Source organism: Galbibacter sp. L-19, assembly GCF_056857615.1.
In genome coordinates, this window is record NZ_JBSXNL010000045.1 from 1 (window position 1) to 52,287 (window position 52,287).

The 52,287-nt window shown below is 32.8% G+C and carries 53 protein-coding genes, 1 tRNA gene, 1 other RNA gene and 1 pseudogene; 22 read left to right on the plus strand and 34 right to left on the minus strand.

The window, feature by feature from the left end; genetic code table 11:
- Nucleotides 1-787 precede the first annotated feature (787 nt).
- Together AC13CQ_RS05740 and AC13CQ_RS05745 are read left to right on the plus strand one after the other, a co-directional pair.
- Nucleotides 788-1,216, plus strand: a complete 429-nt coding sequence (locus tag AC13CQ_RS05740; protein WP_040880345.1) for a GNAT family N-acetyltransferase — start codon at nucleotides 788-790, stop codon at nucleotides 1,214-1,216.
- 21 nt (nucleotides 1,217-1,237) lie between these two features.
- Nucleotides 1,238-1,471, plus strand: coding sequence for a DUF1456 family protein (locus tag AC13CQ_RS05745; RefSeq protein WP_008615914.1), 234 nt, complete (start codon nucleotides 1,238-1,240; stop codon nucleotides 1,469-1,471).
- Nucleotides 1,472-1,522: 51 nt separating this feature from the next.
- Here the strand turns inward: AC13CQ_RS05745 and AC13CQ_RS05750 are convergent, their stop codons facing one another.
- Nucleotides 1,523-2,473, minus strand: coding sequence for an NAD(P)H-dependent flavin oxidoreductase (locus AC13CQ_RS05750; protein WP_008615913.1), 951 nt, complete (start codon nucleotides 2,471-2,473; stop codon nucleotides 1,523-1,525).
- Nucleotides 2,474-2,626: 153 nt separating this feature from the next.
- Nucleotides 2,627-3,814, minus strand: a complete 1,188-nt coding sequence (gene mnmA, locus AC13CQ_RS05755) for a tRNA 2-thiouridine(34) synthase MnmA (protein WP_008615912.1) — start codon at nucleotides 3,812-3,814, stop codon at nucleotides 2,627-2,629.
- 316 nt (nucleotides 3,815-4,130) lie between these two features.
- Here mnmA and AC13CQ_RS05760 point away from each other — a divergent pair, with 316 nt between their 5' ends.
- Nucleotides 4,131-5,957 carry a fasciclin domain-containing protein gene (locus tag AC13CQ_RS05760; protein ID WP_008615911.1) on the plus strand — a complete coding sequence of 609 codons (1,827 nt, stop codon included), beginning with the start codon at nucleotides 4,131-4,133 and terminating at the stop codon, nucleotides 5,955-5,957.
- Between the two features lie 120 nt (nucleotides 5,958-6,077).
- Nucleotides 6,078-7,037: a fasciclin domain-containing protein gene (locus AC13CQ_RS05765; RefSeq protein WP_008615909.1), complete on the plus strand. Its 960-nt coding sequence runs from the start codon at nucleotides 6,078-6,080 to the stop codon at nucleotides 7,035-7,037.
- Nucleotides 7,038-7,395: 358 nt separating this feature from the next.
- Here the strand turns inward: AC13CQ_RS05765 and yidC are convergent, their stop codons facing one another.
- From yidC to AC13CQ_RS05815, 10 genes are all read right to left on the minus strand, one after another.
- Nucleotides 7,396-9,276 carry a membrane protein insertase YidC gene (gene yidC, locus AC13CQ_RS05770; RefSeq protein WP_008615908.1) on the minus strand — a complete coding sequence of 627 codons (1,881 nt, stop codon included), beginning with the start codon at nucleotides 9,274-9,276 and terminating at the stop codon, nucleotides 7,396-7,398.
- 110 nt (nucleotides 9,277-9,386) lie between these two features.
- Nucleotides 9,387-11,003, minus strand: a complete 1,617-nt coding sequence (locus AC13CQ_RS05775) for a CTP synthase (protein WP_008615905.1) — start codon at nucleotides 11,001-11,003, stop codon at nucleotides 9,387-9,389.
- Nucleotides 11,004-11,141: 138 nt separating this feature from the next.
- The gene (locus AC13CQ_RS05780; protein WP_008615903.1) at nucleotides 11,142-11,369 is read right to left on the minus strand and encodes a DUF3820 family protein; all 228 of its coding nucleotides are present in this window, start codon (nucleotides 11,367-11,369) and stop codon (nucleotides 11,142-11,144) included.
- 142 nt (nucleotides 11,370-11,511) lie between these two features.
- Nucleotides 11,512-11,916 (minus strand): OsmC family protein, encoded by a 405-nt coding sequence (locus AC13CQ_RS05785; RefSeq protein ID WP_008615902.1) that lies wholly within the window; start codon nucleotides 11,914-11,916, stop codon nucleotides 11,512-11,514.
- Entirely contained in the window at nucleotides 11,873-13,846 is a 1,974-nt protein-coding gene (locus AC13CQ_RS05790; RefSeq protein ID WP_008615901.1) for a LysM peptidoglycan-binding domain-containing protein, read from the minus strand. The genes AC13CQ_RS05785 and AC13CQ_RS05790 overlap by 44 nt, the downstream gene beginning before the upstream one ends.
- Before the next feature lie 71 nt (nucleotides 13,847-13,917).
- Complete coding sequence (guaA, locus tag AC13CQ_RS05795) at nucleotides 13,918-15,447, minus strand: glutamine-hydrolyzing GMP synthase (RefSeq protein ID WP_008615900.1); 1,530 nt, start codon at nucleotides 15,445-15,447, stop codon at nucleotides 13,918-13,920.
- Between the two features lie 126 nt (nucleotides 15,448-15,573).
- Nucleotides 15,574-16,950, minus strand: coding sequence for an ArnT family glycosyltransferase (locus tag AC13CQ_RS05800; RefSeq protein WP_008615899.1), 1,377 nt, complete (start codon nucleotides 16,948-16,950; stop codon nucleotides 15,574-15,576).
- 1 nt (nucleotide 16,951) lies between these two features.
- Nucleotides 16,952-17,317 carry a DUF1801 domain-containing protein gene (locus AC13CQ_RS05805; RefSeq protein WP_008615898.1) on the minus strand — a complete coding sequence of 122 codons (366 nt, stop codon included), beginning with the start codon at nucleotides 17,315-17,317 and terminating at the stop codon, nucleotides 16,952-16,954.
- Between the two features lie 24 nt (nucleotides 17,318-17,341).
- Nucleotides 17,342-18,742: a M20/M25/M40 family metallo-hydrolase gene (locus tag AC13CQ_RS05810; RefSeq protein ID WP_008615897.1), complete on the minus strand. Its 1,401-nt coding sequence runs from the start codon at nucleotides 18,740-18,742 to the stop codon at nucleotides 17,342-17,344.
- Nucleotides 18,743-18,747: 5 nt separating this feature from the next.
- Entirely contained in the window at nucleotides 18,748-19,626 is an 879-nt protein-coding gene (locus tag AC13CQ_RS05815) for a PPK2 family polyphosphate kinase (protein WP_008615890.1), read from the minus strand.
- Nucleotides 19,627-19,748: 122 nt separating this feature from the next.
- Here AC13CQ_RS05815 and AC13CQ_RS05820 point away from each other — a divergent pair, with 122 nt between their 5' ends.
- From AC13CQ_RS05820 to AC13CQ_RS05845, 6 genes are all read left to right on the plus strand, one after another.
- Entirely contained in the window at nucleotides 19,749-20,594 is an 846-nt protein-coding gene (locus AC13CQ_RS05820) for a hypothetical protein (RefSeq protein ID WP_474507304.1), read from the plus strand.
- Nucleotides 20,595-20,727: 133 nt separating this feature from the next.
- On the plus strand, nucleotides 20,728-21,423 hold the full coding sequence (locus tag AC13CQ_RS05825; RefSeq protein WP_335588922.1) for a DUF3575 domain-containing protein: 696 nt from the start codon (nucleotides 20,728-20,730) through the stop codon (nucleotides 21,421-21,423).
- Between the two features lie 89 nt (nucleotides 21,424-21,512).
- Nucleotides 21,513-21,797, plus strand: a complete 285-nt coding sequence (locus tag AC13CQ_RS05830; protein WP_008615886.1) for a 4a-hydroxytetrahydrobiopterin dehydratase — start codon at nucleotides 21,513-21,515, stop codon at nucleotides 21,795-21,797.
- A 156-nt stretch (nucleotides 21,798-21,953) separates the two neighbouring features.
- A complete protein-coding gene (locus AC13CQ_RS05835; protein WP_482882744.1) occupies nucleotides 21,954-22,313 on the plus strand; it encodes a type II toxin-antitoxin system RelE/ParE family toxin in 360 nt (119 codons plus the stop codon).
- A complete protein-coding gene (locus tag AC13CQ_RS05840) occupies nucleotides 22,300-22,608 on the plus strand; it encodes a helix-turn-helix domain-containing protein (protein ID WP_335588920.1) in 309 nt (102 codons plus the stop codon). Before AC13CQ_RS05835 ends, AC13CQ_RS05840 begins: the two co-directional genes overlap by 14 nt.
- A 219-nt stretch (nucleotides 22,609-22,827) precedes the next feature.
- On the plus strand, nucleotides 22,828-23,547 hold the full coding sequence (locus tag AC13CQ_RS05845) for a YebC/PmpR family DNA-binding transcriptional regulator (protein ID WP_335588919.1): 720 nt from the start codon (nucleotides 22,828-22,830) through the stop codon (nucleotides 23,545-23,547).
- Here the strand turns inward: AC13CQ_RS05845 and AC13CQ_RS05850 are convergent.
- The 6 genes from AC13CQ_RS05850 to AC13CQ_RS05875 form a co-directional block, all read right to left on the minus strand.
- The gene (locus tag AC13CQ_RS05850) at nucleotides 23,544-24,095 is read right to left on the minus strand and encodes a 1-acyl-sn-glycerol-3-phosphate acyltransferase (protein WP_474507584.1); all 552 of its coding nucleotides are present in this window, start codon (nucleotides 24,093-24,095) and stop codon (nucleotides 23,544-23,546) included. The genes AC13CQ_RS05845 and AC13CQ_RS05850 overlap by 4 nt on opposite strands.
- Nucleotides 24,095-25,177, minus strand: coding sequence for an iron-containing alcohol dehydrogenase family protein (locus AC13CQ_RS05855; RefSeq protein WP_474507585.1), 1,083 nt, complete (start codon nucleotides 25,175-25,177; stop codon nucleotides 24,095-24,097). Before AC13CQ_RS05855 ends, AC13CQ_RS05850 begins: the two co-directional genes overlap by 1 nt.
- Nucleotides 25,178-25,237: 60 nt before the next feature.
- Nucleotides 25,238-25,945: an HAD family hydrolase gene (locus AC13CQ_RS05860; RefSeq protein WP_474507586.1), complete on the minus strand. Its 708-nt coding sequence runs from the start codon at nucleotides 25,943-25,945 to the stop codon at nucleotides 25,238-25,240.
- Nucleotides 25,936-26,664, minus strand: coding sequence for a 3-deoxy-manno-octulosonate cytidylyltransferase (kdsB, locus tag AC13CQ_RS05865; protein ID WP_008615873.1), 729 nt, complete (start codon nucleotides 26,662-26,664; stop codon nucleotides 25,936-25,938). Before kdsB ends, AC13CQ_RS05860 begins: the two co-directional genes overlap by 10 nt.
- Before the next feature lie 51 nt (nucleotides 26,665-26,715).
- On the minus strand, nucleotides 26,716-27,282 hold the full coding sequence (locus AC13CQ_RS05870) for a DUF4126 domain-containing protein (protein ID WP_474507587.1): 567 nt from the start codon (nucleotides 27,280-27,282) through the stop codon (nucleotides 26,716-26,718).
- Between the two features lie 293 nt (nucleotides 27,283-27,575).
- Nucleotides 27,576-29,003: an ATP-dependent DNA helicase gene (locus AC13CQ_RS05875; protein ID WP_474507604.1), complete on the minus strand. Its 1,428-nt coding sequence runs from the start codon at nucleotides 29,001-29,003 to the stop codon at nucleotides 27,576-27,578.
- A 107-nt stretch (nucleotides 29,004-29,110) separates the two neighbouring features.
- Here AC13CQ_RS05875 and AC13CQ_RS05880 point away from each other — a divergent pair, with 107 nt between their 5' ends.
- From AC13CQ_RS05880 to AC13CQ_RS05890, 3 genes are read left to right on the plus strand one after another with little or no spacing between them, the layout of a single operon-like run.
- The gene (locus AC13CQ_RS05880) at nucleotides 29,111-29,761 is read left to right on the plus strand and encodes a hypothetical protein (protein WP_008615864.1); all 651 of its coding nucleotides are present in this window, start codon (nucleotides 29,111-29,113) and stop codon (nucleotides 29,759-29,761) included.
- On the plus strand, nucleotides 29,739-30,572 hold the full coding sequence (locus AC13CQ_RS05885) for a DUF3822 family protein (protein ID WP_456866322.1): 834 nt from the start codon (nucleotides 29,739-29,741) through the stop codon (nucleotides 30,570-30,572). The genes AC13CQ_RS05880 and AC13CQ_RS05885 overlap by 23 nt, the downstream gene beginning before the upstream one ends.
- Complete coding sequence (locus AC13CQ_RS05890; RefSeq protein WP_008615860.1) at nucleotides 30,572-31,111, plus strand: RsmD family RNA methyltransferase; 540 nt, start codon at nucleotides 30,572-30,574, stop codon at nucleotides 31,109-31,111. Before AC13CQ_RS05885 ends, AC13CQ_RS05890 begins: the two co-directional genes overlap by 1 nt.
- Here AC13CQ_RS05890 and rnpB read toward each other — a convergent pair.
- Nucleotides 31,109-31,414: RNase P RNA component class A (gene rnpB / locus AC13CQ_RS05895), an RNA gene on the minus strand. The genes AC13CQ_RS05890 and rnpB overlap by 3 nt on opposite strands.
- A 340-nt stretch (nucleotides 31,415-31,754) precedes the next feature.
- On the opposite strand from rnpB, the gene AC13CQ_RS05900 reads away from it, so the two are divergent.
- On the plus strand, nucleotides 31,755-33,476 hold the full coding sequence (locus AC13CQ_RS05900; protein WP_474507314.1) for a DNA polymerase III subunit gamma/tau: 1,722 nt from the start codon (nucleotides 31,755-31,757) through the stop codon (nucleotides 33,474-33,476).
- A gap of 166 nt (nucleotides 33,477-33,642) precedes the next feature.
- Nucleotides 33,643-34,224, plus strand: coding sequence for a MiaE family protein (locus tag AC13CQ_RS05905; RefSeq protein ID WP_474507315.1), 582 nt, complete (start codon nucleotides 33,643-33,645; stop codon nucleotides 34,222-34,224).
- A gap of 93 nt (nucleotides 34,225-34,317) precedes the next feature.
- Here AC13CQ_RS05905 and AC13CQ_RS05910 read toward each other — a convergent pair whose 3' ends face one another.
- The 9 genes from AC13CQ_RS05910 to pyrR all read right to left on the minus strand — a co-directional run bounded on the left by AC13CQ_RS05910 (nucleotide 34,318) and on the right by pyrR (nucleotide 42,176).
- Nucleotides 34,318-35,232: a Ppx/GppA phosphatase family protein gene (locus AC13CQ_RS05910; protein WP_008615849.1), complete on the minus strand. Its 915-nt coding sequence runs from the start codon at nucleotides 35,230-35,232 to the stop codon at nucleotides 34,318-34,320.
- Nucleotides 35,233-35,244: 12 nt separating this feature from the next.
- Complete coding sequence (gene ppk1, locus AC13CQ_RS05915) at nucleotides 35,245-37,347, minus strand: polyphosphate kinase 1 (protein ID WP_008615848.1); 2,103 nt, start codon at nucleotides 37,345-37,347, stop codon at nucleotides 35,245-35,247.
- Nucleotides 37,348-37,833 carry a SixA phosphatase family protein gene (locus AC13CQ_RS05920; protein WP_008615847.1) on the minus strand — a complete coding sequence of 162 codons (486 nt, stop codon included), beginning with the start codon at nucleotides 37,831-37,833 and terminating at the stop codon, nucleotides 37,348-37,350.
- Between the two features lie 289 nt (nucleotides 37,834-38,122).
- Nucleotides 38,123-38,620 carry a CAP domain-containing protein gene (locus tag AC13CQ_RS05925; RefSeq protein ID WP_008615846.1) on the minus strand — a complete coding sequence of 166 codons (498 nt, stop codon included), beginning with the start codon at nucleotides 38,618-38,620 and terminating at the stop codon, nucleotides 38,123-38,125.
- A gap of 96 nt (nucleotides 38,621-38,716) precedes the next feature.
- A complete protein-coding gene (gene pdxH, locus AC13CQ_RS05930) occupies nucleotides 38,717-39,370 on the minus strand; it encodes a pyridoxamine 5'-phosphate oxidase (protein WP_474507316.1) in 654 nt (217 codons plus the stop codon).
- A gap of 47 nt (nucleotides 39,371-39,417) precedes the next feature.
- Complete coding sequence (locus AC13CQ_RS05935) at nucleotides 39,418-40,332, minus strand: ribonuclease Z (protein WP_474507317.1); 915 nt, start codon at nucleotides 40,330-40,332, stop codon at nucleotides 39,418-39,420.
- 30 nt (nucleotides 40,333-40,362) lie between these two features.
- Nucleotides 40,363-40,695: a ribonuclease Z gene (locus tag AC13CQ_RS05940; protein ID WP_335588748.1), complete on the minus strand. Its 333-nt coding sequence runs from the start codon at nucleotides 40,693-40,695 to the stop codon at nucleotides 40,363-40,365.
- A gap of 4 nt (nucleotides 40,696-40,699) precedes the next feature.
- Nucleotides 40,700-41,629: an aspartate carbamoyltransferase catalytic subunit gene (locus AC13CQ_RS05945; RefSeq protein ID WP_008615842.1), complete on the minus strand. Its 930-nt coding sequence runs from the start codon at nucleotides 41,627-41,629 to the stop codon at nucleotides 40,700-40,702.
- Between the two features lie 7 nt (nucleotides 41,630-41,636).
- Nucleotides 41,637-42,176, minus strand: a complete 540-nt coding sequence (pyrR, locus tag AC13CQ_RS05950) for a bifunctional pyr operon transcriptional regulator/uracil phosphoribosyltransferase PyrR (protein WP_008615841.1) — start codon at nucleotides 42,174-42,176, stop codon at nucleotides 41,637-41,639.
- Nucleotides 42,177-42,345: 169 nt separating this feature from the next.
- Here pyrR and AC13CQ_RS05955 point away from each other — a divergent pair, with 169 nt between their 5' ends.
- Nucleotides 42,346-42,774: a SnoaL-like domain-containing protein gene (locus AC13CQ_RS05955; RefSeq protein WP_008615840.1), complete on the plus strand. Its 429-nt coding sequence runs from the start codon at nucleotides 42,346-42,348 to the stop codon at nucleotides 42,772-42,774.
- Between the two features lie 19 nt (nucleotides 42,775-42,793).
- On the opposite strand, the gene murA is transcribed toward AC13CQ_RS05955, so the two are convergent.
- The 3 genes from murA to AC13CQ_RS05970 form a co-directional block, all read right to left on the minus strand.
- Nucleotides 42,794-44,104 carry a UDP-N-acetylglucosamine 1-carboxyvinyltransferase gene (gene murA, locus AC13CQ_RS05960; protein ID WP_008615838.1) on the minus strand — a complete coding sequence of 437 codons (1,311 nt, stop codon included), beginning with the start codon at nucleotides 44,102-44,104 and terminating at the stop codon, nucleotides 42,794-42,796.
- An 18-nt stretch (nucleotides 44,105-44,122) separates the two neighbouring features.
- Nucleotides 44,123-44,779 (minus strand): DUF4290 domain-containing protein, encoded by a 657-nt coding sequence (locus tag AC13CQ_RS05965; RefSeq protein WP_008615836.1) that lies wholly within the window; start codon nucleotides 44,777-44,779, stop codon nucleotides 44,123-44,125.
- 96 nt (nucleotides 44,780-44,875) lie between these two features.
- The gene (locus tag AC13CQ_RS05970; RefSeq protein ID WP_008615826.1) at nucleotides 44,876-45,172 is read right to left on the minus strand and encodes a DUF493 family protein; all 297 of its coding nucleotides are present in this window, start codon (nucleotides 45,170-45,172) and stop codon (nucleotides 44,876-44,878) included.
- Nucleotides 45,173-45,363: 191 nt separating this feature from the next.
- On the opposite strand from AC13CQ_RS05970, the gene AC13CQ_RS05975 reads away from it, so the two are divergent.
- The 5 genes from AC13CQ_RS05975 (at nucleotide 45,364) to AC13CQ_RS05995 (ending at nucleotide 50,009) form a co-directional block, all read left to right on the plus strand.
- Complete coding sequence (locus AC13CQ_RS05975; protein WP_474507767.1) at nucleotides 45,364-45,915, plus strand: AAA family ATPase; 552 nt, start codon at nucleotides 45,364-45,366, stop codon at nucleotides 45,913-45,915.
- Between the two features lie 12 nt (nucleotides 45,916-45,927).
- On the plus strand, nucleotides 45,928-47,835 hold the full coding sequence (locus AC13CQ_RS05980) for a RecQ family ATP-dependent DNA helicase (protein ID WP_008615822.1): 1,908 nt from the start codon (nucleotides 45,928-45,930) through the stop codon (nucleotides 47,833-47,835).
- 66 nt (nucleotides 47,836-47,901) lie between these two features.
- Nucleotides 47,902-48,855: a methionyl-tRNA formyltransferase gene (gene fmt / locus AC13CQ_RS05985; protein ID WP_474507319.1), complete on the plus strand. Its 954-nt coding sequence runs from the start codon at nucleotides 47,902-47,904 to the stop codon at nucleotides 48,853-48,855.
- Nucleotides 48,856-49,043: 188 nt separating this feature from the next.
- Entirely contained in the window at nucleotides 49,044-49,316 is a 273-nt protein-coding gene (locus tag AC13CQ_RS05990) for an HU family DNA-binding protein (RefSeq protein WP_008615819.1), read from the plus strand.
- Between the two features lie 132 nt (nucleotides 49,317-49,448).
- Nucleotides 49,449-50,009: a YqgE/AlgH family protein gene (locus AC13CQ_RS05995; protein ID WP_008615817.1), complete on the plus strand. Its 561-nt coding sequence runs from the start codon at nucleotides 49,449-49,451 to the stop codon at nucleotides 50,007-50,009.
- On the opposite strand, the gene AC13CQ_RS06000 is transcribed toward AC13CQ_RS05995, so the two are convergent.
- Together AC13CQ_RS06000 and AC13CQ_RS06005 are read right to left on the minus strand one after the other, a co-directional pair.
- Nucleotides 50,006-50,854, minus strand: a complete 849-nt coding sequence (locus tag AC13CQ_RS06000) for an aminotransferase class IV (protein WP_008615815.1) — start codon at nucleotides 50,852-50,854, stop codon at nucleotides 50,006-50,008. The two genes, AC13CQ_RS05995 and AC13CQ_RS06000, sit on opposite strands and share 4 nt — an antisense overlap.
- A 57-nt stretch (nucleotides 50,855-50,911) precedes the next feature.
- Nucleotides 50,912-51,295, minus strand: a complete 384-nt coding sequence (locus AC13CQ_RS06005) for an START-like domain-containing protein (protein ID WP_008615813.1) — start codon at nucleotides 51,293-51,295, stop codon at nucleotides 50,912-50,914.
- Nucleotides 51,296-51,453: 158 nt separating this feature from the next.
- Here AC13CQ_RS06005 and AC13CQ_RS06010 point away from each other — a divergent pair.
- Nucleotides 51,454-51,527 (plus strand) — tRNA-Met (locus AC13CQ_RS06010).
- 239 nt (nucleotides 51,528-51,766) lie between these two features.
- On the opposite strand, the pseudogene AC13CQ_RS06015 reads toward AC13CQ_RS06010, so the two are convergent.
- Nucleotides 51,767-52,161, minus strand: a pseudogene (locus AC13CQ_RS06015) (DUF4138 domain-containing protein); the annotation flags it as partial.
- Nucleotides 52,162-52,287 lie beyond the last annotated feature (126 nt).

Consider the following 52,287-nt stretch of genomic DNA (forward strand, 5'->3'; position numbering starts at 1 on the left):
TTTTACAATCCAATTCTTTTAAAACCTTGAGGATTTTGTCGTAATTTGCTTGAAAGTTGTGCATATAAATTATAGTGTGGTTACTACAATTTACTGCATTTTAGCAGTTTGCACAACTTTTTCTAAATGCACAACGGGTTAGTTTAATATATACAACTACTTATGGTCATCAATATCTACTGACTTTATTAACTTTTTAAAATCATCTAGATATAATAATTTCTTCATCATCTATAAGCAAAGGATTTTATTTTAAAAACGCATATTTTTAGTATGCATCAAAACAAGATTATAGCGCATAATACATGAGTATACTCATTTTGTATATTATAAAAAAGTTAAATAGAAATCATATAAATTCTTATTTTTGGATTTAAATTCATTAGTGTCCGATAAAAGTGAATTAATTTTATAAATTTTATCATTTAATGCTAGTTAATTTTTAGTCTTTTTTTTGGAGCGAAGCGGTTTTGTGTTTTTACTCGGACATTAATAAAATCAATTACCTAGAGGCAAGCCTACGAGGTATTCAAACGAAAAATATTTTAATCCATTTCGACGTAGAGCACTTCGGTAAATTCAGAACAGGCTCTGGGGAATAAAACCCTCTCCTCTATGATAAATTTAAAATCGATGCTATTGGTTTTAATGCAAAAAACGTAGAAGGAAGCGGAGGGATAAAAACAAATTTAAGAGAGTATTTAGCACGAACTAAAGTATGTTTAGACCTCCTATTTCAGGTCGAACCAAAATATCTAGGAAAGAAAATAGAAATAAAATAAATACAATGTTGCAGACATCTATAGCACTTCTTAAGGAAGACGCCATTGAAAAAGTTGTAGAACTAACACAACAACTAAACACTACAAAAACAAAAGCCTATTTACTTGAAAAGCACCAAGAAATGTTTAAATATAATGGCTACCACTGCTTCGGCTTACTTTATAATAAAGAATTGATAGGTGTATGCAGCGGATGGAGCACCGTAAAACTCTATTCTGGAAAACAATTAGAACTCGACAATGTAATAATTGACAATAATTTTCAGTCTAAAGGTTTTGGAAAATTATTTGTAGAACAAATAGAAGCTTGGGCTCAAGAAAATAATTATAAAACAATGGAACTTAATACCTATGTAGCTAACGGGAGGTCTCATAAATTTTATTTTAACCAAGGTTTTGAAATTATTGGATATCACTTTCAGAAAAAAATCTAAAACAATCGTTACCTTTGCATCATGGCATTATCAAACAACGACATTTTCAAAAAACTGCGTGTAGCACACAAATTAAGAGACGACCAAATTGTAGAAATTTTAGCGCTGGTTGATTTTAGGATTACAAAAAGTGAATTAGGGGCTTTTTTCAGAAATGAAGACCATCCAAAATATATGGAATGCGGCGACCAAATTTTACGTAATTTCCTAAACGGACTCATTATCCACTTACGAGGTCCGTTGCCTAAGAAGTAGTACAAAATACGTATGTTCAGTAGGCAGTAGGTATTTTAAAAAATTCAAAACTTAAAATTCAGCATTTAAAATTAGAATCTTTTTAGCTTTTTCAAATTCGGTTATCATATTTTCCACTATTTTAGAAACAGGAAGTATGTTATGAATGAGTCCGCTTACCTGCCCAATTTCGAGTTCCCCTTCTTCTAAATCGCCTTCAAACATTCCTTTTTTAGCTCTTGCTCTTCCTAACAATTCTATCAGTTCCTCTTTTGTAGTTCCTTTGGCATATAAAGCTTGAACATCATTATAAAACTTATTTTTCAGCAATCGTACTGGCGCTAATTCTTTTAAAGTAAGCTGTGTATCACCTTCTTTTGAGCCTACTACTAAGTTTTTAAAATTAATATGCGAAGAAGCTTCTTCACTTGCAACAAACCTACTCCCAACTTGTACCCCATCGGCTCCCAAAATCATTGCAGCAAGCATCCCTTGTCCGGTAGCAATACCACCAGCAGCAATTATAGGAATAGTAATTTTTTCTTTTACCATAGGGATAAGCGTAAAAGTAGTTGTCTCGTCTCTTCCATTATGTCCACCAGCTTCAAAACCTTCCGCAACAATAGCATCTACCCCTGCCTCCTTCGCCTTTAAAGCAAATTTAACACTACTTACCACATGCACAACTGTAATTCCATGGGCTTTTAAATGAGAAGTCCATGTTTTAGGATTTCCTGCGGAAGTAAATACAATCTTTACTCCTTCAGAAATAATAATCTCCATCAGCTTATCTATTTCAGGATAAAGCATTGGAATATTTACCCCAAAGGGGTTATTGGTTGCTTTTTTACATTTCTGAATATGCTCACGGAGAATTTCTGGATACATGGAACCAGCACCTATAACCCCCAAAATACCAGCATTTGAAGCTGCCGAAGCTAGCTCCCAACCACTAGCCCATACCATTCCTGCTTGAATAATTGGATATTTTATACCGAAAAGTTGTGTGATTTTGTTTTGCATACTATGGAGTAGAAAAGTTTGAAAAGTTGAAAGTTTTTGGTTTCTTGTTTCTTGTTTAATTAAGAAAAGAAATTATGTATAAAAAATAAAAGGAGTGAATAAATTATCTTAAATCCAAAACAAACACTCCTCATATATTTAAAAAATTAGTTTCTAGCTTATTACTCCAGATCCTATTAACTCTTCTCCTTGATAAAAAGCTACAAACTGACCTTCTGTTATTGCACTTTGTGGTTGATTAAAATCTACATACAAACCACCGTCTACTTGATATAACGTTGCTTTTTGCAATGGCTGTCTGTATCTAATACGCGCCATTACCTCCATTGTTTGATCTACTTTTAAAGCTAAATCTTCTCGTACCCAATGCAATTCATCATTAGTTACAAACAAGGCTTTTCTAAAAAGTCCAGGGTGATTTTTACCTTGACCAGTGTAAATTAAATTTTTATCAACATCAGTTTCAATAATAAAAAGTGGTTCTGGCGTACCTCCAACATTTAATCCTTTTCGTTGTCCTTTAGTAAAATAATGCGCTCCTTGATGTTTTCCTACAACTTTACCATCGGTTGGGCTATAACTTACTTTTTGAGCGTTAAAAGCCAATTCTTCATTTTTAGTATTAAAAGTAGGCGTTGTTCTTTTTTGAAGAACTTCTTCTGCAGCTACCTCTATTATCTGCCCTTCTTTAGGCTTTAATTTTTGCTGAAGAAACTCTGGTAGTCGCACTTTACCTATAAAACACAAGCCTTGAGAATCTTTCTTTTCCGCAGTAATTAAATTATTTTCAGATGCTATTTTTCTTACTTCAGGCTTTGTTAACTCCCCTATTGGGAATAAAGTTCGACTTAATTGCTCTTGAGAAAGCTGACATAAAAAGTACGATTGGTCTTTATTTCCATCTACCCCTGCCAAAAGTCTATGTACAGGCTTTCCTTTAATTTCAATGGTATCTTTTCTACAATAGTGTCCTGTAGCTACATAATCGGCTCCTAAATCTAATGCTATTTTCATAAAAACATCAAACTTAATTTCTCTATTACACAGCACATCTGGATTTGGCGTACGCCCACGTTCGTATTCGTTAAACATATAATCAACGATACGCTCTTTATATTGTTCACTTAAATCGACAGTTTGAAATGGAATTCCCAATTTTTCTGCTACCATTAAAGCATCATTACTATCTTCCAACCATGGACATTCATTAGAAATAGTTACAGAATCGTCATGCCAATTCTTCATAAACAGACCTATAACATCATACCCTTGCTCTTTTAAAAGATAGGCTGTTACACTTGAATCTACTCCTCCCGATAAACCAACTATTACTCTTTTCATTCTAACGTATTGAAATAATATGCAAAATTACAAAATTCATATAGAAGAGGTTAGTCGGATTACTCTTAGGTTGCTTTCAACATAAAAAACAAAAATTTCAAATATTAATATTGTTTATCAATACTACACATATAATAAACAAAATATGTAAAATCAAAAATTTGCATCAAACCATATAAATGATAATTAATCAAGTAATTACATTAAAAATTTAATGTTAAAAAAAGTTAATTATTTTAAATTGTTTAACTTTTATCATAGTTTAGTTAAACAAATTACTTTAACAAGTAATCAAAACCTATAAAAAATAAACAACATGAAAACAATCATCCATTTATCAAAGTATTTTATTGTTTCATTATTATTTCTAAACATAGCATCATGCTCTGATGATGATGACAACAACATGAATCCACCAGAACAAGAAGCTACTATAACAGAAACTGCTACTGCAGATGCTGAACTCAGTATTTTAACTGCTGCTCTTATTAAGACAGGTCTTGATGCAACTCTAAACGAGGAAGGCACTTACACAGTCCTTGCCCCAACTAATGAAGCTTTTCAGGCAGCTGGAATTACTAGCGTTGACAATATTTCCGAAGAAGTTTTGACTAACATCCTTCTAAATCATGTTTTTAATGAAACTATAATGGCTACCGATTTGAGTACTATGTATAAAAACACTTTAGCAACAGGACCAGATGATAATGCAATTAGCATGTATATTAACACTGAAAACAGTGTTTCTTTTAACGGAGTAGCTGCTCCTACCACCATAGACATTACAGCTTCAAATGGGGTGATCCACAAAGTTGATGCGGTCTTAACAATTCCTACAATTGTAGATCATGCAACTGCAAATCCTAGTTTCTCAATGTTAGTAGAAGCTTTAGGAAGATTAGGAAACACTTATACAGATTTACTTTCTGGTACTGATGGTGCTCCTTTTACTGTATTTGCACCAACAAATGAAGCTTTTGAAAATCTTTTATCAATGTTAGGAGCATCTTCTTTGGACGATATTGACGATGCTACCCTTGAGGCTGTTTTAACATATCATGTAGTAGCGGGAGCTAATGCAACTTCTGGAACATTGAGCGATGGTCAAATGATTACTACTGCCCAAGGAGAGGATGTTACAATTATGACCGCTGATGGGGTTAAAATAATGGATTCAACAGATACACCTGCTAATGTAGTTGCAGCAGATGTTCAAGCTGGAAACGGTGTAATTCATGCTATTGACAAGGTATTACTACCACAAACAATAGTAGATGCTATGAATCCTACAATTGCTGGTTTTGTTGCCATGAATAACGATTATTCTTCTTTATTAGCAGCAGTACAGAAAGCAGATTTAGTAGAAACGCTAAACGCTGAAGATGCTGGATTGACAGTTTTTGCTCCAAATAACGAGGCTTTTGCCACCTTTTTATCAGATAATGGATTTGCTTCTTTAGAGGAAGTTCCTACAGATGTTTTAAAACAAGTACTACTAAACCACGTTATTGAAGGAGAGGTTATGTCTGGCGATTTAACAACTATGTATGGAAATACGATGGCTACAAATACAGATGGCGATAATTTAAGTCTTTACATAAATACGGAATCTGGTGTTATGTTAAATGGTGTATCTACTGTAACCACAGCAGATGTAGAAGTTAGTAATGGTGTAATCCATGCTGTAGATGCGGTTATTGGGTTACCTACCATAGTAACTTTTGCTACTGCAGACCCTAATTTCAGTTCTTTAGTTGGAGCTCTTACAGCAGATGGACAACCAGATTTTGTAAGTATTCTATCTGGAACTACCGATGCTCCTTTTACTGTTTTCGCACCTTTAAACTCGGCTTTCGAGGCACTTAGCGCTACCCCAACTGGAGCTACACTTACAGCAGTATTACAGCATCATGTGGTTGCAGGTGCAAATGCAAGGTCAGAAGATTTGACAGACGGAATGATGGTTTCTAGCTTAGAAGGAGACAATATAACTATAGCTTTACCTGGCACTGGAGATGCTATTGCAGATTTAACTGACGGTGCTGGAAATACCGATATTGGAGTTGTTGCTGTAGATGTTCAAGCTACTAATGGTGTAATCCATGCAGTTAATAAAGTTTTAATTCCAGACACTACAAATTAAACTCTTTATTTATTAATCATTGCTTTTTGAAGAAGGGTCGCTAATTGGCGACCTTTTTTTTATTTTATAATACCACTTTATAAAAAACGAATATCTTTACCATACCAAATTTTACAAATCATGAATACAAAAAACCTAAGCTTAAAAGCAATTTTGCTTTTACTAGTATGCGCGTACAATTTTACAGCGTGCAGCGACTCATCAAACGATGAAAACTCTGAAACAGAAACCCCAAATGAGCCCGTAAGTCTTTACACCTACTTTAGCAACGACCCCGATTACAGTCTTCTTGTACAAGCTATCGATCAAATAGGGTATAATAACGCTCTAAATGTGGATGGCGCTGGTTCTTATACTTTTTTCGCCCCGAATAACGAAGCTTTTTCTCGTTATTTAGCTGAAAAAAATATAAATAGCATTCAAAACATTCCTACCAACACATTAACTCAAATAATTTTGAACCATATGTTAAGTGGAAAGGCGAAATTTGCAAGTGAAATTACTGAAGGCTATAATAAAACCCAAGCAAAAGAATATATTACACAAGCTAATATTGATCTATTTGTAGCAAAAAAAAATAGCACAATAACTCTCAACGACGGAATATTAATTACCAAAGCAGACATTGAAGTTACCAATGGGATAATCCATAAAATAGACGATCTAATTATGCCTGCAACCTTGGCTACTTTTATAAAAGTAGATTCTGAATTATCAAACCTCTACAACGCTAGTAAAGAATTAGATAATGAGGTATTTACGAAGCTTAATGATATAGAAGCTGATATAACAGTTTTTATCCCATCTGAAGAAGCATTCTTAGACATGGGAACTGTTACATTAGAATCGCTAAATAAAACCATCAAATACCATATAATTGATGGCGAAATTAATACCTCTAACAACCTTAAAGACGGAGATGTACTCAACACATGGCAAGGAAATGCTATTAAAATAAATACTGGAGACAGCATTATTATTACAGATTCAGCAAATGAAAATGCAACTATAATAGCTAAAGATTTTGTTGCTTGGAATGGTGTTGCCCATATTATAAATAAAGTACTCAAGTACGAGTAATTTATTATAATTTATCATTGTTGTCCAATAAAAACAAATAGAATTTATTAAACTCTAGTTACACTGGCTTATAAGAGGTTTTCAAAATAGACTTCACTATTAAAGCTATTAAAAAGCATAAATAAAACGTTAATTTTAATAACGTATTTTTTGTATAACTTCTTATTTTACTCTAGTTAAAGTATAGACGTTACTTTTTTTTCTTGTAAGAAAGGGATCTTGTGTTTTTAATCGGACATTAATGATGTATTATTATAAATCCGGAATTGTGTCACCTTATTTTAAGAAAGGATAACATAAAAAAATGGGGATTTGAATATATTCAAATCCCCATTTTTTATTAGTAGAATGCTATTTATTATTTCTTTTTCTGAGTTTCTGCCTGCTCCATCATTTCTCTCATTTTCTTCTGAAAACGACTTTCTTTCTTAGGCTTCTTTTTATTCTCTTGAATTTTAGCGTGAATCTTATCATCATTAATAATGTAATTCTTAATTACTAACATAATTACAATAGTAATCAAGTTAGAAATAAAGTAATACAAACTCAATCCACTTGCATAATTATTGAAGAAGAAAAGCATCATTATTGGTGAAATATAAATCATCACCTTCATAATACTTCCCATATCTGGCATCCCCTCTTGTGCTGGTTGCTGCATTGCTTGTTGCTGACCTGTAGTCATTTTCATATAAAAGAAAATTGCAACTGAAGCTAATATTGGGAATAAACTCACGTGATCTCCATAAAACGGAATCTTAAATCCTTCAGGGAATTTATATACAATATCATAAGAAGAAAGATCGTCTGCCCATAAAAACGACTTCTGACGAAGCATTATTGCAGTTGGGAAAAACATGAATAAAGCATAGAAAACAGGAATCTGTAATAACCCTGGCACACAACCACTCATTGGACTTACCCCTGCTTTACTATAAAGCTTCATAGTTTCCTGCTGACGCTTCATAGGGTTGTCTTTATACTTTTGAGAAATCTCTGTAACCTCAGGCTTAATAACCTTCATTTTTGCTTGAGACACATATGATTTGTAGGTAACAGGAGACAACGCTATTCTTACAATAATCGTCATAACAATAATTGCTATTCCGTAAGGAAAAACAGAGCTTAAAAAATCGTATAAAGGTGTAAAAACATGTTTATTTATAAATCCAAATATTCCCCATCCAAAAGGAATAGACTCTGCTAAATCTAAGTCTTTATATTTTTTAAATACTCTAGCATCGGTTGGTCCGTAATACCAGTGCATATTATAATTTAATTCTCCACCTTTAATCTCCAAAGGCGTAGAAGCAGTATATAATTTTACATATTTTTCATTTGGATTTTCATCTTCAAACTGCTGATTTGAAGTCATAGAAACATTTGCAAAACTATCTGGATTAATAAGAATAGAACTAAAGAAATGCTGTCTATATGAAATCCAACTTACATTTGAATCCGTTTCATCATCGGATGTTCCTTGTGATAATTTACTTACACTTCCATCATGAAGATAAGTTAATCTTGTATAACGATTTTCGTACTCTATACTTCTACTATGACGGATTCCATTTAATTTCCAATCCAATTGAGCAGGTTGAGAGCTATTTAGCACCCCGTTTAAACCTTGAGACCTTACTGTAAAATCTACCAAATACTCATCTGGTTTAAGCTCATAACGGTATTCAAGAAACTTCTCATTTGAAACTTTAAGCTTCATGGAAAGCACTTGGTTTTCACCATTTTTTGTTAATGTAGGCTCAAAGAAAAGATCTTGAGTATTTAAATTACGATTATCTGTGGTTGCAAAAGAGATATTAAAAGAAGCGTTTCCATCTTTTACTAAATATACAGGAATAGAATCGAAAGTCTTAAACTTTTTTAATTCGGCTTCTACAATTTGACCTCCTTTATTACTAATTTCAAGACGTACTAAATCATTTTCAAAAGTAGTAGTGTTTTCATTAGCTGAAGGCAAAGCGGCAGAATATGCAAACGCCCCTAAAGAGCCTTTATATTGCGCCAATGCTGTAGAATCTTTCAAGTCTATTGAAGGAACACTTTCTACAACAGCGGCATTTTGCTCTTGATCTTTTGCTTTTTCTACTTGTTCTTGTTTTGCTTTTTCAGCCTTAATCTCTTCTTCTGTAGGCTGATTATTGTACATTACCCAAATTAAAATTGCACCTATAAGTACAAATCCAAGGATCGAGTTAATGTCAAATTTCTTTTCTTCCATTTAATTTCAATTAAAAATAAGTTGCTTCTTTAAAAAAGAAGGGCAAATATCGTTGCTGCATTTAAGCGTGCAAAGATATGCCCAAATTTTATATGTATGTCAAACTGACATTATTTATTCTGTTTATGCGCCAAAGCAGACTTAACAAATCCAACAAATAAAGGATGTGGATTTGCTACCGTACTTTTATATTCTGGATGGTATTGCACCCCTACAAACCAAGGATGTGATGGCAATTCTACTACCTCCACAAGTCCTGTTTCTGGATTTAAACCTGTAGCTTTTAAACCAGCAGCTTCAATTTGCTCTTTGTAATTATCGTTAAATTCATATCGATGTCTATGGCGTTCAGAGATTTTATTAGCTCCGTAAACACTACTAACTAAACTCCCTTCAGCCAAATTACAATCCCATGCTCCCAAACGCATTGTTCCTCCCATATGCGTAATATCCTTTTGCTCCTCCATTAAATCTATAACAGGATTTGCAGTATCTGGATTCATTTCGGTAGAGTTAGCATCTTTTATATTCAGGACATTTCTAGCAAATTCAATCACTGCCATTTGCATTCCTAAACAAATTCCTAAAAACGGAATATTATATTCACGAGCATACTTAATAACTTCTATTTTCCCTTCAATTCCACGCTCTCCAAAACCTGGCGCCACTAACACCCCATCTAATTTTGAGATTTTATTTTGAAGTACGTCTTCATCAATATATTCCGAATGGATGTATTCTACCTTTACTTTTACTTCATTTTCTGCTCCTGCGTGAATAAAAGCTTCTAATATAGATTTATAACTATCTTGAAGCTCTACGTATTTTCCTACTAAACCAATATGAACTTCGTCTTGAGGATTTTTATGGCGATTTAAAAATTGATTCCAACGCGAAAGATCTGGTTGAGAGTCGTCTTTTAACGCTAGCTTTTTAAGCACCACTTTATCAAGACCTTCATCCAACATCATATTTGGAACATCGTATATAGTAGAAGCATCTATAGATTGGATTACAGCTTCTCTTTTAACATTACAAAATAATGCCAATTTCTCTCTTAAATCGTCAGAAAGTTCGTGTTCAGTTCTACATACTAGAATATCTGCTTTGATACCACTTTCCATCAATGTTTTAACAGAATGCTGGGTTGGCTTTGTTTTAAGTTCTCCAGCTGCGGAAAGATAAGGCACAAGTGTAAGATGGATTACAAGTCCGTTATTATCTCCTAATTCCCACATTAATTGTCTTACAGATTCTATATAAGGTAAAGACTCGATATCTCCTACCGTACCTCCTATTTCTGTAATAACGATATCATACTCTCCACTTTTTCCAAGTACTTGAATACGTTCTTTTATTTCGTTTGTAATATGAGGAACTACTTGCACTGTTTTCCCTAAAAACTCCCCTTTACGCTCTTTTTCTATAACGCTTTGGTAGATTCTTCCTGTGGTAACATTATTTGCTTGTGAGGTATTTACATTTAAAAAACGCTCATAGTGCCCCAAATCTAAGTCGGTTTCCGCACCATCATCTGTAACATAACACTCCCCATGCTCGTAAGGATTTAGCGTTCCCGGATCTACATTTATATATGGGTCGAGTTTTTGAATTGTAGTTTTGTAACCTCTTGCCTGTAAAAGTTTCGCCAATGATGCCGCTATAATCCCTTTTCCCAATGAAGAGGTAACACCACCCGTAACAAAAATGTATTTGGTATCTGCCATTATCTTTACTTATATTGAATTGTCTGTATTAAAACAGTTATTGAAAATATCGCGGCAAAAATACAAATAAGAATTAAAAAAACCCTTCTCTAAGAAAGGGTTTTTATGATTGTTTTTATTGAAAAGAAAAAGTTGTATCTATCTTATTTTCCGAATCTTATAGATAAGTTCTTCCAATCCATTAGCTTTTATTTCGTACATCGCCTCTAATTGCTTTCCTAATTTACCACTTGGAAAGCCTTTTTGTCGATACCAAACATAATAAGGTTCTGGAATATCAATTAAATAACGGTCTTTATATTTACCATACGGCATCTTAGCATGCGCTAATTGAAGTAGAAATTCTTTATTTTTATTGATATCCATTTTTTATAGATGTGGATAGTGGATAGTGGATAGTTGATAGTTGATAGTTGATAGTTGAATTTAAAAAATCTTTTTCTTAACTTTTTAACTCTTTTACTTTCAAACTTGCAAACTTTTCAACTAAATAACTTTCTTCTCTTTTCTACCTCCAATTAAAAGTAATTACTTTTTCAATATCGGGATGCAGGCTATAATGCACAGGACAAGTATTGGCTGTTTTTTCTAGAATTTTTCTAGTTTTTTCATCAACATGAGCTGGGATATCAAAAACAACTTCTATTTTAGAAATTCTCCTTGGATTAACATCCATAGTTTTGGTAACGGTTGCAGTTGTTTCCGTAAGATCAACTTCCATATCTCGTGCTTTAATTCCCATTACCGTTAACATACAACTAGCCAAAGAGGTAGCTACTGTATCGGTTGGCGAAAAAGCCTCTCCTTTACCATTATTATCGGTTGGAGCGTCTGTTATGAATGAATTATTACTTTTTAGGTGGACACACTTAGTTCGAAGTGCTCCCAAGTATGTTACTATTGAGGTTGGCATCGTTTTTTGCTTCTTTAATTTCTAAATTATCGTATTTAACTATATAAAGTGCGGTGTTATAATACCCACCAGAAAGTCCTTTTTTATAGTCAAATTTATTCTCTACATATTCTGTTTCGCTAACTTTTGCCGAAACATAATCTAAATTTTTATTGTAAGCCAAACGCAATATTACATCCATAGTAAGGTCAAAACCTCGGGTAGCATATCTATTTGGTGTAGTCCCATACTTTGCATCAAACTGTTTACTAAAATTAGCATTAACATCTGAAAGCTTATCTATTGTTGGGAAATGAAAATGCAAGTTAGATAAATGCATGTTAGAAATATTATCACTATCGTAAGCATCTCCTTTTAAAGTTGTTAACAATGTAATTTTATATTCTGGAGTTTGTGCTGAATTTACTACACCTGTTATATTGGTTAACAACGGAATGCTATTGGTTTCTACAACTACCCAGTTTTCTTTTTCTGAAGAAAGAAAAGGATTTATTTCATCCAAACGGATAAATTTATCTTCTATAGGATTAATCACTTTAGCACCAGGAACTAATGCTTGTAATTTTGATTTTATAGCCGCATTATTTTTATCGGCTATAATAATTACATTTTTATTAGTGGCATTGTTTTTTATATACTTTAGCATCTTTTCTCTAAGCAAATCATCTGGTGGTAATGTTTGGTACACATTACTATACATCTGTAATCCTTTATTAGAAAAAGGTGCAAAAATTGGAGTATTAGAACTTCGTACAGCGCTAGAAACTCTATTAAAAGTAGAAGGTAAAATAGGCCCAATAATAGCATTTACATTAGTTAATTTTCCGCTGGAAGCAAGTTGCCCAACTTTAGCATCGTTAGCACCACTATCAAACACTTTTACATCTAAAGAAAGCCCTAATTTTTTAACAGAATCTATAGCCATTAAAGCTCCTGTATAAAAATCTAAAGAGACACTCAACAATTTATCTCTCTTTATTTTCTCCTTATTACTATCAATATTTTCAAAATTTAGCTCATCTAATTTAAAAGGAAGTACAATTGCTAACGTAGATTTCTGGTCGTAATTTAAACTATCTAATAAAGAAAACTTTTCAATAAGCTGCCCATTATTTACAGTTAACTCTCCCATTTTATTTTTTGGAAGTTTTATAACCATTCCCGCTTTAAGTCCGTCTGTTTTCACTTCTGGATTAAGAGCTTCTACCTCTGCTTGCGTTACTCCAAGCTTTACTTTCAATCTATAAAAACCTTCTTTTGGTAAAACTGTATAATAGTTATAAGCATCTACCTCAACAGGCTTTTTATTATTTCCAGCTACAAAAGGAACCCACAAAGTATCTCCTTCTTTTAAAACTTCTTTCATAGATGGATTGATAGTTTTCAAAGAATCTACCGTAATTCCATGCTCATAGGCAATACGCCAAGGTCCTTCTTTTGGTGCAACTCTATGTGCTACCAAACCTTCTCTTACTTGAGGCACAGAGCCCGTATTAGCTACAGCACTAAATACTGGAATTTGCACTATTTCATTCCTTTTTAATTGGCGACTGTAAAGCTCTTTATTGTAACGCTTAATATCGTCAACAGAAATATTGTACTCCTTTGCAATACTGTACAACGTTTCCTTCCTTTTAGCTTTATGCTCAATAAAGCGCTCTACATTTCCTTCTGGGCCAGCAATATTGCTATTCCCTCCAGGCTGTGTTTGCGACTTTTCTGAAACAGGAATTACAACAATAGTATTTGCCTTAACGCCATTTTTTACTTCGGGATTTAACTTTAGAATTGCATACGGGGTTACTTGATATTTTTTTGCAATACTCTCTAAGGTTTCTCCTTGTTTAACTGCATGCGTTTCAAATTTTTGTGCTTGTAAGGTAACACAAAACAGAAATGCTAGAATAAAAATGACTTTATTAAAATTCATGCTATTGTTTTAAGTTCTTAGGTATTAGATTTTTATATTTTAAAATCTAATCGTTATAAAATGCTACAAAATTATTCCCACTCAATTGTTGCTGGTGGTTTTGAACTAATATCGTACACTACTCTATTAACGCCTTTTACTTTGTTTATTATATCATTAGACGTTTTTTGTAGAAATTCATATGGTAAATTCACCCAATCGGCTGTCATTCCATCTGTACTTTCTACGGCACGTAAAGCTACACATTTTTCATAAGTACGTTCATCTCCCATAACTCCTACAGAGTTTACTGGCAACAACATAGCTCCTGCTTGCCATACCTTATCATACAGTCCCCAATCTTTAAGTCCGTTTATAAAGATAGCATCTACTTCTTGCAAAATACGAACTTTTTCAGCAGTAATATCTCCAAGAATACGAATTGCCAAACCAGGACCTGGAAAAGGATGCCTTCCTAATAATTCAGGATCAATCCCCATAGAAGCACCTACTCTACGAACTTCATCTTTAAACAACATTTTAAGAGGCTCTACAACTTTAAGCTTCATAAAATCTGGAAGTCCACCTACGTTATGGTGACTTTTAATAGTTGCTGATGGTCCGTTTACAGAAATCGATTCGATTACGTCAGGATAAATAGTTCCTTGACCTAGCCATTTTACATCATTAATTTCATGTGCTTCATCGTCAAAAACTTCGATAAAAACACGACCAATTGCTTTACGTTTTAATTCTGGATCTTCAACACCAGCTAAGGCATCAAGAAAACGTGCAGAAGAATCTACTCCCTTTACGTTCAGCCCCATCCCTTCATATTGGTCTAAAACATTTTGAAATTCATTTTTTCGTAACAATCCATTATTTACAAAAATACAATACAGATTATCTCCAATTGCTTTATTCAATAAAACAGCCGCTACAGTAGAATCTACTCCTCCAGAAAGTCCTAATACCACACGGTCGTTTCCTAATTTTTCTTTTAGCTCGGCAACCGTCATGTCTACAAAATTATCTGGAGTCCATGATTGTTCAACTCCAGCAATTTTTACTAAGAAATTTTCTAGCAATTGCTTTCCGTCTGTAGAATGATATACTTCTGGATGAAATTGGATAGCATAGGTTGTTTCTCCTTCTATTTTATAAGATGCATTTTGAACATCGGTAGTGCTAGCCAAAATAACTCCATTTTCTGGAAGTTTCTTTATGGTATCACTATGACTCATCCATACCTGACTTCCAACAGAAATATTTTGAAAGAAAGGTTCATTATCAGCAATAAAAGAAAGGTTAGCACGACCATATTCTCTTGTGTTTGAAGGCGCCACTTCTCCTCCACCAAAATGCGCTAAATACTGCGCTCCATAACACACTGCCAACATTGGCACTTTACCTCGTATTTGCGATAAATCTGGGTGCGGTGCATCTTCTGCTCTTACTGAAAATGGACTTCCGGATAATATTACTGCCTTATATGAAGTAAGGTCTTCCGGTAAATTATTGTAAGGATAAATTTCGCAGAATATATTTAACTCCCTAACGCGTCTTGCAATTAGTTGAGTGTACTGCGAACCGAAATCTAAAATGAGTACGTTGTTTTGCATGCGCAAAAATACTATTTATAAAGAAAATGAAAAGGGTTGAAGGAAGTATTTTTTTCTGTTGTTAAGATGTTTATAATTGAATCTTCATAACAACTCTTATTTTTAGTGAAGTAAACCTCCATTAAATTAATTTTGTTTTAAACAGAAATACACAGTTTCTTTGGCTTCCCCAAATCCATTCACACTATCTTTTACGAGAAAACCTTTCTGCTTTTCTTTTAACACAAATATAGTGTTACTACTATCTATTTTTGTTCGAGGCAGAGTAAAATCGTCTGCAGAGTAAACAATTTTATTAGGTCGCTCAAATTTCACACTTCCAGCGTAAGTAACATCTGGAAGATTCCATTGCTTTTCTGAAAATTTATCCAATTTATCAGCAATAATACTAAATGAATGATGCACAGAAGAATCTATCCCTACTATTTTTTCTACTGGAGTTCTGAATATCTGTAAAAAAATAATAAATATAAATACTCGCATACTCCATTTTTTCCAAGCTTCTATTTTTTTAAACTGAAAGCAATTCAGTAATAAAATAAAAAACGGTAAAAAAAGAGGCAACAACCACCTGTCTGATATTTTAGAAGAATTAATTCCTACAAAAATCAAAATTGTAACGGAAAGCTGAATTATAAATAATTTAGAAAACCAATCTCTTGAAATACTTTTTAATACAACCCCTTTTCGAAAATAAGCTATCGAAAACAATAAAATTGATAGTGCTATTAAATTAATAAAACTCTTTAAAAATGAAAAAAATGGGGTTATGATAACAACACCTCTTAAAGTATTAGATTTTGTTTTCACCTCCATACTCTCTTTTAAAAGCAATAAATACTCCTTATTTTCAAACAACCAATATAAATGTGGGCTTATTAAAACACATGTCAATAAAACACTTAATAATATTTTTCTATTCCACAATACTTGTTTAGCCTCAACATCAAACAAAGCAATAATTCCAAAAGCTGGAAGTATCAATAAAAAATTATACTTTGTTAAGATTCCACCAGCAAGGATTACTCCAAATAAAATGTAATTTTTATAGCTTTTTGATACTATTAACAATGAAAATACATAATATAAAGACACTGAAAAGAAGCAGATCATGGATGTATGAGATAATCTTCTGAAATTGAAATCTATAAAAACTGGAATTAAAAACAGGAGAAAAACACCAACTTCTGCTTTAAGCTTATCTCCAACAAACTTCGTAACTAATTTATAAAACATTATTAATGTCCCTGAGAACCAAAAAGCTCTTAATCCAGCTAAAGAAAATCGGTTAAGTCCAACACATTTATTAATAAGTATCTGCACCCAAGTATAAAGTGGCGGCTGATCATCATACCCCAATCGAAACCACTGCGAATAATATGCCTGCTCTGCATCCTCCCATTCTAAAGCTACTTTCAAAAAAGATATTAGAATTATTGCCACAAAACAAAAAAGAGCAATAACTTTCACCTTTCTCGAAACCACTGCATTTACTTTATTCACATTATTTTGTTTTTATAATTCCATTTCTATACAAATCCAACGCACTATTTAATAAGCTTGTAATTTTATCAATAACAATATCTGCGTTAGGATTCACTCTAAAAATTTTCATTCTAGAACGATTTCCTTCTTCTAATTCTGGAGCTTCCAAATATTTTCCTTCTACAAATAAAACATAAGGTTCGTTTGTTTTTTTATCCGTCCATAAATAACAAAATGCCTTATTCTTATAACAGAAACAAGGCATTCCATATTTTTTAGTTTCAGAAATATTATCGTCTTGCTTTAAAATTATATTTTGCAAGGTTAACAAACAACTTCTAAATGGTTCTTGTTTGCTTAAATAATAGTTATCTATTTCCTTCATAAAGTCAAAACTATTCCAGTATTTCTACCCCTTAATATTGGAGGCTTGCACAGTTCCGTATTTATCAATTAAATAAACCAAGGAAGCCATTGTTGCAGCTCCAAGTTCCAACTCTCTTTTATTTACATGCTCAAAAGTATCGTTCTCTGCATGGTGATGATCAAAATAACGCTGAGAATCTGGTCGTAAACCTGCTAAAACCGTACCATTTCCTTTTAACGGACCAACATCTGCCCCACTTCCTCCTTGCTCAAAATAATGAATTAAATAGGGCTTAAAAAGCGACTTCCATGAAGTGATTTGTGCAAAGTTTGCCTCATCACAATCAAATGAAAATCCTCTTGGTGTAAATCCGCCAGCATCACTTTCCAAAGCAAAAACATGATACTCGCCTTTTTCCTTCGCTACTTCTGCATACTTAGTTGCCCCTCGTAATCCATTTTCTTCATTCATAAACAAAACAACACGAATGGTACGCTTTGGCTTATAGCCTGTTTCCTTTAACAACCTTAAAACCTCCATACTTTGTACACATCCTGCGCCATCGTCATGAGAACCATCTCCTAAATCCCAAGAATCTAAATGACCACCAACTGTAATAATTTCATTTGGAAATTCACTTCCTTTTATCTCTCCAATTACATTATAAGATTGTACATCTGGAAAAACTTTACATGTTTGGCGGAAATACAATTTCACGTCCTTATTTAATGCCAATACAGTACTTAACATTTCAGCGCCATTGGTACTAATTGCCGCTGCAGGAATACGCTTTTCCACTGGCAAATCTCCATAACTCATACTCCCAGTATGCGGATAGTTGTCTAAACGTAAATTCATGGAACGAACCATCACTCCTACAGCTCCATATTTTGCAGCTTCTGCAGCACCCGAATAACGTTGATCAACACAACCTCCATAGGCTTCAAATGTCTGAATAAGATCCGCCTGCATCGGTCGGTTAAAGAAAACTATTTTTCCTTTTATTTTTTCTTCCCCTAAAGCTTCTAATTCTTCAATCCCTTTTACCTCAATAACACTCGCTTTGAGTCCGCCACTAGGAGTAGCCACCGACCCTCCAAGCGCACAAATATCTAAATTTGTTGTTTCTCCTGGAGCATTCTCTAAGTAAGAAAATTCCTTTATTCCTCTTGTCCATTTAGGAACCATTACTGGCTGTAACCACACCCTATCCAGCCCCAAAGAATCCAATTCAGCTTTGGTGTAATTAACCGCCTGCTCCGCATTAAACGAACCCGATAAGCGACCTCCAATTTGATTAGAAAGGTAGCTTAGCCAATTATAGCTTTCGCCATTTGTTAGAGAAGTTGTATATATTTCTTTTAATTGCTTTTCGTCTTCAGATTGAGAAATACCTATAAAAGGAAGAAAGAATAGGAGAAATAAAATTTGTCTGTTAATCATTAGTATTATTCTTTGTTTAATTGTTCTTTATACTGATTTAAATGTTCTTTAATTACTGGATTTAATTCTGGGTACTCAACGTCTTTATAATCCTTTAACTCATCATATAAAATATCTGCCACAATAACACGGGCTGCTTTTTTATTATCCGCAGGAATTATAAACCATGGCGCATAAGGAGTAGAAGTAATATTTATTGCCTCTTCATAACAGGCTTGATACTTATCCCACAAAGCACGTTCTTTTAAATCTGCTGGAGAGAATTTCCAATTTTTATCTTCCAAATTCAACCTCCTTAAAAGTCGATTTTTCTGTTCGTCTTTAGACAAATGAAGGAAAAATTTAAAAATTATCGTTCCATTTTCTACCAAATGTTTTTCAAAATTTTTAATCTGCTCAAATCGTCTATGCCAAAAAGCTTCGTTTACATCTTCAACACTTTTTACTTCAGGAAGATTTTCAGCTAAAATATATTCTGGATGCACACGTGTTACCAAAACATTTTCATAGTGAGTACGATTAAAGACACCAAACTTACCTCTTGCTGGCAACGCAATATAATGACGCCATAAAAAATCGTGCTTTTTCTCTAATTCTGTAGGCACTTTAAAGCTATGCACTACTACTCCACGGGAATTGAAGTCTTTAAAAACCTCACGAATTAAACTGTCCTTTCCAGCAGTATCAATTCCTTGTAAACAAATTAACACGCTATATTTACCATGCGCATAAACAACGTCTTGAAACTTCCCTAACTTTTTTCTGATATCTTTTAAATGCTCTTTAAGCTCGTCATCTGTAGCATTGAGATTGCTTAAAGTAGCTATCTCTTTTAATTTCACCGACTTATCAACTCTATAATGCGAAGTTTTTATTGAATCCATATATTTTACAGTATAAATAAAGTAGTAGACCACATCTTAAAATAAGTTTACCACAAAGTTTTTTAAAAGTACAATTTATATTGTAATATTGCTTTGCCCAAATTTAACAAATCTTATTACTCATGAAGAATCTTACACTCGTTGTCTTATTCGTTTTACTTTCTAATTACGGAATTTCTCAATGCACCTCTGCATATTCGCAAGCTAGTTATGCTTTAGCCCACACAAAAAAGTCATTAAGTTCAGATAATTTTGATCATCAAAAATACTATGCTGGTCGTGCTATAGAAGCTTTAGAAAAAGCCAAAACTCTAGTTGAAAGTTGTGGTTGCAATGAAGCCACAAGTTCAATAATAGATGCTTTGGATAATATAACTCAAGCAGAAGACCCTGTAGACTGGGAAGCTGGTCGGTTTTATGCAAAACATGGGTATGAGTACTTACAAACACTTATGAGTAAACTAGACATTTGCACTAGTAGTTCTGCAACAGTAAATTACGAAACTACCAGTACTCCTGCCAGCCCTACAGAAACAACATCTTCTACTACAACCACTCTTACAGCAAACACCTCTAACACAGAGGGAAGCTTGCAGGCGCAACAGCAACAGTTGGAATTAGAGAAACAAAAATTATTGGAGCAGCAACGTCTTTTAGAAGAAAAAATTCAGAAGCAACAACAATTAGCAGAAAAAGCTAGGGTAAACAGACAATTAGAGCTCGAAGAGCAACTAAAATTAAAACATTTAGCAGAGCAATCGCTCTTCAATCTTGAACGTGAATACAAAGAATTAGCACGCACTCTTAACTGCTCAAACGTGGAAGCGTTATTAAAAGGAGGTTATTCTAGAGAAGATGAAGTTTTAAATAACGAGACTTTAGCTCAAACTCGTGCATATTACTTAAAGCTTACCACAGAGACACAACAAAAAATAGTAGATGCTTTAAGCGCTTGTTCAACAAAATAATTACACCCTCGGTTAAGTCATTAGTTTTTAGCAATTAATCTTTACTATACAGAAAATTAACATTAATTAAATGTAAAAACTCCATAAAGGAATGCTTTTTGATATTCATTTTTAAATCATTAATCCCATTAAAATGAAAAACAAATTACTTTTTACATTCTTAATTTTAGCTATTTTTAGTGCTAACTCTCAAATTGAACGAACAAATGAAAAAGCATTTATCCCAAAAGGTAAGTGGATGACTAGCGGGACTATTTCAGTCAATTTTTTTGATAATAAAACCACGGATATTAATAATGATGAAGAGGCAAATGGAGAGTCAGATTATATCAATTTTAATTTCACACCGAAAGTAGGTTATTCTATTGCTGAAAATTGGGTAGCTGGTATTGGTTTAGGTTATACATATTCGAGAAACAAGGGTAAATCTTTTGAGAAAGATAGTTTAACTAGCCACTATCAATATACAACTAATGGCTATTCCATAAATCCTTTTGTAAGAAGATATGTTTCTACAGGTAAAAATCTGCTTTTCTTTTTTCAAGGCGAGACGAAATATCAATACTCTAAATCTAAAGATATAAATAACTACCCAAGTGAGAATAACGATTACCATACGTCCGCTAATCTATTTTTTATAGGAATAAGGCCAGGACTAAACTTTTTCCTGAATAATCATTGGGCTCTAGAAACAACTATTGGAAGAGCAGGTTATGAATACACAAAATCATCATCAGACAGTTCCAACATACATGACCAACAATCTAATAATTTCTTTATTGACTTAGATTTAAGTGATGTGTATTTCGGTATCTCATATTTCTTCTAAATAGAAATTATAGATAGAATATTAAAGGTAATGGAACTGTACAAAATCAACTATCTTCCTTACCTTTATTATATTAAAATTAAAGAACAATGAAAACACTTACTGAAGAACAAATAAAAGAACGTTTAGAAAAATTAGAATATTGGGATTTAGAAGAAGGGTTTTTAGTAACCTCCTTAGATTTTAAGGATTTTGCTGATGCCTTTGCCATGATGACGCGCATTGCTTTTGAAGCCGAAGCGCTACAACACCATCCAGAATGGAGCAATGTTTATAACAACCTTACCATTAGGTTAAACACACATGATGCTGACGGTATAACAGAAAAAGATTTTAAATTAGCTACAAGAATTGAAGAAATAATTAAAGGATAAAATTAATCCCTCAGGCAAGCCCTTAAGGTGATTAAGCAAAATAACTTTAAATTATCTCAATACAGAAACCCTTCGCTATACGTTAGCATAGAATGAAATTCCCATCTCACTTTTGTTTCCTAAATAAGAAACATTTATCTTTATCAAAAGATCTAAATGAACGAATATAAATTTCGAGTTATGTTTTTAGATGATGCCAAGGAATTTCTCGACTCAATCGACGAAAAGAGTCGCGAGAAAATCATTTACAATATCTGGAAAGCACAAAGTAAGAATAACAAAGAATTATTTAAAAAATTACAAGATGAAATTTGGGAATTTAGGACAAAATACAACAAAACTCACTACCGATTTCTTGCTTTTTGGGACAAAAAAAATAAACATGACACAATTGTTATTTCAACACACGGAATAATAAAAAAAACTAATAAAACTCCAATAAAAGAAATTGATAAGGCAGAAAGACTAAGGCAGCAATATTTCAACAATAAAACAAAGGATAATGAAAACATATAGCTTAGAAGAACTTACCGATAATTACATTGGAAAAAAGGGAACTAAAAAAAGAGATGAATTTGACAATGAACTACGACTTGACTTACTAGGTTACGAAATTAAAAAGGCAAGAAAAGCAAGAAAGCTAACACAAGAGCAACTCGGAGAACTTGTCGGGGTTAAAAAAGCACAGATTTCTAAAATTGAAAACAGCACAACGGACGCAAGGTTTTCAACAATTTTAAAAGTATTCAAGGTTTTAGGAGCAAAAGTAAAATTTGATGTAGAACTGAATGACCATAAATTAGCATACTAATTGGCAGGAATACAAACACAAAAAATCATATATAATTAATCAGAGCTTAAATTCTTCATTTAAAGAAAATAACAAAAAAGGTATTATACACGGGGTAAAAAGACAAACAATGGATAAACCTTAAAGAATTAAGCTCTTTATATAGGATTAAGTCAACAACATCTATGTAATTTTCTTTTTTTATTTATTTTTGCTATCAAATTATAATAATAAAATTTTATGGGAAGAGCTTTCGAATTTAGAAAAGCAAGAAAGATGAAACGCTGGTCGGCTATGTCTAAAGCCTTCACTCGCATTGGAAAGGACATTGTTATGGCAGTAAAAGAGGGTGGTCCAGACCCAGATAGTAATGCTCGTTTGCGTGCTGTTATCCAAAACGCCAAGGCTATTAACATGCCTAAAGACAATGTGGAAAGAGCAATAAAGCGTGCTTCTGATAAAAATACAGAAGATTATAAAGAAGTTTTATTTGAAGGATATGCCCCACATGGAATTGCTATTTTAGTAGAAACTGCTACTGATAATAATAACCGTACCGTTGCAAACATCCGTAGTTATTTTAATAAATGTAATGGAAGTTTAGGAACTAGTGGCTCGGTAGAATTTATGTTTGACCATACCTGTAATTTTAGAATTCCTGCTGAAGGTATTGATCCCGAGGAACTTGAATTAGAAATGATAGATTTTGGAGCTGAAGAAGTGTTTGCCGATGAAGATGGAATCCTTATTTATGCCCCTTTTGAAAGTTTTGGAGCCATTCAAAAAGAATTGGAAAGTAGAAACATTGAAATTTTATCATCTGGATTTGAAAGAATTCCACAAGTAACAAAGAAACTTTCTGGAGATGATGTTGCCGATGTAGAAAAGCTACTAGAAAAAATTGAAGAAGATGATGATGTACAAAACGTATATCACACCATGGAAGAATCTGAAGATTAATCTTCTTTTTTATAAGAATACGCAGGGATTTTCCCTACAACACCCGAAAAATAATTTTGCATAAAATCGAAATCAGTTTTTATGCTTTCTGAAGGATAAAAAGGAGGTTCCACACGAACCTCTTTCTTTTTATAATCAAATGCTACCATTACAATTGGAACCTTTGCTCCTTTTGCTATATGATAGAATCCTGTTTTCCATGTAGCAACCTTTTTTCTTGTTCCTTCTGGAGCAATTGCCAGCCTAAACTCTTTTCTTTCTTCAAATAAAGATATTATAGCATCTACAGTATTGCTATTTTTAGAACGATCTATAGGTGCGCCTCCACTCCATTTAAAATACCAGCCTAGTGGAGAGTCAAATAATTCTTTTTTTGCCACATAATTCATAGGAGTTTTAACCATACTTCTCACCAACACCCCTAAATAAAAATCGTGCCAGCTGGTGTGCGGCACGACTATTATGATGTATTTTTTTAAGGAAGGAAAATCTCCTTTAAGCTTCCAACCTAATACTTTATTAAAAATCCACTTAGAGAGTTTTACCATTACATTTTCTCGTATAGGCTTCTAAGTTTCTCTGGAGTAATTGTATCCTTCCAGTTCTTCCCACAGGCATTTTCCCACAAAGGCTCCATCCCCATAGACACATTAATCATAGTATCAAATTCTTCATCTGTAAGATTTGCACAAAGTCCAGTTGGCAATTCAATTCCAAATCTTGCTTTCATCTTTTTGAACATTGCAACTCCTTCAGGATAAAACTCTTCTAAATGATCAAAAACAATGCAATTACCAATTCCGTGTCTTGTTCCTAAAAGATAAGAAAGTCCGTAACTCATTGCATGCGCAACACCTACTTGAGAATACGCTATACTCATTCCTCCATGCCAGGAAGCCATCATTAATTTGTCTTGAGATTCTTCTTCAGAAAGATTCCCATCATAAAAAACCTCATGACATAATTCCTCTGCTTTCTCCCCGTAACTTTGACTAAATGCATTTAAATAAGTTCCGTTTAAAGACTCCACACAATGAATATAACAGTCCATTCCTGTATAAAACCATTGATCTTTTGGAACTCCATTTGTAAGCTCTGGATCTAACAGTACTTGATCAAAAGGAGTAAAATCTGAATTTATTCCTAGTTTTTTATCTGGCCCAGTTAATACCGTTGTTCTGGATACTTCGGCCCCTGTTCCACTAATAGTTGGAATTCCAACATGATACAAGGCTTCATTTTTTACCAAATCCCAACCTTGATAATCTTCTGTTTTCCCTGTGCTGGTTAACATAATAGCTACCGCTTTTGCCAAATCCATTACAGTTCCTCCTCCTATCCCAATTATTCCAGATGGGATTTCGTTAGATTCGTTTCGAATTTTCTCTACCAAAACATCCACCTGGTCTGTCTTTGGTTCTTCTTCTGTTGGAATAAAAATTATCTGATCGTTAAACAATGTAGGTATCTGAGAGGTGATTTTCTTATTGTTCTCAAAAACATCATCAACTAAAAAAATAAAAGGTGCCTCAGAGTTTTTACGCTTAGGCATTAATATATCGTTTAGCTGACTAAAGCTTCCTCGCCCAAAAACCACTCTGGGAACCATTGGAAAATTTTTGTACTTCATGTATGCTTTTTGAATTATATCCGTTGTTCTAGTTCTAATCTCTTATTTATCTTAAACCCACTATGGAGTTTTTATTAATTGTAATATCTCTTTTATAGTTGCTACCGTTTTATAGGATCCATTTGCATCTTCCTCTTTCACCATTTCATGCGCCCATGTGGTATGAAAAGGAATGTGGATTGCCAGAGCTCCTATATTAATTAACGGCAATACATCCGATTTTAAAGAATTTCCTATCATTAAAAAATTCTTCACATCTATTTCTAAATGATCTAATAGATTTTTATAATTTTCATCTTTTTTATCACTTAAAACTTCAATATGATGAAAATATTTTGAAAGTCCCGATTTCTCTAACTTTCTTTCTTGATCTAATAAATCTCCTTTTGTTAATAAAATAAGTCTATAATTATCAACTAAAGATTTTAAAACCTCCTCAACACCATCTATAACTTCTACTGGTTTTAAGACCATCTCTTTACCTAGATTCAAAATTTTGGAAATGGTTGCATTGTCAATCTTACCATTTGACAAATCTATTGCACTTTCTACCATAGAAAGTACAAATCCTTTGACTCCATAACCATATATTTCAAGATTCTTCATCTCCATCTTGAAAAGTTCTTGATCTATTTTATTTTCTGTTTCGTATGCAGAAAGAAGTTTTGCAAACTCATGCTCCACCTCTCTAAAGTACGTTTCGTTTACCCAAAGAGTATCATCAGCATCAAAACCTATAACTTTTATGTTACTATAGTTTACTTCCATACTTTCTTTGCACGTTCCAAATCTTCAGGAGTATCAATTTCAATTCCTTCAGAATCTGTTTCTACCATTTTAATTTTCTTGCCATATTCTAAATAACGAATCGCTTCAATTTTTTCGGTAGCCTCTAAAGAAAGCATCGGTAATTTTTGAAAATCAACAATAGCCTGCTTTCTAAAAGCATATACACCTTTGTGTTTAAAATAACTTACGTTTATAGATTTATCTCTTGGATATGGAATTGGAGAACGCGAAAAATAAAGTGCAAAATCTCTGCTATCGGTAATTACTTTTACCGTATTTGGATTATTTATCTCGTCCCAATCTGTAATTTTTGTCATCAAAGAAGCCAAATCAATCTCTTTATCTTTATCTCCTTTAAAAACTTCTATTACCCTTTCCAAGCTTTCTTTATCTGTAAAAGGCTCATCTCCTTGTACATTTACAACAATATCTACATCCATTTGCTCAACAGCTTCCGCAATACGATCACTTCCACAGTCATGCTCTTTCTTACTCATAATAGCCTTACCGCCATTATCTTCAATTTCTTTGTAAATAATTTCACTATCGGTAACTACAAAAACATCGTCAAAAAGACCTGTCTTTACAGCGGCCTTGTAGGTACGAAGAATTACGGTCTCCCCCCCGAGGTCTTGCATTAATTTTCCTGGAAAACGAGATGCGGCATATCTGGCCGGTATCATTGAAATAATCTTCATAAGTTCTTAAACCTTTCTGAATAAACAAAAATAAGAGATAAAATTGAGAATTTAGTTGCTACGCACCCTCAGTTTTTTATAAAACCAATATATTAATAATAACATTATGATTACTAATACAATAGCCAATATGGGGATAAATATAGAAATTATTGCTAACATAAACGAACCTCCTGTTTCTACCGTTGAGACAATTGGATTACCCAATCCAGCCGTTGTAGCCGAAGACGTTAATCTCGTTCCTGCGCTTGCACTTTTAAACAAAGTAGCCGTTCCTCCGCCAGCTATAATTGCCATAGACCAAGTTACAATTGGAGACAAATCTGCTACTGTAGACACCATCACGGCAGTTCCAGCAATAGCTGCCAGCGGCACTGCTATTGTATCTAATAAATTATCTATAAATGGAATGTAATATGCAAAAACTTCTAATAACATTGCAACTCCAAGCGTTATCAATGCAGCTATTGAGCCTATCCACTCCCAATTATCGGCTAAATTTAGCACATTAAAATATGCGGATAGACTTAAAACAAATAACGGAAGGAAAACTCTAAATCCAGCAGAAGCAGCCAAACCTATTCCTAAAAAGATACTTATTATTGTTTCTGATGTCATTATTTATATTTTTCTTAAAAATAAGAATTTCAATCGAATAAATAGATTCTATATTTATTACCATTAATGTCCGATTAAAAATACAAGACCGCTTCGCTGTAAGAAAAAAGAACAAAGACTAAATCTTAACTATTATAAAATGAGTAGCTTAAAGAAGTTACATTGTTAAAATTTTCTTTTTCATTCATTTTTATTAATAGCAAGGGAGCTATTTTAAAAACCTCTATTGACTCTTGATATAAGTAGAGTCCAATAAAAGTCGTTAACCTTTATCGGACAACAATAATTTATTACTAATTATCCACAAAGAAATCGTCTTTAAAACCAATTAAATACAACTTATTTTTTGCCCTTGTTACTGCTGTATACAACCAACGCAAGTATTCTTTATCTATGCCATTTGGCAAATAGGGCTGCTCTACAAAAACTGTGTTCCATTGCCCACCTTGACTTTTATGACAAGTAATGGCATAAGAGAATTTTACCTGAAGTGCATTAAAATATTTGTTGCTTTTTACTTTTAAGAACTTTTTATACTTAGAGGTTTCTTCTTCATAATCTTTCATCACTTCTTGATAAAGTCTATTTGAATCTTCATAAGAAAGCGAAGGGGAATTTACATCCAAAGTATCCAATAAAAGTACTGTCTCAAAAGGTTTCATCTTTGGATAATCTACCATTTGCACCTTTACTTCAGCAAATTTAAACCCATATAATTCTTTAATTGAAAAAATCTCTAACACTTCTATAATATCTCCATTTGCGATGAATCCAGCGTCAGAAGAAGTTTTTAACCAGAAATAATTATTTTTTACTACCATTAAAAAATCTCCTGTAGCAAGTTCATTCTCCAAAAAAAGAATCCTATTTCTAATTTGTTGATTGTATAAATTAGCTCTTTTATTGGAACGTACTATAATTGCAGTTTCTTCTTTTCCATTTTCACTATAAGAATCGTTTATAGCGTCTTGTATTTCATAGCCATCTACTAAGCGAATAATATCGGTGAAATTTGTAACTTTAAACTTAAAATCCTCTGCATAATCATCTTGAAGCTGCTCTCGTAAATTGGTAGCATTTAATAAAATTCCAGAATTTAATTGCTGACGAACAACTTCATCTAATTCCATTTTTTTAACTTCCTTATTATAGTTCAGGGATAAGGTGTTCTCGTTTAACGCAGGACTCAAAGAAAGGTTTACAGGCGGTAATTGCGCAGTATCTCCAATAAAAATCAATTTACACTTATGTCCAGAATACACATATTGAATAAGATCGTCTAACAATGAGCCGTTTTCAAATAATTTAGAATCGGAAGGAGCATCAGGAATCATAGATGCCTCATCCACAATAAATAATGTATTAGTATGCTTATTTGGCGACAAAACAAATTGCACGCCTCCGCCAGATTGCTTTTTTGGAAAATATATATGCTTATGAATGGTATGAGCCGTGGTTCCAGAATAATTAGTAATTACCTTTGCAGCACGACCAGTAGGTGCCAAAAGAACAGATTTCTTTAAAGTTTTCCATAAATTGGTAACTAAAGCACCAATAATTGTTGTTTTTCCAGTTCCTGCATAACCCTTCAAAAGAAACAATTCATTTTTATCTTCTGAATAAATAAAATCCGAAAGTTGTTGAAGCACAACGTCTTGCTTCAATGTAGGTTGATGAGGAAAATGTTCTTTTAATAATTTATAAAATGATGCAGCGTCCATAAAATCTAATTCAGACCCAAAATTAGTGATGTTTTTTTTGGGTATCCCTTTCATGAATGAAAAAAAATTGTAGATTTGCGTAAACCTCTTTAATACAAAAAATAAAAATGAAGACAGTAATACAAATTGCTCTTTGGCTTTTAAGTATTTTTTTCGTGTATCAAATCTACGTTTCTGTAATGGAACCTATCAGATTTGATAAAGTAAAAAAAGAAAGATACTCAGCCGTTATTGGAAAACTGAAAGATATTAGAGATGCGCAAGAAGCATACAGAACTGTAACTGGAAAGTTTGCAAAAGATTTCCCTAGCCTTATCAAATTCATCGATACAGCTCAGTTTACACTTACTCAACAAAGAGACTCTTCTTATATGGAATACGACAAGGTATACCGTATTGATATGGAAAGAGAAGTTAAAGTTATTGATACTTTAGGGTTTGTACCTGTAAAAGATTCTTTATTTGGCGGTACAGATTCATACAAAAACTTAGCTTCTGTTCCTTACGCTCAAAATAATGAGAAGTATACTATGGCTGCAAAAACTATTAATACTAATGGTTTTGTTGCTCCAGTATTTGAAGTAAAAGTTGATAAATCAGTTTTACTATATGATCAACCTAAAGACCTTGTTGCTAAAGAGAAAGCTGCTATTTCTGTTGAAGAAGTAAATGGTCCAGAAATAAAAGTGGGTAGCCTTAGTGAAGTAAGCACAAGTGCAAACTGGCCTCCATATTATGACACAAAACAAGACAACTAATATACTTAGTAATCCATTTAAAGAACTGTCCATTCAAGTTAGCTTGAGTGGACTTTCTTTTTGTATTCTAGACGGCGCTAATAATGAAATAGATTTATTAGACATTATTAGCTTTGAAAAAAAAGCTACTCCAGAGAATCTTATCCAACACCTTGAAAATTGGTTTTCTAAAGAGAATATTAAGAAACTTGTCTTTCATAAAGTTTCAGTAATTCATGAAAATGACCTCTCTACATTTGTTCCCAAATCCCTATTCAACGAAAGTAATCTTTCCAATTATTTAAAATATAATATAAAAATACTAGAGAACGATTTTATTAGTTTTGATGAACTCAAAGAGCATGATTTATACAATGTTTATGTGCCGTTTGCCAATGTAAACAACTATATATTTGATAAATTTGGAGATTTTGAATACAAACATTTCTCCACTATATTAATAGAAACCCTTATTAATACAGCTAAAAAAAGTGATGAGCAAACGCTGTATGCATATATTTCTAAAAATCATTTTGAAATTACTGTTTTAGATCAGAAAAAATTAGTTTTATATAACACCTATCAATACCAACAAAAAGAAGATTTTATATATCATCTTCTCTTTGTTATTGAACAATTAAATTTAAATCCTGAAGAAACTCCCACCTATTTATTAGGAGATATTTCTGAAGATAGTGAGTTGTATAAAATAGCTTATCAATACATAAGGCATGTGGAAATTAGCAATAATTTTTACCCTAAAAAAATAAAAGAAACCACAGAACCAACCATCAAAAACTCAAATACATTTATCTTACTAAATAGTCTTTAATGCGAATAATATCTGGTAAATACAAAGGAAAAAGATTAATGGCACCGCAAAAATTACCGGTACGCCCAACAACCGATTTTGCAAAAGAAGGTCTTTTTAATATCCTCAATAATCAGTTTTACTTTGATGAAGTTTCTGTATTAGATTTATTTTCTGGTACTGGAAATATTAGTTTTGAATTTGCCAGTAGAGGTGCGCAATTGATAACTTCTGTAGATGCACATGCTGGTTGCGTTCAATATATAGGTAAAATAAAAGACGAATTAGAGTTTCCAATTCAAACTGTAAAAAGCGATGTCTTTAGCTTTCTAGAAAAAACAGCAATGACTGCAGATATTATTTTTGCAGACCCTCCTTACGATTTTACAACAGAACAATTTGGTGAAATTGCTCTATTAGTAAACAAAAATAATTTACTAAACGAAGACGGACTCTTAATTATTGAACACTCTAAACACACAGATCTTAGCGATTTAGATGGATATACCGACGAACGAAAGTACGGAGGAAGTGTTTTTAGTTTTTTTGAATTCGAATAAAAAAGCAGGTCATAAGCCGGATTCTGTATCTATAAATAGATCCTTATCATTTATCTGGATGTTACATTACTGCAACATTCTAGCCGCCTACCCTCCAACATCGGGCGCGCAACCCTCAAACATTGGTTTACATGACGTTGCACCGCATAGAGTTTACCTGATTTCACTACAGCATTACCTGTACATCCTTTCTTTTGCACTTGTCCTAATCTCTCGACCGACGGCTGTTAGCCGCTATGCTGCGCTGCGGTGTCCGGACTTTCCTCTTCATTTATAAAACAAAGCGATAAGGTGACCTGCCGCGCAAAATTACGGTTTTAAACCAATTTATCTCCTATATCCATCATAATAATTAATTGTAATGTTTTTGGAGATGGAAGTTAAAAGCTTTAGGCTTTAGGCTTTAGGCTTTAGGCAAAAAAATTGTTATTCGTTATTCGTTAATAGTTATTTGTTAATTGTTATTGGTTAATATCTCTGTCTTTTATATTGAATTTTTCAACTTTCAACTTTCAACTTCCAACTTCGGACTTCGGTCTGACCGACTTCCGTCTCCTTCAACCCCAAGTCAATTGTTAATAATTAAATACAAAATCCATAGTAAAAATGAGATTATAAAGTTTCAATTTTTATCTTTGTTACAATGGAACACTTTGTAGTATCTGCTCGCAAATATAGACCCAAAACTTTTAAAGATGTGGTAGGCCAACAGGCTATTACCAATACTTTATTAAACGCTATTGATAATAATCATTTAGCGCAAGCTCTTTTATTTTGTGGTCCTCGTGGAGTTGGAAAGACGACTTGTGCCCGTATTTTGGCAAAAAAAATTAATGATGACGGCACACATGCCGAAGATGAAGATTTTGCCTTCAATGTTTTTGAGCTCGATGCCGCTTCTAACAATTCCGTAGATGATATTAGGAGTCTTATCGATCAAGTTAGGATTCCACCTCAAGTTGGTAAATACAAAGTATATATAATTGATGAGGTGCATATGCTTTCTCAGGCAGCTTTTAATGCATTTCTTAAAACATTGGAAGAGCCGCCAAAACATGCTATTTTTATTTTAGCTACCACAGAAAAGCATAAAATTATCCCGACTATATTATCGCGTTGTCAAATATTTGATTTTAAGCGAATTACCGTTAAAGACGCTAAAGAATATTTACATTATATTGCAGAAAATCAAGGAATTGAAGCCGAAGACGATGCACTACACATTATTGCTCAAAAGGCAGATGGTGCCATGCGAGATGCGCTTTCCATATTTGATAGAGTGGTAAGTTTTGCTGGAAAAAATTTGAGTCGCCAAGCAGTTACAGAAAATCTAAATGTATTAGACTATCAGACTTATTTTGAAGCTACCGATTTAATTCTGGACGGTGATATCCCAAAGCTGCTAGTCGATTTTAATAAAATATTATCGCTAGGTTTTGATGGTCATCATTTTATTGCTGGCTTAGCATCCCATTTTAGAGACCTTTTAGTCTGCCAAAATGAAGCTACTATCCCACTATTAGAAGTTGGAGACGAAGCAAAACAAAAATATCTCGAGCAAAGTAAAAAAGCTTCCCGAGAATTTTTATTGAAAGGGATTGAAATTGCCAATACTTGCGACCTTAATTACCGAAGTAGTAGGAATCAGCGATTACTTGTTGAACTTAGTCTTATGAAACTCGCCTCCATCACTCACGATGGAGAAAAAAAAAAAGGTAGCAATTACATAATTCCACCATCATTTTATCGAGTTACATCAAAAGAAACAACTAATAAAGTTCCGCAGAAGGTATCTACAACTGAAAATAAACCAGCAGAAACTTCAGTAGAAAAAAAAGCGGTAAAAGATGCTGAAGAAAAAAAACCAGAAGCCCCAAAGGTAAACATCAATTTAAAAAATAAAAGTAGCGTTTCTGGACTTTCACTTTCAAGTATTAAGAAAAAGAAAGCACATGAACTAGCCAAAAAGAATCATGTTGTAGACGAAGCAAACCTTCCAGAAGATCCTTTTGATGAGCCAACAATGCAAAAATATTGGGATGATTATGTGAAGAAAATTGACAACGAAGGAAAAAAAATATTAGGTTCGGCATTAGGTTCTGATACGCCTAGATTAAAAGGAAAAAATACGATTTGGATTGAACTCGCTAATGACACGTTAAAAAAAGAGGTAGAAAGAGATCAATATCCGTTAATGGAATACCTAAAAGAGCATCTTAACAATTACCATATTGAGCTTTATATTACCATTAATGAAGAAGTAGCAAAACAATATGCTTTTACTCCACAAGAAAAATACGAAAAACTTAGAGAGAAAAATCCGCTTATAGACCGCTTACGAATGGAGTTTGATTTGGATGTTTAAGCCCACTACAACGAGAAATTTGTCAACTCAATTTCTCTATTCTCTAATCAATCTACTTTAAACAAAACTAAATAGGCTTTCAGCAATTAAACCTTCTATAAGAGATAAACTTTCTACAACCTTATAAAGTTAGTATATTTGCAATTCATTTAAATGAAATTAGATTATGCTCGGTTTGAAACTCCCAACAGATCCTAGATGGGTTAATATCGTTGAAAAAAATTTAGAGGAAATCCTTACTGACCATGCTTTTTGTGAGCAAAAAGCTACAAGTACAGCTATTTCATTTATAGTTCTATTTCCAGAGTATACCGATATTGTACAAGAAATGACAGCTTTGGTAAAAGAAGAAATAAGTCATTTTAAAATGGTGCACGATAAAATAATCGAACGAGGTTGGGTTCTTGGTCGCGATCGAAAAGATGAATACGTAAACCGCTTAATGACATTTTTTCCAAAAGGAGGAAGCAGAACTACTTTTTTGGTTCATAAACTCCTATATGCCGCATTAATAGAAGCCAGAAGCTGTGAACGCTTTAGACTTTTATCTGAAAATTTAGAAGACGAAGAACTACGTACTTTCTATAGAAATTTAATGGTAAGCGAAGCAAACCATTACACTATGTTTTTACAATTTGCCAGAAAATACGGAGGCGAAATAGAAACTAACAAAAAATGGCAAGCCCTTTTAGATTTTGAAGCTGAAATAATGAAAGACCTTGGTAAAAAGGAGACTATTCATGGTTAAGACTTTATCATAATTACAATTTTTTTTCCTAACAGCGTAAGCGGTCTTATATCTTTATTCAGACTCTAATAGGTTTAAATAATCTCTTCTTTTTTACTGAATTAAAGGCATATTTTTTTCTTTTTCAGTATTATAAAGCAGTTTTATAATTCCATCAGACAACCCTATTTTAGGAACATGAATTTTCTTAGCTCCGCTCCATTTTGAAGCATTTAAATAAATTCGGGATGCAGGAATAATTACATCTGCACGATCTGGATTTAGCCCTAATTCGGAAATCCTATCTTCATAACTCATTTCTTGAAGAAATTGGTACTGTGCATTTAAATAAATATAAGATAACGGCTCTCCAGGCTTTCTACCTGACATTTTAAAGAGTTTATTGATATTTCCGCCAGAACCAATTATTTCTATGCTCTTGTACTTTTTGGAATGATTTTTTATCCATTTCTCAATATCCTTCCAAGTTTCCGCAGAAATCATTTCGTTAAGCAAGCGTACAGTTCCTATTTTATATGACTTTGAGGCTACAATCTTACTATCACTAAAAATGGTAAACTCGGTACTCCCCCCTCCTACATCAATATATAAATACGTCTTATCTTTTTCTATTAAAGTATGTAAATCTGTAGAAGCAATAATAGCTGCCTCTTTTTTACCATCTATAATTTCTATCTCAATGCCAGACTTCTTCTTAATAGTTTCTACCAACTCATTTCCATTGTTAGCCTCTCTCATAGCCGATGTAGCACAAGCCATATATTTTTCTACTCCATGAACTTTCATTAGTAATTTAAAGGACTTCATAGCATCTATCATTCTTTCACAGTTTTGCTTTGAAATCTCTCCCACTGTAAAAGAGTCCTGTCCCAATCTTACAGGCACTCGCACTAAAGAACTTTTCTTAAACTGAGTATCTTTAAAATCATACTCAATTACGTTATTTATTAATAATCTAATTGCATTCGATCCAATATCTATAGCGGCAAACTTTCTTATTTTCAACATACAAACTCTTTATTATTTACCTATTTGCTTTCTTAAATAATATTCATAAGTTTCAAACTGCGATCTATATTTAGCTCCTTTAGTCTTTCTATAGGCATTATCATGCCTTTCTGATAAAACTCTTGCTTTTACATTGTCCTTCCAACATATTTCAAAAGTATCTAATAATTCTTTTTTGATATCTTCATCATAAATTGGACAACCAACTTCTACTCTAAAATCTAAATTTCGGGTCATCCAATCGGCGGAGGAAATATAAAACTTTGGATCGCCATCATTTCCAAAAATAAACAACCTAGGATGCTCTAAAAATCTATCCACTACACTAATAGCTTCTATATTTTCACTCATTCCTGGCACCCCTGGAATTAAACAACAAGTCCCTCTAACAATTAATTGAACTTTAACCCCATTCCTACTAGCCTCATATAGTTTATCAACCATTTTATAACTTGTAAAGCTGTTCATTTTAATTTTAATAAACGCTTCTTTTCCAGCTTTTGCATTTTCAATTTCTTTATCTATTAGTTTAGAAAATGCTCTTTTAGTGTAATGTGGAGAAACTATTAAATGCTTGTATTTATTGATTTTATAATTGGTTTGAAAGAAATCAAAAACCTTATCCAGTTCCTTTAAAACCCCTTGATCTGCAGTAAAAAGTGTATAATCGGTATAAATTTTTGCAGTAGACTCGTTAAAATTTCCTGTACTTACAAAACCATATCGCACCATTTTTTCTTCTTCTAAACGCTCAATAAGACAAATTTTACTGTGGACTTTTAATCCTTGAACTCCAAAAATAAGCTTTACCCCTTCCGATTGAAGCATTTCTGCATATTCTATATTTGCTTCTTCATCAAAACGCGCTTGCAACTCTATTTGTACAGTAACTTCTTTCCCATTTTTTACAGCATTAATTAAGGAACTTGCTACCTGAGAATTTCGAGCCAGACGGTATACCGTAATCTTAATAGTTTTTACTTTCGGATCGATTGCAGCCTCTCGTAAAAACTTAATCACATTTGAAAAAGTATGATAAGGTGCGTATTGTAAATAATCTTTTTTAGCAATTGCTTCAAATAAACTCCCATCGTGAGTTAATCCTTTTACTGGTAATGGCGGGAACTTTTTATACATTAAATCAGGTCTTCCCAAACTCGGAAACCCCATATAATCCCGTCTGTTATGGTATCTTCCCCCAGGAATAACACTATCGGTATCGTCTATTCCCATTTTATCTTTAAGGAACTTTAGCGTGTCTTTTTCAATATTTTTATCATAAACAAAGCGCACAGGTTCACTCAATCTACGTCCTTTTACGCTGGAAGAAATTTTTTCGATAAAACTTTTACTTAAGTCGCTATCAATATCTAATTCCGCATCTAAAGTAATTTTAATCATATGAGCCGAAAGAGAATCGTAATTAAAGATGTTAAAAATACTTCCCATACAATAGCGAATCAAATCATCTAAAATGATAATAAATTGCTTATCTCCCTTACTAGGAAGTACCACAAACCGGTCAATAGTTCTTGGAATTTCTACCAAAGCATATCTTACATCTTGATGTTTAGCCTTAAATAATCCTTTTACACCTTCCACTTTCTGATCCGTCTTCATGGACATTTTAACTGCTAAATACCCAGCACTATCTTTTAGATTTGGAATTTCATCCAAATCGTTAAGCATAATTGTTACAAGAGCTGGACTAACTTTTTCATAAAAATAATTTTTTATAAAATCGTTTTGCTCAGGAGTTACTTCGTCTTCTTTTATCATAAAGATATTTTCAGACTCTAATTCTTTTTCAATATCACTTAAAATCCTAAGGCTTTCTGTTTGATGATTAATTACTATTTGGGTAATATCTTCCATCAAATCTTTGGCTTTAGCACCTCCTAGCACACTTTTTCCTGTTTTTCCTGAAAGCGCAATCCGTTTTACAGTAGCATAGCGCACTTTGAAAAATTCATCCAAATTATTTGAAAAAATCCCCAGAAAACGAAGCCTTTCGATAAGTGGAACTGTTGTGTCTTCTGCTTCTTGTAATACTCTGGCATTAAATTGAAGCCAGCTAATTTCTCTATTTATATATTGATTTTTTACTTCGTTCATTTATTTAAGTTGCTTTGGAAAAATAATTAATTCTGTTGTGCCATACTCAACATCTTGCCATCTTTCAATATCAAAATTTAATTTAACCACTCCAGATGTTGGAAGATTATCTATGGATTTATTTCCAAAGATATTAGAAATTGAGGTGAATGCATGATTATGTCCAAAAATCATAACATTTTTATAGCTATTATCTAATTGTTTTATAAAATTACTCACGGAAGTACCTCCAAAATCATAAAGTTGCTCTGTAATTATAACTTTAGATACATCCAACTCTAATTTTCTCATAAAAATTAAACAGGTATGTAAAGCTCTATTTGCAGGACTTGAGAATACAGCATCAATAGCTTTAACCTTTTTTTTAAGATGATTAGAGACCAAAATGGCGTCATTAATCCCTCGTTCCATCAACGGGCGGTCTTTATCATCAACACCATAATCCCAAGAAGATTTTCCGTGCCTAACAATATAAAGTTGCTTCATTATTTTAAAATTTAAACTTACTATTAAGGCTGTTTATTAGTAGCCAAAACAAACGCAGTTTACTATGAAATGAAAATAATAAATCTTTTTATCATTTTAGTGCATTGCGAGCGCTTTCTTTCCTAATAAATGATTAAAAAAACACTTCAGAATTTACTAAAATAAAGGTAAGTGAAGACTTACTAATACTTACAAATTGTATTTAATTTGAAGCAACTGAACATAAAAATAATTACAAGTAGAAAAATAGATTTGATTTATTTACACGAAATAATAGTGTGTAATTCTATTATCTTTTAACGAAGATATGAGTATAAAAATAGTCTCCTTTTTTATTCTGCATAGCAGAAATCCCAGTTGTGGTATAGTCTCCTTCAATATTTTCCCGGTGAGAATCACTCTTTATCCAAGCATCTACCACTCCTTTGGCAGTATGGTAACCATAGCCAACGTTTTCTCCTACCATAACAGCATTAACACTTTTTCGTAAATTATATTCCCTATCAGCAAAATAATCATGATTAACTTCATTTTCAGAAATCATATACTCTGTATGCTCCTTTGCTTCCATTGATATTAAATTAAGCTTCTCTAAAGGAGATAGATTCTTGCTCATTCGATATTCATTTATTAGATGGATAACGTCATCTTCAATTTTAACATAGAAAACTGAGTTTTCAGTGTTAAGTTCTTCAATTGTTGAAACATCTTCTGAACTACAAGAGTAGAAAGATGAGAAACAACAAACTAGCAGAGCAGTAACGAATATTCTTACTAAAGCATCCATAATAGTGTGTATATGTGGTTTCTATAATACAAATTTATAGAAACAAAACCATATCATCTATGAAATGCACAAATAATCGATGAAATGCACTTTTTATTAAGGATTCAATCTTTCAATTTTCCAATCATACTCATTTTGTAAGATAAATCGGATTCTATCATGAAGTCTATTCGGTCTTCCTTGCCAGAATTCTATAGATACTGGTTTAATAATATACCCACCCCAATAATCTGGTCGCTGTATTTCTTTGTTTTCATAATATTCTTCTAAATCTTTAAGTTTTAATTCTAGTTCTTCACGAGAACTTAAAACTTCACTTTGACTTGAAACTATTGCTCCTAGCTGACTTCCTCTAGGACGCGATTCAAAATAACCGTCAGAAAGATTAGAAGCTATTTTCTCTGCTTTTCCTTTAATAATGACTTGTCTTTCAATATTGGGCCAAAAAAAAGAAGCACATAAATTGGGGTTTGCAGCAATAGCTTTTCCCTTTTCACTATTGTAATTAGTGTAAAATATAAATCCTTCCTCTGTATATTTTTTTAAAAGAACCACTCTATTTTTAGGAAAACCATCCAAACCAATTGTAGAAATTGTCATTGCATTTGCCTCATCCACTCCACCGCTTTTCTCAACTTCGTAAAACCAAGTTTGGAATAATTGAATAGGGTTATCGGGAATATTAGTCTCTAATAATTCGCTTTTTTGATATACTTTTCTGTAATCGCTAAGATCCTTTTCACTTTTCATTGCACTACATTTTTCATTACTTAAAAGATAGCTGCTTTCAGTTTTTTTTAGAATAAAAACTCTTTACCATCTTCTGCAAGAGCTACTTTATCAAAAACCTGTTTTGCTTCTTCTTTAAATTCATTTAAATCGTTATACCTTGTTGAGTAATGCCCCAAAATCAATCCCCCTACAGCTGCTTTTTTTGCAATAATTCCTGCTTGTTTTGCGGTAGAATGACCTGTTTCAAGGGCTAATTTTTCATGTTGCTCCAAAAAAGTAGACTCATGGTATAACATGGTTACCTCTTTAATTATTGAGACAATATCTTCCTTGTAAGAAGTATCACTACAAAAGGCATAGCTCTTTGGCTTCTGAGGGTCTAAGGTAAGTTTATCATTAGCAACCACAGACCCATCATCTAAGGTAACATCTTTTCCTTTTTTTATATTCTGATAAAAACATTTATCAATATTATAATTTAATACGGCATTGACATCTAGCTTTCTATCTCCTAATTTTTCTTTAAACAAAAAGCCATTAGTATACACACGATGTTTTAAAGGAATTGTGAATACCTCAACTTTATCATCTTCAAAAATTAACTCAGAAGTATTAGCCTGTAATTCATGAAAAATCAATGGATAATTAGTCCAAGCACTCCCTACTTTCAGCATTAAAGTTACCGCTTCCTTTATCCCTTTTGGTCCATAAACATGAAGCGGTGTATCCCTTCCAAGCAATCTAAAAGTAGACAATAAACCCGGAAGTCCGAAAAAATGATCTCCATGTAAATGAGAAATAAAAATATGCTTGATGCGGGCAAATTTAATCTTCTGCCTCCTTAATTGCACTTGGGTACCTTCTCCACAATCTATCAGAAAAATATGGTTTTTTATTTCTAGTGCCTGCGCTGTAGGATTTGTAAAAGCCCTTGGTGTTGCGCTGTAACACCCTAATATGTGAAGTTTAAGATTGTTCATACTATTTATAGAAGATTTACAACTGTTATCTTAAAAATCAAGATCACGTTCAATATCTTCCATTTCTATTACATCGTATGCTTCCTCCAATGTTGGTGTAACCACAAGCTCTTCATTTACATCATTAAAACTTACAGTATTGGTTACTATAACAAAGGATTTTTTTGCAGAACGATGATCTCGAGACAATTCTAGAAACTCCATTAAATCACTAGCTGAAAGATTACTTAATGAAAGTAAATTTAGTATTAAATGGTCTTTTTTATATTTTGAATACGACTCTTTAAAGCGTTCTATAAACTTTCCAAGAGAAACACTCTCTTGAGTTATTACGGTAATATTCTCTTGTCTATCAATTATCATAATCCTACTGTTTTATTTTAGAAGCCAATAAATAAATTGCTGCCATTCTAACTGCCACTCCATTTTCCACTTGATTAAGGATAATAGCCTGTTTAGAATCTGCCACATCGCTGGTAATTTCTACACCGCGATTAATAGGTCCTGGATGCATTATTATAATTTCTTTATCTAAAGAATCTAACAACGCTTTATTAACTCCAAATTGCTGCGTGTATTCTCTAGTTGACGGGAAATAACTAATATCCATACGCTCATTTTGCACTCGAAGCATATTAGCAACATCACACCATGCTAAGGCCTTTCGTAGATCGGTTTCTACTGCTACGCCTAAGGAAGTAATATATTTTGGAATCAATGTTTTAGGGCCGCAAACTTTTACATTTGCCCCTTGCAATTTTAGAGCAAAAATGTTTGACAATGCTACTCTAGAATGTAAAATATCTCCAACAATAACTACATTTTTTCCAGCAACATCGCCTAGTTTTTCTCTTATTGAATAGGAATCTAAAAGTGCTTGCGTTGGATGCTCATGAGCTCCATCTCCTGCATTTATAATACTTGCCTTTACATTTTTAGAAAGAAATACCCCAGCGCCTGGATTTGGATGTCTCATTACAACCATATCCACTTTCATGGAAAGGATATTGTTTACGGTATCAATAAGCGTTTCTCCTTTTTTTACTGAAGATTGTGCCGCAGAAAAATTGATAACATCCGCAGAAAGTCTTTTTTCTGCTAACTCAAAAGAAAGCTTTGTACGCGTACTATTTTCAAAAAATAAATTAGCAATGGTAATATCTCGAAGAGAAGGTACCTTTTTAATTGGTCTATTAATAACTTCTTTAAAATGATCTGCAGTTTCAAAAATCAATTGAATATCTGCTTCATTTAGATATTTAATTCCCAGTAAGTGGTTTACACTTAATTCGCTCATCTTGCAGCTATTTATTTATCATGTATACTTTATCTTCTCCTTCTTGCTCCTTCCACATCACCTTCACTTTTTCCTGATTAATAGCATCTACTTGTCTTCCTCTATAATCTGGCTGAATTGGCAAGTGCCTACTAAAACGTCTATCTATTAAGGTTAGAAGTTCTATTTCATTTGGACGCCCAAAAGATTGTATCGCAGTTAATGCTGCTCTAATACTTCTTCCTGTATATAAAACATCATCTACAAAAACCACATTTTTATCTTCAACTAAAAAATCGATTTTTGTTTTATTAGCTTCCAAAGGTTTGTCGCCTCTTCTAAAATCGTCTCGATAGAATGTTATGTCTAGATACCCCAATTTAATATCGGCAATTTTGTATTCTTCTTCTAGGAGTGTTTTTAAACGTTCGGCTAAAAAAACACCTCTAGGCTGAATCCCAATTAGCACTGTATTCTTAAAATCTATATGATTTTCAATGAGTTGACAAGCCAATCGATGAAGTATGATGTTGATTTCTTTCGCGGAAAGCAAGACTTTTTGACTCATATTTATAATGGAAATATATGGTTTGTAAAATTACATATTTTTAAGGAGAAAATTGCGCCTTGACAGATTTTAGTCGAATTTTTCTTCTTTTCAATCATATAATTTAGGGTTAACTCAAAGGTAACTTTTTAATTTAAAACACTTTATATCTTAGCTAAAAATTAAAACTATGAACACAAAACAAATAGCCAAACGGTTTGTTTCGCTTTTTCGACAAGGGCGTCACATAGAAATTTACCATGAGTTATATGATATGCATGCTATTAGCAAAGAAATAGAAAACCCTGTTGCTGCTATTACTGAAGGTAAACATATTATTATTAATGAATTTCTTGAAAATCAAGAAAACATTGTTGAAATACATCATAATTCTGTTTCAGAGCCTTTGATAGCCGACAATTATTTTGTTCTCAAAATGACAAGCGATATTACTTTTGCAGATATCGGTCGACGCGAAATGGAGGAATTATGTCTTTACAAAATAGAAAATGGAAAAATTACTGAAGCTCAATTTTTCTATTCTCCAATTGAGGCTACTCCCTTTTTGTTTGACCTTTATAAAAGCAAAAAGTCCCTCGAGGAGGAACTTTTTGTATAATATTACTTTTAATGAAAGCTTAATCTAAACGCACAATTTTGGCGCCAATAGCTTTTAATCTTTCATCTATATCTTGATACCCTCTATCTATTTGCTCAATATTATGAATGGTAGATGTTCCTTTTGCAGAAAGTGCTGCAATTAATAAGGAAATACCAGCTCTAATATCTGGAGAAGTCATGGTAGTGGCTTTTAAAGTAGATTTAAAATCGTGTCCAATTACGGTGGCTCTATGTGGATCACAAAGAATAATTTTTGCGCCCATATCTATTAATTTATCCACAAAGAAAAGTCGACTTTCAAACATTTTTTGATGGATCAAAACGCTTCCTCTAGCTTGTGTTGCTACCGTTAAAATAATACTCAATAAATCTGGAGTAAAACCTGGCCACGGAGCATCAGAAATAGTTAGAATAGAACCATCTATAAAGTTTTGCACCTCATAGCCATTTTTATGTTCTGGTATATAAATATCGTCTCCTTTTTGCTCAAGTGTAATTCCTAATTTTCTAAATACGGTTGGGATTTGCCCAAGGTAATCCCACCTTACATTTTTTATTGTAAGTTCACTTTTAGTCATAGCAGCCATTCCAATCCAGCTACCAATTTCAATCATATCTGGCAAAATAGTATGCTCGGTACCTCCAAGTTTCTTAACTCCTTCAATAGTAAGTAAGTTAGAACCAACACCTGTTATTTTAGCGCCCATTCTATTTAGCATATTACACAGCTGCTGTAAATAAGGCTCACAAGCAGCATTGTAAATGGTAGTTGTACCTTCTGCAAGTACCGCTGCCATTACTATATTTGCAGTACCGGTTACAGAAGCTTCATCTAAAAGCATATATGCCCCTTTTAGTTTTTTGGCTTCTACTCCATAGAAATACTCCTCTCGATTGTATCTAAATTTTGCGCCTAACTTTATAAAACCTTCAAAATGTGTATCTAATCTTCTTCGTCCAATTTTATCTCCTCCTGGTTTTGGAATGTATCCTTTACCAAAACGTGCTAATAATGGCCCAACAATCATAATGGAACCACGTAAGCCGCGACCATCTTTTTTAAATTGTTCCGATTGTAAATATTCTAAATGAAGATCATCTGAAACAAAAGTATAAGAAGAAACTCCTATTTTTTGAATCTTAACGCCTAAGTTTTCTAGAAGCTCAATAAGTTTATTGACATCTATTATATTTGGAATATTGTGTATGGTAACTTTCTCGTCGGTAAGTAAAACAGCACAAAGTATTTGCAATGCTTCATTTTTTGCACCTTGTGGAGTGATCTCTCCTTTTAATTGAGCTCCACCTTCTATTTTAAATGTTCCCATGTAAAATTTAGTATGCTTTTAGTATCGTTTTTTACTTCTTCCTTTATTGTTATTGTTATGGTGTTTTCTAGTATTTGTAGTTCTAGACTTACTATTTGTAGGCCTACTACGTACTAAATTTTTACTTTCTGTAAGATCTTCATCAAACCTTGCTAAGTTAATTTTACCATCACTCAATTCATATAAATGATTAAAAATAGCTTTATCTTCCACCGTATCTTTGTTCCAATTAAGGTAACTTTTTTTCATGTGGTTTGCTATGGTAAACTTTAGTGCATCTTTCAACTCTCCCTCTTCCCAGCTTATACAAACATCTATCATCCGCTTAATATTATTTCCATAGAAACGATATTTAGGATGGTTTTGTGGATATTCTAAAGGCTGTGGTCGCTCTTCCAACAATTCTCGTGTTGGTTTTGGGTATGGTGAATCTGCATCCAATTTAAAATCAGAAATTATAAATAACTGATCCCATAGTTTATGCTGAAAATCTGAAACGTCTCTAAGATGCGGATTCAAATTCCCCATCACTCCAATAATAGCTTGCGCTACTTTGTTTCGTTCTTCTCTATCTTCAATTGAAACGGCATAATCTACCATTTTCTGTATATGACGTCCATATTCAGGAATAATTAGTTTAGGACGTTCGCTGTTGTATTCTATATTTTCAACCAAAATTAAAATGATATTATTTAAAATGAAGTCTAAAGATGCTTCAATACATCTTTAATGTTATGCAAAATAACAAATTTTATGGTGTATTAAAGAAATTTATAAAGAAATAACTCCTTCTACTGCACTAACTTCTTTGTATTTGTGTATTACGGCATCAGAACTATCTAAATTCACTTCAATAGATAAGCTTGTATATTTTCCGTTTGATGAAGTTTTTGTTTTTATAACCGCCCCAGTATTGTCAAAAATAGTTTCTATTTGCTTGATTTTCTCATCACTAGTTGGCACAATAAATTTATAAAGATATAACGCTGGCCAAGTGGTTGTTCTATCCAACTCCACTTTTAGTCTCTCATAAAATTCTTCTACTTCTTTTTTATCTTTCTCTTGCATTTTCTATCTCTTTTCTGCAAAGATAGGATTTACGAATCAATTTTTTAATTCCGATATCATTTAGTTATTTTGCTCTTTAGAAATCAACTCCCTTAGGGCAAGCCTAGAGGTAGTTAAACAAAGAAAATTTAACTTATTTCGACTTAAAGCCCTTCCATAAACTCAGGAAAGCTTTGAAAAAATATACCTCTATGAGGGATTTAATTATGAGTACAAACAAAAAAATAGTTATTACTGGAGGTCCAGGAACTGGAAAAACATCTATAATTGATTTTTTAAAAGAAAATGGACATCAGTGTTTATTAGAAATTTCTAGACAAGTTACCTTAGAAGCGCAAGCTCAAGGCATTGAACAGCTTTTTCTTACCGACCCACTATTGTTCAGTAATAAATTACTAGAAGGACGTATAAATCAGCATAAAGAATCTGAAATCCTTTCTGGAACTATTTTTTTTGACCGTGGAATTCCAGATGTTGTTGCCTATATGGATTATGCAGGAGACAATTATCCTTCTTATTTTAAGGAAGCTTGCTTGAATTACCGGTATCATCAAATATTTTTACTCCCTCCTTGGGAAGCAATTTATACTTCTGATAACGAGCGGTATGAAAATTTTGAGCAAGCAACCGAGATCTATCATCATCTAAAAAAGACATATTTAGATAGCGGATACAAGCTTTTAGAAGTTCCTCAAGGAAGTATTTCGGAAAGAGCTAACTTTGTATTAAATAATCTTCGGTAAAATAGCTTATAAATGGAGTCGAGAAAAAGTCCTCATGAGGTTTTAAAAAAATATTGGGGTTTTTCTTCATTTAGAGAACCACAAGAACAAATTATTCAGCAAGCTTTAGACAAAAAAGATTCTTTAGTTTTATTACCTACAGGAGGCGGAAAATCGGTTTGTTTTCAAGTTCCAGCGCTTATTAATGACGGAATTTGTATTGTAGTTTCTCCTTTAATTGCCCTAATAAAAGACCAAGTAAATGCTTTAAAAGACAAAGGAATTAAAGCTATTGCTCTAACCAGCGGATTAAAATATACAGAAGTAGATTCGCTTCTTGATAATTGTATCTACGGAAATTATAAATTTTTATACCTCTCTCCAGAACGCCTTCAACAAGATTTGGTTCAAGAACGTATTAAAGCAATGAATGTTAATTTAATTGCTATAGATGAAGCGCATTGTATTTCTCAATGGGGAAACGATTTTAGACCTGCCTATAGAAATACGGCAGTTTTAAAAGAGCTTTTACCAGAAACTCCAGTAATGGCACTTACTGCTTCGGCTACAAAAATGGTTGCTGAAGACATTATTGAAAATCTTCATCTGAAGAATCCAATTACCATAAAAAAATCATTTAAAAGAGAGAATATATCGTATCGTGTATACCACTCTGAAGATAAAATTTCTAAACTAGAACAGCTCCTTAAGGAAAATACGGGCGCAGCAATTGTTTATGCAGGCACAAGAAGAACAACCGTAGAAACAAGCGAAATACTTAATAAAGTAGGAATAAGCGCTACTTTTTTCCACGGAGGGATTTCTAATACCGAAAAAAATAAAAAGCTCGACGCTTGGCTTAACAACCAAACTAGAGTAATGGTTGCCACAAATGCTTTTGGAATGGGAATAGACAAAGCAGATGTTGGAGTTGTAGCGCATCTTGATTTTCCAGATTCTTTAGAAAGTTATTATCAAGAAGCAGGACGAGCGGGAAGAAATGGAGAAAAGGCCATTGCCGTAATTATAAAAAATCAAAGCGATGAAGAAAGTCTTAAAAATCAATTTATAAAAACATTACCTAGTGTTGATTTTATAAAACTGCTGTACAAAAAGCTAAACAATTATTTTCAAATTTCATACGGAGAGGGTTCAAATCAAACGTATCCTTTAAATTTTAATTTGTTTTGCCACACCTACAAACTCAATTTACGGATTGCCTATAACGGACTCAAAATGCTCGATAGGCATTCTGTTATTTCATTATTAGAAACCCACTTAAAAAAGACAACTGTACAGTTTATTGTAACCAATTCTCAATTATTCTATTATTTAGACCAAAATCCTTCTGTAGAAAAAATAGTACAACATATACTAAGAACCTACGGTGGAATTTTTGACTTACCAACCAATATTAATCCGCTTGCAATTGCAAAAAAAATTGGCACCTTCGAGCAAAAAATCTTGGATGTTCTTACACAATTACAAAAAGATAACATTATTACGCTTGAAGGATCTGACACAGATGCCACAATAACATTTTTAGTTCCGCGAGAAGACGACAAAACAATAAACGTTATTAGCAAGCTTATAACACAACAAAACGAACTTAAAACCCAGCAAATTACGCAGGTTTTAAGGTATGTTAATAACGACAAAGTTTGTAAAAGTATTCAACTCCTTACCTATTTTGATGAAAAAGTAAATGAATCCTGTGGTATTTGCTCGGTTTGTTTACAAAAGAAAAGTAAGATTTCTTCGGATGTTTTATCTATTGCCAAAGAAGAAGTTTTAAAATGCTTAAAAAAAGCGCCACTTAGCTCTAAGGAATTATTAGAAAACATCACTTTTAAAGAAATGTATGTTCTTGAAGCCTTAAAAGAACTTTCTTCAGAAGAAATTATAAGTGTAAACCAAATTAATCAATATTACATTCTGTAGAGAATCCCTCTCAAAATTTCTTAATAATCTCAGTATCTTTGACACTAAATTTTCAGAATAGATATTATGAGCGAGCAATTACGAATTGTATTTATGGGAACCCCAGATTTTGCGGTGGCTACTTTAAAAAACATTGTAGAGTCTAATTATAAGGTTGTTGGAGTTATTACAGCTCCCGATAAACCTGCGGGAAGAGGTAGGAAATTACAGCAATCGGCAGTAAAGAAATATGCAGAAGAGAATAATTTAAACGTATTACAGCCAACCAACCTTAAAGACCCCAATTTTTTAGAGGAATTAAAAGCTTTAGACGCCAATCTACAAGTTGTTGTTGCCTTTAGAATGCTCCCAGAAGTGGTTTGGAGTATGCCAACACATGGCACATTTAACCTTCATGCATCCCTCCTACCAGATTATAGAGGAGCTGCACCTATAAATTGGGCACTTATTAATGGAGAAACTAAAACAGGAGTTACCACTTTTTTTATTGACGAAAAAATAGACACAGGTGCTGTTATTCTTCAAAAAGAAATTCCAATTGAAGCAGACGAAAATGCAGGTACACTTCACGATAAATTAATGAATCTTGGAGCAGACTTGGTAACAGAAACTTTAAAAAATATTGCAGAGAGCTCTGTTACCACAAAATTACAGTTACAAACAACCGATTTAAAAACGGCATATAAATTAAATAAAGACAATACTAAAATAGACTGGAATTTAAATACTGAAACAATTTATAACCTTATTAGAGGGTTAAGTCCATATCCAACTGCATGGAGTTTTCTAAAAAATAGAGAAGAAAATCCTATAAATGTCAAATTTTATGATGTAGAAAAAGAAATTAAGCTACATAATGAAGATCCTGGAGCTATTTTAGCCGATAAAAAAGAAGTAAAAGTAGCCACAAAAGATGGATTTATTAATCTGAAAGAGATACAGTTACCCGGTAAAAGAAAAATGAATATAAAAGACATCCTTAACGGATACGAATTTGACAAAAAAGCCAAAATGCTGTAACACCGCACTCTGATTGGCATTAGCGATTTGTAGTAAAAAAACACCTACTTTATTAACAATACACCAAAGTTATTAACAAAAACCCCGATTTCCTTTGATATTACTTGCGTGGCAAGTAAATCCGTATAATTTTGTGTAGCAAATTAAATAAATGTTTAACCTTAATATTCATTTAAATCTTTAAAATTATGAACAAAACAGAATTAATCGATGCGATGGCTGCTGATGCAGGAATCACTAAAGCTGCAGCAAAAAAAGCATTAGAATCTTTTTTAGGTAGCGTAGAAGGAACCCTTAAAAAAGGTGGTAGAGTATCATTAGTAGGATTTGGATCTTGGTCTGTATCTCAAAGATCAGCAAGAGAAGGAAGAAATCCACAAACTGGAAAAACTATCAAAATTGCTGCTAAAAATGTAGTTAAATTTAAAGCAGGTGCTGAATTAGCAGGTGCTGTAAACTAATTATATAGCTCAATATAGTAAACAAAAAGCGTCTATTAAGACGCTTTTTTTGATTTATATCGAAAAAAAATCATCACATTTATTTGAAGATTAACGTTTTTTTTATAGATTTAAAATAAAAACCAACAGCTTATGGTTGCTATTACTCCTAAGAAAGGCCATTTGCTTATTGCCGAGCCCTCCATAATTGGCGATGTAGCTTTTAATAGGTCAGTAGTCCTGCTCGCCGAGCACAATAATGAAGGTTCCATTGGGTTTATATTAAATAAACCGTTAGAGTTTAGACTCAATGAGCTTGTGCCAGAAATATCAAAATCGCTTAAAGTCTACAATGGCGGGCCTGTAGAACAAGATAACCTTTATTTTATTCATAAAATACCAGACCTAATATCCAACAGTATTGAAATATCTAATGGAATTTATTGGGGCGGAGATTTTGAAACTATTATAGACTTAATTAATAGTGGCGATATTAAAGATTCTGAAATAAAATTCTTTTTAGGATATTCTGGATGGGATATTATGCAATTGGAAAAAGAGCTCTCCAGTAATTCTTGGGTTGTTTCTGAAAATAAATACAAGAGTAATATTATCAAAAAAGCTCCTATGACTTTTTGGAGAGAAAAAATGTTGGAATTAGGAGGCGATTATTTGATATGGTCTAATGCCCCTGAAAATCCAGTTTATAATTAACCTTGCAATCTTGCTCTAGCATTTAACTTTCCTACTAATTGTTTAGCTGTACTATTAGTAAATGTTTTCTTACGGTATTTTGTTACTGAAATTATTCCTGAAATAACGTTTGTAATAAAAAGTTCATCCGCTTTTTGAATTTCAAATGGAGATATTTCTGCTTCATTCAATTCTAAATCGTCTGTTTTACTAATAATTTCAATTAGTTGCTTTCTTAAAACTCCATTTAAACACCCTTCGGTAATAGGTGGTGTTTTCACAACATTCCCTTTTACTAAGAAAATATTTCCGTTTGTAGCTTCAATAACATTCTTTTTTTCATTCACTAACAAACAGTTATTGTAGTCATTTTCCTTTGCATAAATTCCAGCAAGTACATGCAATGCTTTATTATTAGATTTTAAGGTACTTAACAACCCAGCATTTACATAATGGTCTTTAAAAAGCTCTACTTCATATGGAGCGTCTTCCAGTATATAAAAAGGATTGTCTAATACTTTTGTTTCTATGATGTAAGAAACGTTGTTATCTAACGGCGTATAAAGTCCGCCATTATTTCTAAAAACAGTTATTCTAACTCTAACTGCTTTATCTTGTTGGTTATTTTCAGCAATACTATTTTTAATCTCATCTTGAAGAAACTCCATTGTAAAATTCATAGGAATTTCCATACGAAGAATCCGCATAGAAGCCATTAAACGGAGGTAATGCGACTCCCAAAAGTAAATTTTATTATTTACCACACGAATTGTTTCAAATAAAGCATCTCCATAACGAAGTCCTCTATTCTCTTCATTTAAAAAATCTGTGTTTGCTTCTAGAATCTTTCCGTTAAAATTTACCATAAAAAAAGTGCCTTGAGAATTTCAAGGCACAAATATACTTTTTAAGATTAAGGATTCCTAAGCAGAACCCAATACTTGTTTTAAGTCGGATATTTGATTTTCCCAAAGCATTTTGGCTTCTTCCACCTCATCTTCATCTGTAAAATCTGTTATCATTAAAGAAACATCTTTTGTTATTTCATCTACAACAATTTTAATTTCAAAAAAGGTATCCTCTTCTCCTTCAATCCATTTAAATTTAACAAGCTCTCCACTTTTCTTTCTTAGCAATTTAGCTTGTTCCTCTGCACCATCCCAAATAAAAGTAAATAACTCACCACGAGAATTTACATTATCCGCAAACCATTCTGACAATCCAGAAGGAGTTGAAATATATTGATACAATAATTGAGGTGAGGAGTGTATAGGGAACTCTAATTCATACTTAACTTTCTCTTCCATACGTAATTCATATTTTATAAAGCGACAATATAATTATTTCTATTTAACTGGCTCTATTTTTTTAAATAAAAATATTTTTCATGTTTGGTTTGATTGCTACCAATTTGTTTATATATTTGCACCCGCCTAACAGAAATAGGTTAGCATAAATTACAAATGGCGAGGTAGCTCAGATGGTTAGAGCGTCGGATTCATAACCCGGAGGTCTCGGGTTCAATTCCCGATCTCGCTACAAGGAATAACAAGGGTTTCAAGAGATTGAAACCCTTTTTTAATTCCTTAAAAATATACTGGGTACAACATAGGTACAACATTTGCTTTCGTCAATATTTTTTATTGAATATTGATTTTGAATAGTAAACCAGGCCTTTTTTTGAATCTTGTGAGCAGATTAAAAGATCAAGATTCGCCAATAAAATTAAATTACTGACGAACCTTGAATATTTTTAAACAAGTAATAATCTCTAATTTTCAAAGTCTAGTTGACAAAATTACCTTCCTGCTCTCATTCAACTCCTGCAATTCCACCAATAATTTTTCCTTGTCTCCTAGCACATATTTTGGCAGTTCATATACAAATCGAAGTAACTGACCATTCCATATCTTATTATGAGGGTTACAAATGTATATCGGTTTCATTTCAAGTCTTTGGTAAGAAGATTTTCGCTTTTTATTCCCACTGACATTGTAAACTTTTAAAAAATCAGTTTCAAACGTAATACCCGAAGTATTGGATACTTCCATGACTAAATAGGTTTCAGATTTGTGATAAACCATTTTCTGAAGCTGTAGTTTAATTACATTTTTTTTTTGGACGACAATCTTATGGGTTTGATTTCAAGTAAGTCAGTACTGAAGTATTTATAGTTCCCTAACCTTTCTCCATACATTAGTGACCTCTAAAACTCTATTAGGCGGTAACCGTGGTAAATTATTATATAGAGTATTCCTATTAAACGAAGGTAAATATTACCATTTTCACCTCTGTTTTG

Bases quoted from the DNA above. Each gene is read 5' to 3' on its own strand.
- AC13CQ_RS05775 (WP_008615905.1), bottom strand. From the start codon at position 11,003: ATGGCAGATACCAAATACATTTTTGTTACGGGTGGTGTTACCTCTTCA.
- AC13CQ_RS05850 (WP_474507584.1), bottom strand. From the start codon at position 24,095: ATGGTAAAACTCTCTAAGTGGATTTTTAATAAAGTATTAGGTTGGAAG.
- AC13CQ_RS05835 (WP_482882744.1), top strand. From the start codon at position 21,954: ATGAACGAATATAAATTTCGAGTTATGTTTTTAGATGATGCCAAGGAA.
- AC13CQ_RS05760 (WP_008615911.1), top strand. From the start codon at position 4,131: ATGAAAACAATCATCCATTTATCAAAGTATTTTATTGTTTCATTATTA.
- AC13CQ_RS05980 (WP_008615822.1), top strand. From the start codon at position 45,928: ATGGAGTCGAGAAAAAGTCCTCATGAGGTTTTAAAAAAATATTGGGGT.
- AC13CQ_RS05920 (WP_008615847.1), bottom strand. From the start codon at position 37,833: ATGAAGCAACTTTATATTGTTAGGCACGGAAAATCTTCTTGGGATTAT.
- AC13CQ_RS05940 (WP_335588748.1), bottom strand. From the start codon at position 40,695: ATGATAATTGATAGACAAGAGAATATTACCGTAATAACTCAAGAGAGT.
- AC13CQ_RS05840 (WP_335588920.1), top strand. From the start codon at position 22,300: ATGAAAACATATAGCTTAGAAGAACTTACCGATAATTACATTGGAAAA.
- AC13CQ_RS05900 (WP_474507314.1), top strand. From the start codon at position 31,755: ATGGAACACTTTGTAGTATCTGCTCGCAAATATAGACCCAAAACTTTT.
- AC13CQ_RS05880 (WP_008615864.1), top strand. From the start codon at position 29,111: ATGAAGACAGTAATACAAATTGCTCTTTGGCTTTTAAGTATTTTTTTC.
- AC13CQ_RS05970 (WP_008615826.1), bottom strand. From the start codon at position 45,172: ATGCAAGAGAAAGATAAAAAAGAAGTAGAAGAATTTTATGAGAGACTA.
- AC13CQ_RS05745 (WP_008615914.1), top strand. From the start codon at position 1,238: ATGGCATTATCAAACAACGACATTTTCAAAAAACTGCGTGTAGCACAC.
- pdxH (WP_474507316.1), bottom strand. From the start codon at position 39,370: ATGAAAAGTGAAAAGGATCTTAGCGATTACAGAAAAGTATATCAAAAA.
- AC13CQ_RS05890 (WP_008615860.1), top strand. From the start codon at position 30,572: ATGCGAATAATATCTGGTAAATACAAAGGAAAAAGATTAATGGCACCG.
- AC13CQ_RS05995 (WP_008615817.1), top strand. From the start codon at position 49,449: ATGGTTGCTATTACTCCTAAGAAAGGCCATTTGCTTATTGCCGAGCCC.
- AC13CQ_RS05860 (WP_474507586.1), bottom strand. From the start codon at position 25,945: ATGGAAGTAAACTATAGTAACATAAAAGTTATAGGTTTTGATGCTGAT.
- AC13CQ_RS05955 (WP_008615840.1), top strand. From the start codon at position 42,346: ATGAACACAAAACAAATAGCCAAACGGTTTGTTTCGCTTTTTCGACAA.
- AC13CQ_RS06005 (WP_008615813.1), bottom strand. From the start codon at position 51,295: ATGGAAGAGAAAGTTAAGTATGAATTAGAGTTCCCTATACACTCCTCA.
- AC13CQ_RS05935 (WP_474507317.1), bottom strand. From the start codon at position 40,332: ATGAACAATCTTAAACTTCACATATTAGGGTGTTACAGCGCAACACCA.
- AC13CQ_RS05810 (WP_008615897.1), bottom strand. From the start codon at position 18,742: ATGATTAACAGACAAATTTTATTTCTCCTATTCTTTCTTCCTTTTATA.
- mnmA (WP_008615912.1), bottom strand. From the start codon at position 3,814: ATGAAAAGAGTAATAGTTGGTTTATCGGGAGGAGTAGATTCAAGTGTA.
- murA (WP_008615838.1), bottom strand. From the start codon at position 44,104: ATGGGAACATTTAAAATAGAAGGTGGAGCTCAATTAAAAGGAGAGATC.
- AC13CQ_RS05780 (WP_008615903.1), bottom strand. From the start codon at position 11,369: ATGGATATCAATAAAAATAAAGAATTTCTACTTCAATTAGCGCATGCT.
- AC13CQ_RS05785 (WP_008615902.1), bottom strand. From the start codon at position 11,916: ATGCCAACCTCAATAGTAACATACTTGGGAGCACTTCGAACTAAGTGT.
- AC13CQ_RS05825 (WP_335588922.1), top strand. From the start codon at position 20,728: ATGAAAAACAAATTACTTTTTACATTCTTAATTTTAGCTATTTTTAGT.
- fmt (WP_474507319.1), top strand. From the start codon at position 47,902: ATGAGCGAGCAATTACGAATTGTATTTATGGGAACCCCAGATTTTGCG.
- ppk1 (WP_008615848.1), bottom strand. From the start codon at position 37,347: ATGAACGAAGTAAAAAATCAATATATAAATAGAGAAATTAGCTGGCTT.
- AC13CQ_RS05875 (WP_474507604.1), bottom strand. From the start codon at position 29,003: ATGGACGCTGCATCATTTTATAAATTATTAAAAGAACATTTTCCTCAT.
- AC13CQ_RS05790 (WP_008615901.1), bottom strand. From the start codon at position 13,846: ATGAATTTTAATAAAGTCATTTTTATTCTAGCATTTCTGTTTTGTGTT.
- AC13CQ_RS05820 (WP_474507304.1), top strand. From the start codon at position 19,749: ATGAAGAATCTTACACTCGTTGTCTTATTCGTTTTACTTTCTAATTAC.
- guaA (WP_008615900.1), bottom strand. From the start codon at position 15,447: ATGCAAAACAACGTACTCATTTTAGATTTCGGTTCGCAGTACACTCAA.
- yidC (WP_008615908.1), bottom strand. From the start codon at position 9,276: ATGGAAGAAAAGAAATTTGACATTAACTCGATCCTTGGATTTGTACTT.
- AC13CQ_RS05910 (WP_008615849.1), bottom strand. From the start codon at position 35,232: ATGTTGAAAATAAGAAAGTTTGCCGCTATAGATATTGGATCGAATGCA.
- AC13CQ_RS05855 (WP_474507585.1), bottom strand. From the start codon at position 25,177: ATGAAGTACAAAAATTTTCCAATGGTTCCCAGAGTGGTTTTTGGGCGA.
- AC13CQ_RS05815 (WP_008615890.1), bottom strand. From the start codon at position 19,626: ATGGATTCAATAAAAACTTCGCATTATAGAGTTGATAAGTCGGTGAAA.
- AC13CQ_RS05945 (WP_008615842.1), bottom strand. From the start codon at position 41,629: ATGAGCGAATTAAGTGTAAACCACTTACTGGGAATTAAATATCTAAAT.
- AC13CQ_RS05990 (WP_008615819.1), top strand. From the start codon at position 49,044: ATGAACAAAACAGAATTAATCGATGCGATGGCTGCTGATGCAGGAATC.
- AC13CQ_RS05830 (WP_008615886.1), top strand. From the start codon at position 21,513: ATGAAAACACTTACTGAAGAACAAATAAAAGAACGTTTAGAAAAATTA.
- AC13CQ_RS05805 (WP_008615898.1), bottom strand. From the start codon at position 17,317: ATGAAGGAAATAGATAACTATTATTTAAGCAAACAAGAACCATTTAGA.
- AC13CQ_RS05870 (WP_474507587.1), bottom strand. From the start codon at position 27,282: ATGACATCAGAAACAATAATAAGTATCTTTTTAGGAATAGGTTTGGCT.
- pyrR (WP_008615841.1), bottom strand. From the start codon at position 42,176: ATGAGTCAAAAAGTCTTGCTTTCCGCGAAAGAAATCAACATCATACTT.
- AC13CQ_RS05750 (WP_008615913.1), bottom strand. From the start codon at position 2,473: ATGCAAAACAAAATCACACAACTTTTCGGTATAAAATATCCAATTATT.
- AC13CQ_RS05845 (WP_335588919.1), top strand. From the start codon at position 22,828: ATGGGAAGAGCTTTCGAATTTAGAAAAGCAAGAAAGATGAAACGCTGG.
- AC13CQ_RS05975 (WP_474507767.1), top strand. From the start codon at position 45,364: ATGAGGGATTTAATTATGAGTACAAACAAAAAAATAGTTATTACTGGA.
- AC13CQ_RS05885 (WP_456866322.1), top strand. From the start codon at position 29,739: ATGACACAAAACAAGACAACTAATATACTTAGTAATCCATTTAAAGAA.
- AC13CQ_RS06000 (WP_008615815.1), bottom strand. From the start codon at position 50,854: ATGGTAAATTTTAACGGAAAGATTCTAGAAGCAAACACAGATTTTTTA.
- AC13CQ_RS05765 (WP_008615909.1), top strand. From the start codon at position 6,078: ATGAATACAAAAAACCTAAGCTTAAAAGCAATTTTGCTTTTACTAGTA.
- AC13CQ_RS05740 (WP_040880345.1), top strand. From the start codon at position 788: ATGTTGCAGACATCTATAGCACTTCTTAAGGAAGACGCCATTGAAAAA.
- AC13CQ_RS05925 (WP_008615846.1), bottom strand. From the start codon at position 38,620: ATGGATGCTTTAGTAAGAATATTCGTTACTGCTCTGCTAGTTTGTTGT.
- AC13CQ_RS05905 (WP_474507315.1), top strand. From the start codon at position 33,643: ATGCTCGGTTTGAAACTCCCAACAGATCCTAGATGGGTTAATATCGTT.
- kdsB (WP_008615873.1), bottom strand. From the start codon at position 26,664: ATGAAGATTATTTCAATGATACCGGCCAGATATGCCGCATCTCGTTTT.